The 57,671-nt window shown below is 42.9% G+C and carries 53 protein-coding genes and 1 riboswitch (2 of these 54 cut by a window edge); of the genes, 18 read left to right on the top strand and 35 right to left on the bottom strand.

All coding sequences use genetic code 11. The annotated features are described in order from the left end of the window. The 4 genes from serS to LRQ06_RS20320 form a co-directional block, all read right to left on the bottom strand. Positions 1-1,167, bottom strand: the 5' portion of a protein-coding gene (gene serS, locus LRQ06_RS20335) for a serine--tRNA ligase (protein WP_232768861.1). It extends 141 nt beyond the left edge of the window; only the first 1,167 of its 1,308 coding nucleotides appear in the window; the start codon lies at positions 1,165-1,167; its stop codon lies off the left edge, out of view. Between the two features lie 104 nt (positions 1,168-1,271). Beyond that, positions 1,272-2,618: a replication-associated recombination protein A gene (locus LRQ06_RS20330; RefSeq protein WP_232768860.1), complete on the bottom strand. Its 1,347-nt coding sequence runs from the start codon at positions 2,616-2,618 to the stop codon at positions 1,272-1,274. 15 nt (positions 2,619-2,633) lie between these two features. After that, the gene (lolA, locus tag LRQ06_RS20325) at positions 2,634-3,233 is read right to left on the bottom strand and encodes an outer membrane lipoprotein periplasmic chaperone LolA (protein WP_232768859.1); all 600 of its coding nucleotides are present in this window, start codon (positions 3,231-3,233) and stop codon (positions 2,634-2,636) included. A gap of 99 nt (positions 3,234-3,332) precedes the next feature. Next, positions 3,333-3,941, bottom strand: a complete 609-nt coding sequence (locus tag LRQ06_RS20320) for an SEC-C metal-binding domain-containing protein (RefSeq protein ID WP_232768858.1) — start codon at positions 3,939-3,941, stop codon at positions 3,333-3,335. Positions 3,942-4,074: 133 nt separating this feature from the next. Here LRQ06_RS20320 and dusC point away from each other — a divergent pair, with 133 nt between their 5' ends. After that, positions 4,075-5,025: a tRNA dihydrouridine(16) synthase DusC gene (gene dusC / locus LRQ06_RS20315; protein ID WP_232768857.1), complete on the top strand. Its 951-nt coding sequence runs from the start codon at positions 4,075-4,077 to the stop codon at positions 5,023-5,025. On the opposite strand, the gene LRQ06_RS20310 is transcribed toward dusC, so the two are convergent. The 5 genes from LRQ06_RS20310 to yfbV all read right to left on the bottom strand — a co-directional run bounded on the left by LRQ06_RS20310 (position 5,014) and on the right by yfbV (position 10,064). Beyond that, on the bottom strand, positions 5,014-6,504 hold the full coding sequence (locus LRQ06_RS20310; RefSeq protein WP_232768856.1) for a GGDEF domain-containing protein: 1,491 nt from the start codon (positions 6,502-6,504) through the stop codon (positions 5,014-5,016). The two genes, dusC and LRQ06_RS20310, sit on opposite strands and share 12 nt — an antisense overlap. Before the next feature lie 182 nt (positions 6,505-6,686). Next, on the bottom strand, positions 6,687-7,481 hold the full coding sequence (locus LRQ06_RS20305; protein WP_232768855.1) for an ABC transporter ATP-binding protein: 795 nt from the start codon (positions 7,479-7,481) through the stop codon (positions 6,687-6,689). Then, positions 7,478-8,374, bottom strand: a complete 897-nt coding sequence (locus LRQ06_RS20300) for an ABC transporter permease (RefSeq protein WP_373054848.1) — start codon at positions 8,372-8,374, stop codon at positions 7,478-7,480. Before LRQ06_RS20300 ends, LRQ06_RS20305 begins: the two co-directional genes overlap by 4 nt. Positions 8,375-8,432: 58 nt before the next feature. Further along, positions 8,433-9,398 (bottom strand): ABC transporter substrate-binding protein, encoded by a 966-nt coding sequence (locus LRQ06_RS20295; protein WP_232768854.1) that lies wholly within the window; start codon positions 9,396-9,398, stop codon positions 8,433-8,435. Positions 9,399-9,611: 213 nt separating this feature from the next. Then, positions 9,612-10,064: a terminus macrodomain insulation protein YfbV gene (gene yfbV, locus LRQ06_RS20290; RefSeq protein WP_232768853.1), complete on the bottom strand. Its 453-nt coding sequence runs from the start codon at positions 10,062-10,064 to the stop codon at positions 9,612-9,614. 366 nt (positions 10,065-10,430) lie between these two features. Here yfbV and LRQ06_RS20285 point away from each other — a divergent pair, with 366 nt between their 5' ends. Both LRQ06_RS20285 and pta read left to right on the top strand, forming a co-directional pair. Continuing rightward, the gene (locus tag LRQ06_RS20285; RefSeq protein ID WP_232768852.1) at positions 10,431-11,630 is read left to right on the top strand and encodes an acetate kinase; all 1,200 of its coding nucleotides are present in this window, start codon (positions 10,431-10,433) and stop codon (positions 11,628-11,630) included. A gap of 139 nt (positions 11,631-11,769) precedes the next feature. After that, a complete protein-coding gene (gene pta / locus LRQ06_RS20280) occupies positions 11,770-13,914 on the top strand; it encodes a phosphate acetyltransferase (protein WP_232768851.1) in 2,145 nt (714 codons plus the stop codon). A gap of 65 nt (positions 13,915-13,979) precedes the next feature. On the opposite strand, the gene LRQ06_RS20275 is transcribed toward pta, so the two are convergent. The 3 genes from LRQ06_RS20275 to LRQ06_RS20265 form a co-directional block, all read right to left on the bottom strand. Continuing rightward, positions 13,980-14,930, bottom strand: a complete 951-nt coding sequence (locus tag LRQ06_RS20275) for a glutathione S-transferase family protein (RefSeq protein ID WP_232768850.1) — start codon at positions 14,928-14,930, stop codon at positions 13,980-13,982. Between the two features lie 106 nt (positions 14,931-15,036). Next, positions 15,037-16,281 carry a sensor histidine kinase gene (locus tag LRQ06_RS20270; RefSeq protein WP_232768849.1) on the bottom strand — a complete coding sequence of 415 codons (1,245 nt, stop codon included), beginning with the start codon at positions 16,279-16,281 and terminating at the stop codon, positions 15,037-15,039. Between the two features lie 10 nt (positions 16,282-16,291). Continuing rightward, positions 16,292-16,954 (bottom strand): response regulator transcription factor, encoded by a 663-nt coding sequence (locus tag LRQ06_RS20265; RefSeq protein WP_232768848.1) that lies wholly within the window; start codon positions 16,952-16,954, stop codon positions 16,292-16,294. Between the two features lie 197 nt (positions 16,955-17,151). Beyond that, positions 17,152-17,253: riboswitch (TPP riboswitch) on the top strand. Positions 17,254-17,328: 75 nt separating this feature from the next. Here LRQ06_RS20265 and thiD point away from each other — a divergent pair. The 3 genes from thiD to thiE are packed head-to-tail and all read left to right on the top strand — an operon-like array spanning position 17,329 to position 19,673. Continuing rightward, the gene (thiD, locus tag LRQ06_RS20260; protein WP_232768847.1) at positions 17,329-18,189 is read left to right on the top strand and encodes a bifunctional hydroxymethylpyrimidine kinase/phosphomethylpyrimidine kinase; all 861 of its coding nucleotides are present in this window, start codon (positions 17,329-17,331) and stop codon (positions 18,187-18,189) included. A 10-nt stretch (positions 18,190-18,199) separates the two neighbouring features. Beyond that, positions 18,200-19,000, top strand: coding sequence for a hydroxyethylthiazole kinase (gene thiM, locus LRQ06_RS20255; protein WP_232768846.1), 801 nt, complete (start codon positions 18,200-18,202; stop codon positions 18,998-19,000). Positions 19,001-19,031: 31 nt separating this feature from the next. Further along, positions 19,032-19,673 (top strand): thiamine phosphate synthase, encoded by a 642-nt coding sequence (gene thiE / locus LRQ06_RS20250; protein WP_232768845.1) that lies wholly within the window; start codon positions 19,032-19,034, stop codon positions 19,671-19,673. Positions 19,674-19,701: 28 nt separating this feature from the next. Here the strand turns inward: thiE and LRQ06_RS20245 are convergent, their stop codons facing one another. The 3 genes from LRQ06_RS20245 to LRQ06_RS20235 all read right to left on the bottom strand — a co-directional run bounded on the left by LRQ06_RS20245 (position 19,702) and on the right by LRQ06_RS20235 (position 22,556). Beyond that, positions 19,702-20,880, bottom strand: a complete 1,179-nt coding sequence (locus LRQ06_RS20245) for a multidrug effflux MFS transporter (RefSeq protein WP_232769024.1) — start codon at positions 20,878-20,880, stop codon at positions 19,702-19,704. 48 nt (positions 20,881-20,928) lie between these two features. Next, positions 20,929-21,627: a recombinase family protein gene (locus LRQ06_RS20240; protein WP_232768844.1), complete on the bottom strand. Its 699-nt coding sequence runs from the start codon at positions 21,625-21,627 to the stop codon at positions 20,929-20,931. A 191-nt stretch (positions 21,628-21,818) separates the two neighbouring features. Continuing rightward, complete coding sequence (locus LRQ06_RS20235) at positions 21,819-22,556, bottom strand: UTRA domain-containing protein (protein WP_232768843.1); 738 nt, start codon at positions 22,554-22,556, stop codon at positions 21,819-21,821. Between the two features lie 202 nt (positions 22,557-22,758). Between LRQ06_RS20235 and LRQ06_RS20230 the strand changes: the two genes are divergently transcribed. The 6 genes from LRQ06_RS20230 (at position 22,759) to LRQ06_RS20205 (ending at position 27,985) form a co-directional block, all read left to right on the top strand. Further along, entirely contained in the window at positions 22,759-23,808 is a 1,050-nt protein-coding gene (locus LRQ06_RS20230) for an ABC transporter substrate-binding protein (protein ID WP_232768842.1), read from the top strand. 13 nt (positions 23,809-23,821) lie between these two features. Then, positions 23,822-24,625, top strand: a complete 804-nt coding sequence (locus tag LRQ06_RS20225) for an alkaline phosphatase family protein (protein ID WP_232768841.1) — start codon at positions 23,822-23,824, stop codon at positions 24,623-24,625. 65 nt (positions 24,626-24,690) lie between these two features. Next, complete coding sequence (locus LRQ06_RS20220) at positions 24,691-25,524, top strand: ABC transporter permease (protein WP_232769023.1); 834 nt, start codon at positions 24,691-24,693, stop codon at positions 25,522-25,524. Continuing rightward, positions 25,517-26,305 (top strand): ABC transporter permease, encoded by a 789-nt coding sequence (locus LRQ06_RS20215; RefSeq protein ID WP_232768840.1) that lies wholly within the window; start codon positions 25,517-25,519, stop codon positions 26,303-26,305. Before LRQ06_RS20220 ends, LRQ06_RS20215 begins: the two co-directional genes overlap by 8 nt. Beyond that, positions 26,302-27,321 carry an ABC transporter ATP-binding protein gene (locus LRQ06_RS20210; protein WP_232768839.1) on the top strand — a complete coding sequence of 340 codons (1,020 nt, stop codon included), beginning with the start codon at positions 26,302-26,304 and terminating at the stop codon, positions 27,319-27,321. The genes LRQ06_RS20215 and LRQ06_RS20210 overlap by 4 nt, the downstream gene beginning before the upstream one ends. Before the next feature lies 1 nt (position 27,322). Continuing rightward, the gene (locus LRQ06_RS20205) at positions 27,323-27,985 is read left to right on the top strand and encodes an HAD family hydrolase (protein ID WP_232768838.1); all 663 of its coding nucleotides are present in this window, start codon (positions 27,323-27,325) and stop codon (positions 27,983-27,985) included. Positions 27,986-28,024: 39 nt separating this feature from the next. On the opposite strand, the gene nosR is transcribed toward LRQ06_RS20205, so the two are convergent. The 13 genes from nosR to dgcN all read right to left on the bottom strand — a co-directional run bounded on the left by nosR (position 28,025) and on the right by dgcN (position 43,296). Continuing rightward, on the bottom strand, positions 28,025-29,374 hold the full coding sequence (gene nosR, locus LRQ06_RS20200) for a response regulator c-di-GMP phosphodiesterase, NosR family (protein WP_232768837.1): 1,350 nt from the start codon (positions 29,372-29,374) through the stop codon (positions 28,025-28,027). A 50-nt stretch (positions 29,375-29,424) separates the two neighbouring features. Beyond that, entirely contained in the window at positions 29,425-30,705 is a 1,281-nt protein-coding gene (locus LRQ06_RS20195) for an ATP-binding protein (RefSeq protein WP_232768836.1), read from the bottom strand. 14 nt (positions 30,706-30,719) lie between these two features. Then, entirely contained in the window at positions 30,720-31,304 is a 585-nt protein-coding gene (locus LRQ06_RS20190) for a chemotaxis protein CheC (RefSeq protein ID WP_232768835.1), read from the bottom strand. Beyond that, positions 31,301-31,666, bottom strand: a complete 366-nt coding sequence (locus tag LRQ06_RS20185; RefSeq protein ID WP_232768834.1) for a response regulator — start codon at positions 31,664-31,666, stop codon at positions 31,301-31,303. Before LRQ06_RS20185 ends, LRQ06_RS20190 begins: the two co-directional genes overlap by 4 nt. Before the next feature lie 28 nt (positions 31,667-31,694). Further along, positions 31,695-32,861 carry an HDOD domain-containing protein gene (locus LRQ06_RS20180; protein ID WP_373054866.1) on the bottom strand — a complete coding sequence of 389 codons (1,167 nt, stop codon included), beginning with the start codon at positions 32,859-32,861 and terminating at the stop codon, positions 31,695-31,697. Positions 32,862-32,864: 3 nt separating this feature from the next. Further along, positions 32,865-33,167, bottom strand: coding sequence for an Hpt domain-containing protein (locus LRQ06_RS20175; RefSeq protein ID WP_232768832.1), 303 nt, complete (start codon positions 33,165-33,167; stop codon positions 32,865-32,867). Between the two features lie 180 nt (positions 33,168-33,347). After that, positions 33,348-34,169, bottom strand: a complete 822-nt coding sequence (locus tag LRQ06_RS20170; RefSeq protein ID WP_232768831.1) for a Cof-type HAD-IIB family hydrolase — start codon at positions 34,167-34,169, stop codon at positions 33,348-33,350. A 170-nt stretch (positions 34,170-34,339) separates the two neighbouring features. Beyond that, complete coding sequence (locus tag LRQ06_RS20165; RefSeq protein ID WP_232768830.1) at positions 34,340-35,776, bottom strand: efflux transporter outer membrane subunit; 1,437 nt, start codon at positions 35,774-35,776, stop codon at positions 34,340-34,342. Next, on the bottom strand, positions 35,766-38,918 hold the full coding sequence (locus LRQ06_RS20160) for an efflux RND transporter permease subunit (protein WP_232768829.1): 3,153 nt from the start codon (positions 38,916-38,918) through the stop codon (positions 35,766-35,768). Before LRQ06_RS20160 ends, LRQ06_RS20165 begins: the two co-directional genes overlap by 11 nt. Before the next feature lie 3 nt (positions 38,919-38,921). After that, positions 38,922-40,082, bottom strand: coding sequence for an efflux RND transporter periplasmic adaptor subunit (locus tag LRQ06_RS20155; protein ID WP_232768828.1), 1,161 nt, complete (start codon positions 40,080-40,082; stop codon positions 38,922-38,924). 362 nt (positions 40,083-40,444) lie between these two features. After that, positions 40,445-41,302 (bottom strand): D-amino-acid transaminase, encoded by an 858-nt coding sequence (locus tag LRQ06_RS20150; RefSeq protein ID WP_232768827.1) that lies wholly within the window; start codon positions 41,300-41,302, stop codon positions 40,445-40,447. Between the two features lie 15 nt (positions 41,303-41,317). Then, complete coding sequence (gene dgcA, locus LRQ06_RS20145; RefSeq protein ID WP_232768826.1) at positions 41,318-42,292, bottom strand: N-acetyl-D-Glu racemase DgcA; 975 nt, start codon at positions 42,290-42,292, stop codon at positions 41,318-41,320. Next, positions 42,292-43,296, bottom strand: a complete 1,005-nt coding sequence (dgcN, locus tag LRQ06_RS20140) for an N-acetyltransferase DgcN (protein WP_232768825.1) — start codon at positions 43,294-43,296, stop codon at positions 42,292-42,294. Before dgcN ends, dgcA begins: the two co-directional genes overlap by 1 nt. Positions 43,297-44,109: 813 nt before the next feature. Between dgcN and LRQ06_RS20135 the strand changes: the two genes are divergently transcribed. Continuing rightward, the gene (locus LRQ06_RS20135) at positions 44,110-45,489 is read left to right on the top strand and encodes an alanine/glycine:cation symporter family protein (protein ID WP_232768824.1); all 1,380 of its coding nucleotides are present in this window, start codon (positions 44,110-44,112) and stop codon (positions 45,487-45,489) included. Between the two features lie 69 nt (positions 45,490-45,558). Continuing rightward, positions 45,559-46,635: an alanine racemase gene (gene alr / locus LRQ06_RS20130; protein WP_232768823.1), complete on the top strand. Its 1,077-nt coding sequence runs from the start codon at positions 45,559-45,561 to the stop codon at positions 46,633-46,635. Between the two features lie 81 nt (positions 46,636-46,716). Here alr and LRQ06_RS20125 read toward each other — a convergent pair whose 3' ends face one another. Beyond that, on the bottom strand, positions 46,717-47,415 hold the full coding sequence (locus LRQ06_RS20125) for a GntR family transcriptional regulator (RefSeq protein ID WP_232768822.1): 699 nt from the start codon (positions 47,413-47,415) through the stop codon (positions 46,717-46,719). 411 nt (positions 47,416-47,826) lie between these two features. Between LRQ06_RS20125 and LRQ06_RS20120 the strand changes: the two genes are divergently transcribed. Then, the gene (locus LRQ06_RS20120; protein ID WP_232768821.1) at positions 47,827-49,437 is read left to right on the top strand and encodes an alpha-glucoside-specific PTS transporter subunit IIBC; all 1,611 of its coding nucleotides are present in this window, start codon (positions 47,827-47,829) and stop codon (positions 49,435-49,437) included. Positions 49,438-49,475: 38 nt separating this feature from the next. Next, positions 49,476-50,807: a 6-phospho-alpha-glucosidase gene (locus tag LRQ06_RS20115; RefSeq protein WP_232768820.1), complete on the top strand. Its 1,332-nt coding sequence runs from the start codon at positions 49,476-49,478 to the stop codon at positions 50,805-50,807. Positions 50,808-51,113: 306 nt separating this feature from the next. Here the strand turns inward: LRQ06_RS20115 and LRQ06_RS20110 are convergent, their stop codons facing one another. The 3 genes from LRQ06_RS20110 to pxpB are packed head-to-tail and all read right to left on the bottom strand — an operon-like array spanning position 51,114 to position 53,483. After that, positions 51,114-51,872, bottom strand: a complete 759-nt coding sequence (locus LRQ06_RS20110; RefSeq protein WP_232768819.1) for a LamB/YcsF family protein — start codon at positions 51,870-51,872, stop codon at positions 51,114-51,116. 23 nt (positions 51,873-51,895) lie between these two features. Then, positions 51,896-52,819, bottom strand: a complete 924-nt coding sequence (locus LRQ06_RS20105) for a 5-oxoprolinase subunit C family protein (RefSeq protein ID WP_232768818.1) — start codon at positions 52,817-52,819, stop codon at positions 51,896-51,898. Further along, a complete protein-coding gene (gene pxpB, locus LRQ06_RS20100; RefSeq protein WP_232768817.1) occupies positions 52,812-53,483 on the bottom strand; it encodes a 5-oxoprolinase subunit PxpB in 672 nt (223 codons plus the stop codon). The genes LRQ06_RS20105 and pxpB overlap by 8 nt, the downstream gene beginning before the upstream one ends. Positions 53,484-53,692: 209 nt before the next feature. Here pxpB and LRQ06_RS20095 point away from each other — a divergent pair, with 209 nt between their 5' ends. Further along, positions 53,693-54,562, top strand: a complete 870-nt coding sequence (locus LRQ06_RS20095; protein WP_232768816.1) for a LysR family transcriptional regulator — start codon at positions 53,693-53,695, stop codon at positions 54,560-54,562. A gap of 57 nt (positions 54,563-54,619) precedes the next feature. Here the strand turns inward: LRQ06_RS20095 and LRQ06_RS20090 are convergent, their stop codons facing one another. Continuing rightward, entirely contained in the window at positions 54,620-55,027 is a 408-nt protein-coding gene (locus LRQ06_RS20090; RefSeq protein ID WP_232768815.1) for a GFA family protein, read from the bottom strand. A gap of 331 nt (positions 55,028-55,358) precedes the next feature. Between LRQ06_RS20090 and leuE the strand changes: the two genes are divergently transcribed. Continuing rightward, positions 55,359-55,994, top strand: a complete 636-nt coding sequence (gene leuE / locus LRQ06_RS20085) for a leucine efflux protein LeuE (RefSeq protein ID WP_232768814.1) — start codon at positions 55,359-55,361, stop codon at positions 55,992-55,994. Positions 55,995-56,083: 89 nt separating this feature from the next. On the opposite strand, the gene LRQ06_RS20080 is transcribed toward leuE, so the two are convergent. Both LRQ06_RS20080 and LRQ06_RS20075 read right to left on the bottom strand, forming a co-directional pair. After that, entirely contained in the window at positions 56,084-57,385 is a 1,302-nt protein-coding gene (locus LRQ06_RS20080) for a histidine-type phosphatase (RefSeq protein ID WP_232768813.1), read from the bottom strand. 32 nt (positions 57,386-57,417) lie between these two features. Next, a protein-coding gene (locus LRQ06_RS20075; protein ID WP_232768812.1) for an MFS transporter crosses the window boundary here: on the bottom strand, positions 57,418-57,671 show its 3' end. The gene runs 1,105 nt beyond the window's last position; the window shows 254 of its 1,359 coding nt (coding positions 1,106-1,359); its start codon lies beyond the right edge, outside the window; its stop codon occupies positions 57,418-57,420.

Below are 57,671 nucleotides of genomic sequence, written 5' to 3'. Positions count from 1 at the left end.
CAACTCCGGTTTTTTCTCGCCTTTACGACGAAAACGGGTTTGCATACGTCTTGCCTGAAAATCCCACATGTTAGAGCAGGATGAAATTTCACGGTAAGTATTCTGTGCCGGAACCCAGACTTCCAAATCATAAGTTTTACATGAACCAAAGCCCATGTCACCGGTACACAGTACGACCTTACGATATGGCAGTTCCAATAACTGAAGCACTTTTTCAGCATGTCCGGTCAACTCTTCAAGAGCGGCCATCGACTCTTCAGGTTTTGTAATCTGAACCAGTTCAACCTTGTCAAACTGGTGCATACGAATCAATCCACGCGTATCACGACCATACGATCCGGCTTCTGAACGGAAACAAGGGGTATGTGCTGTCATTTTCAGCGGTAATGCATCGTCTTCCAGAATTTCACCACGAACAATATTGGTCAGCGGTACTTCAGCCGTCGGAATCAATGAAAGCTTACGGGGCTCTTCATCATCCACTTTCTCAACAAGAGGTTCGGTATGGTAAAGGTCTTTGCCAAATTTTGGTAACTGACCAGTACCATACAAACTGTCTGAGTTAACCAGATAAGGAACATACGTTTCACAGTAACCATGTTGTTCGGTGTGAAGGTCCAGCATAAACTGTGCAATTGCACGGTGTAAACGTGCAAACTGACCTTTCATAACAACGAAGCGGGCACCAGTCAGTTTTGTTGCGCTGGCAAAATCCAGACCATCGCCCATTTCGCCCAAATCAACATGATCTTTCACTTCAAATGAGTACTGCTTAGGCTCACCCCAACGGCTGACTTCAACGTTGTCATTTTCATCTTTGCCGTCAGGCACTGAATCGTCCGGAAGATTAGGAACCGTCAGTGCGATCTCTTCAATTTTAGTCAGGACTTCCGTTAGTTCGACTTTTTTCGCGTCAAGATCACTACCTAATGTGCCAATTTGTTTCTTAATTTCTTCGGCGCCTTCTTTATCACCTGCCGCCATTTTCTGGCCAATTTGTTTGGAGATCGAATTACGTGTGGATTGTAAATTTTCAACTTCGACCTGAATCGATTTACGTTGCTCTTCAAGTTGACGAATTGCATCCACGTCCAGGCTAAAGCCCCGACGCGCCAGTTTTGCAGCGGTTTCATCCAGTTCTGCACGAAGTAATTTAGAATCCAGCATTGCTAATCCTATGCTTTTAATATGTGAATATGAGAGTTTTGAGATGAAATATCACCTCAAAACCAATTGGAAACTCTTAACTGATAAAAGATAACGAAAACTCACTATTTTTCATAGCGCTTTTGGTCGCTTTTTGTGTCTAATTCAGCCAAATAGTCTAATTTTTCCCGAATTTTAATTTCTAACCCACGGGAAGAGGGGTAATAGTACCGGGTTCCTGCTAATTCAGGTGGGAAATACACTTCCCCGGCGGCGTATGCTCCCGGTTCGTCGTGAGCATAGCGGTATTCTTCTCCGTACCCCATTTTTTTCATAAGCTTCGTCGGTGCATTTCTCAAATGTGGTGGTACTTCGTATTCCGGTGTATTTTTTGCCTCAGCCAGTGCGCCCTTCCAGGCCGTATAAACCGCATTACTTTTCGGCGCACAAGCCATATAGACAACGGCTTGTGCAATGGCCCGCTCGCCTTCCGCAGGCCCGACCCGATGGTAGCAATCCCAGGCAGACAATGCGACCTGCATTGCTCTGGGATCCGCATTACCGATATCTTCTGATGCAATAGCAAGAAGGCGGCGTGCAACGTACAACGGATCGCCCCCTGCAACAATGATTCTTGCCATCCAGTACAACGCCGCATCTGGATCAGAACCACGTATTGACTTATGTACGGCTGAAATTAAGTCGTACCAGATGTCTCCGTGATTATCAAAACGACTGACTTTTTCTCCCATAACTTCAGCAAGTCCGGCCAGGGTCAGTTGTTTTACCGAATCCTTTTCCTCTGCCATGTCATACAGCAGTTCCAGATAATTCATTGCCTGACGGGTGTCGCCCTGCACATATTCCGCCAGTCGGTCTAACACGCCACTCTCGATATTAACGGAATGCTTCCCCAGTCCTCTTTCCTTATCGGAAATGGCAATATTAAGGGCCTGTAATATCTCGTCGGATGACAAACCGGTTAATTTATATACCCGGGCTCTGGACAAAATTGCATTATTAAGCTCAAAAGAAGGGTTTTCTGTTGTCGCCCCGATAAACGTCACTGTTCCATCCTCGATATGAGGAAGAAAAGCGTCCTGTTGCGATTTATTAAACCGGTGGACTTCATCAACAAACAAAATGGTTTTAAAACCGGCAAGACGGTTTTCCCTTGCTTTTTCAATGGCTAACCGAATTTCTTTTACACCGGAAGTAACCGCCGACACCCGTTCTACCCTTGCATTAGCATAATGCGCTGCTACTTCTGCCAGCGTCGTTTTGCCAGTCCCGGGCGGTCCCCACAAAATCATGGAATGAAGTTGTCCGTTTTCAATCGCCTTACGCAGAGGTTTCCCCTCACCAAGTATATGAGTTTGTCCTATATACTGCTCAAGCGTATCAGGCCGCATGCGGGCTGCAAGCGGCCTGAAATCTTCAGATCCGGAAAAGTCGAGACTCAGATTATCCAATGATTTCTCTCTGTATTAACGTTGATCATCAATATCCACGCCATCAGGAACAACGAATGTAAACAGTTTTTCAGACGGCTTGCCTAATTTGATGTGTTCAAAAGTAAAGTGAGTTTTCTGCCCATCCTGTTCGATAACATCAAACCCTTTAACAACCCCTTTATTATCAATATTTATAATAAAGCGGCCCTGAGTTGAATCAAGATGCGTGGGAGTAAGCGTAAAGTGGTCTGCATTCTCTGACACAAAATAGTTATCCCAGTCGCTTTTTTTATTGCGGGTCAACAACACAAACGGGGTTTGCTCAGATGCTTTTTCAGCATCATAGATTGTCACCTGCTCGACCAGTGGGGTGTAATACCACAATGTCTTACCATCAGAGACCAGCATGTTCTCATCCGGTTCTGATGTTTCCCAGCGGAACAAACCCGGACGGGCAATATCCACTTTCCCTTTCGACTCGCTGATCGCTTCACCTTCGGGGCTGAGCACTTCCTGATGAAACTGAGCGCTAAAACCATCATTGAGTGACAACCTGTGACTTAATTCTTCTTTCGGGGTTGCGAAAACAGAAAAACTACAAATGCAAAATAATAACGCAACAATTTCCTTCATTCTAACGGGACTCCAATTCGTCTTCTCTACCGCCGATAATACCGGGTCAGTTTAATGATATGTCAGTATCTGGTTGGAATACTGATAAAGAAGAAAGTTCTACTGACCACAACAATTTTTAAACTTTTTACCACTCTGACAAGGGCAAAGATCGTTTCTTCCTACTGATTTATAGGGATTAACCCGTTGCGCTCCCTGCCCCAGTAACTGACTATCCGCAAACTGGACCAGTTCATGAATCATCATATCAATATTACCGATAAACCAATCGGTATCCGGCACATCGTCAATTCCCGCTGCTTTCATCTGTTCAATGGTTGCTTCCCGGTCTGTGATAAGAAAGCATAACGTTATAATTGCCTGTAGGAGCCGCTGAGTACCATCATCCGGTATCACCTCCTGCCAGGTTGGCTCAACAAAAGACCAGGCACTAAGAAACCCACCGGCCCACTCTTCAAGTTGTCCGGTCCGGACATCAATCACTGAATCCAGATGATAATCACCGGACAACATAGCCTGATACTGCTTCTGAAATTGCCCGACGAATAACGCATCAAATTCACCGGTCTCTTCTTCTGTAAGAAGACTCTGCCATTGCGATTTTTCAATCGGCTGACAGGCAAGATTCACCGCAAGAAGAACACCTTCGGCATAAGCGGCCGAAACCGGTAAGTCAGAATTCATAAAATGCTCAGGATGATATGTCATAAATAGATTCATTGTCTCGTAGATAACCGGGGGATAAAAGGTAACACAAGCCGCCAGAACAATCATTCACAGATAGTGACTTTTTCACTGTCTACCACTACAATCGGCAACCCATTTTAATATTGAGAGTATCATGAGAGTCGTATTAGGCCCGATGGAAGGCGTTTTAGATCATTTAATGCGAGAAATGCTGACTGGCATTAATGATTATGACCTATGCGTAACTGAATTCGTCAGAGTGGTCAATCAACGTTTGCCAAAACATGTGTTTCACCGGTTATGCCCGGAACTTAAACATGGCTCTCATACAAAATCCGGAGTTCCTGTCAACGTCCAGCTACTTGGTCAGGATCCCGACTGGATGGCAGAAAATGCCAGCTTCGCAGCCGAACTTGGAGCCCATGGCATCGACATTAACTTTGGTTGTCCGGCAAAAACCGTCAACCGGAGTAAAGGCGGCGCTGCCCTTCTGGAGTTTCCGGAGCTGATTCATCAGATTGTCCAATCCTGCCGGCAGGCTGTTCCTTCCAATATCCCGGTTTCAGCAAAAATCCGTCTGGGGCTTGAAAACCCGGACGATTGTTTTGATATTGTTGATGCGATTGAAAAAGGCGGGGCTGATGAACTGACCGTTCACGCCAGAACCAAATCCGGTGGGTATAAAGCCAGCGAAATAAAATGGGAATATATCGACCAAATCCGCAAAAAAACCACGGTACCATTAATTGCCAATGGTGAAATCTGGGACCGGAGCGACGCCCTCGCCTGTATTAAAACAACAGGTATTGATTCCATTATGGTATGCCGGGGGGCATTCAACATTCCAAATCTGGGCAATATGATAAAGTACGGTCACTCACCAATGTGTTGGTATGATGTAGTCAAATTACTATTGATTTATTCAGAATACGAAGTCATCGGCGACAAAAGTAAATACCTGCCAAACCGGATAAAACAGTGGTTGTCCTATCTGCGTCAGGCCTATCCGGAAGCAAATGATCTATTTCGTGAAATCCGCACACTGACTGCTGTTAATGACATTATCCATACGATTTCCCGTTATGCAGGCCAATTAGAACACTAATCTGTTTTTACCATGACGTTTAGCGAAATAAAGCTTGTTGTCTATCACTTTTAAAATCTGATCATGAGAGGGCATCCGATCTGAGGAATAAATTGAAACGCCTCCGGAAATGGTAAAACCCGATTCAACCGCATTGGTACTGTTATTTGTAATTTCATCTTTAACACGGTGAATTGTCCGTTCCAACGCATCTTTACTTTCACCCGTGAGGTAAATAATAAACTCTTCACCACCAAAGCGAGCAACAGAATCCGATGTTCGGATGTTATTTTTAAGCCCGTCAGCAAGATAACAAATAACATCATCCCCGACATCATGCCCATAGGTATCATTAATCTGCTTAAAGTTATCAATATCAATCAGAACCATTGCAACATAAGCATCATGAGTTTTCCGAGTAAGAAACGTTTCAAAACCGCGACGGTTATTTAATCCGGTTAAAGGATCCTGAGCCGCCAATTCTTTAAAATAATGTTTTTCTCTGTACGACTTAATATACAGATAAATAAACACTGAAAGAAAATAGACAATAAAGATAATAACTAAGTTCATTTTACGATCCGTCAAGAATCGCAAAATTTCATTTTTAAAATCAATTAAATAATACATTTTATGATGAAAATCGATCCCCTCAATTGAGTCAATTTCTTTCAACATAAAAGCATTATCAGGAACAGGTGCATCCTCAGTTACGATATTAAAATAGCTGTTTGTCAGTTTTACCGGCCTCAGTAAGGTCAGAACATCAATATCCAGTGCAACACTTCCATGAATATCCGAACCACCGGATGTTTTATAGACAGGTAACATCAACGTTAATATTGGCCTTTTACCATTTACCTTTTCAAAAATAAAAGGTCCCTGCACTTTTATTTTTGATTGCTGAAATCCTTGGTAGAAAGACCAGTTCTTATCTTTTATCTTCGCAATTATTTCGGGTGTGATATTTTTAGATAGATTCTCTGGTGAAACGATAAGATACCCGTGAATATCCTGATAATGGACGCTGATAAAAGCGTCGTCAATATTATGAAAAAGCGCCAGTAACGGTGCCAATTGTATCCGGCTTTCCACAGCCAAAGCCAGTTTACTTTTAAAATCACATAACTCAGTTTCACCGACCACAGCATACGAATCTTTCGACATATATTGTTGTAAATACTGAGAGCCCTGACGTTTCAGATCTTTTGTCGGGAAAAGGAAGCATAACTGGTCTCGCTGCTTCTGCCAATGATATCTTGAAAGTAAGATCTTATTGGTGTTATTTAAAGAATAGCTGTTCAACGAGTAGTCCAGTCCGACCAACGCTTTTGATGCACGCGATAAAGTTCGCCCAATCCTTTCATATTCTTCGTTAATGTCCGCTCTGAGCATAGCGATATGGGTATGAAGCAACAATCCCACCATAATCAAAACGAACACGAAAGGAATACCAAAGACAGCGACTCTTCCTAGCAGGAACCGCGATTTCAGACTCAATTGCGACCTCAAAACTTAGATAAAACATCTAAATTGTAGCAATGATGCATTAACAAAAGAAATGTAACAGGGATAATTATTTTGTATATAAATGTTTAAGATTCAAAAAAACCAGTTTCTGCCAATGGCAAAAACTGGTCATGAATCATTAAATTAATGATATACGTGTACAGCCTGTAACTCTATCCAAGCAACAAACTATCATCCGTAATTTCTTCCCCACGAACTTCAGAAAAAAGTTTTAAAAGATCAGGGACACCCATATCGGCTCGCTGTTCACCTTCAACATCCAGCACAATTTTTCCCTGATGTAGCATGATAGTCCGGTCACCACAGGCAAGCGCATCTTTCATTGAGTGCGTCACCATCATCACTGTTAAACTGAATTCAGACACTATTTTCTTTGTCAGGTCAATAATGAAAGCCGCCATACGAGGGTCCAGCGCAGCAGTATGCTCATCAAGTAACAAAAGTTTGCTGTCTGATAGCGTCGCCATAACCAGACTCACCGCCTGACGCTGCCCGCCGGACAATAATCCGATGTTATCACCAAGACGGTCTTCCAGACCCAGACCCAGAATGCTAATCCGCTCCTGAAAAAGCTTGCGGCGTTTTGAGGATAACGCATAGGCCAGACCACGACGACGGCCCCGCATATAGGCCAGTGCCATATTTTCTTCAATAGTAAGGGCACCACACGTCCCGGCCAAAGGGTCCTGAAATACTCTGGAACACAAACGGGCGCGTTTGTCGACCGTTCTTTTTGTCACATCCGTTTCATCAATCATGACCCGTCCGCCGACCATCGGAGTTTCTCCGGTCACCGCACCAAGCAAGGTTGATTTCCCGGCCCCGTTAGAACCAATAACGGTTAAAAACTGATGCTCCGGAACAACTAAGTCTACGCCTCTTAGTGCCCGGTTTTCCAAAATCGTTCCGGGATTGAAGGTAACCTGAATGTTTTCTAACCGAATCATGCTTTACCTCCTGCTTTCCCGGATTTTTTCCCTTTTTTTAACTTTGGCATGATCAGAGCGATTGCCACTAATACCGCTGTAACAAGGTTAAGATCAGACGCCTGCAGACCAAACATTCCAGAACTAAGTGCAAAAGCAACGGCCAGGCGATACAGGACGGAACCAACAATCACGGCAACAACAGCGACCCATATTTTGCGCCCCGGGATCAACGTCTGACCAAGAATAACAGCAGCCAGACCAACCACGATGGTTCCCACTCCAGAGGTAACATCAGCAAAACTGTTGGTTTGAGCAAACAAAGCCCCTGCAAACCCAACGAAACCATTGGACAGAGACAGACCGAAATACGTATAAAACGCTGTGCTCGCACCCTGAGCAGCAACCATGCGGGAATTCACACCCGTTGCGCGCAGACCCAGACCAAAGTCACTGTTAAGTAAACGAATAATAAGTAAAGCAGAAATTAAAACTAAGACGGCGACAACGAGTGGCCGGACATACATTGGATCACCCAGTTCTTCGAATGGCGTCAGGATAGTATCTTCGCCAATCAGCGCAATATTCGGTCTTCCCATAATGCGAATATTGACCGAAAATGCGGCAATCATCGTCAAGATGGAGGCCAAAAGGTTTAATATACCGCACTTCACGGTTAAAAATGCCGTTACCCATCCAGTGGCTGCACCGGCAAGAATAGCCAGAAATGTTGCAACCCAGGGATTCACTCCGGCAACAATGGCGGTTGCGGCAACAGCAGCTCCCATTGGGAAACTACCATCAACACTTAAATCAGGAAAATCCAGCACTTTAAACGTCAGATACACACCTAACGCCACAAGCCCGTATACGAGACCAATTTCCAGAGCCCCGAAAAAAGCAAAAGCAGACATAACTACTCCTCTCTGCTGCTTTAAAAGTAAACGGGCAAACAGCCCGTTTACTTAACTATTACTTAATACTGGTCGCACGATCCAATACAGATTTTGGAATAGTGATACCTAATTTATCAGCAGCCGTCTTATTGATGACTAAATCAGACCCTTTAGCCACTTTCACATCTAACGAACCAGGATTCGTTCCATTTAAGATATCCACAACATAGTCTGCTGTCTGAACACCAATTTGATAGTAATCAAAGCCAAGGCTGGCAAACGCGCCATGCGCAACATAAGATGTTGCAGCACCGAAAACCGGTGTTTTCGCTTGGTTTGCGGCAACAACCATACCATCGATAGCACTGGCAACGGTGTTATCAATCAAAGCATAAATGACATCTGACTTCTCTGCGATGGTTTGTGTTGCAGACTGAACGTCCGCACTTTTTAATGCTGTCGCTTCAACAACAGTTAAACCATTTTTTTTCGCACTGGCCTTCAGAATTTTCATCAGGCTAACAGCATTGGCTTCTCCGGGGTTGTAAACAACACCAATGGTTTTCACATTAGGAAGGATTTCTTTAATCAGCTCGACATGCTGCTCAACTGGTGATAAATCGGAAAGACCTGTGACATTTTTTCCGGGGTGTTTCAGCGTTTTTACTAATTTTGCACCAACAGGATCGGTAACGGCAGTGAAAACAATCGGGATATTGCGTGTCGCGGATACCAAAGCCTGTGCCGTCGGTGTTGCAATCCCAACAAGCACATCCGGTTTTTCACCGACAAACTGACGGGCAATCTGAACAGCAATTGCCGGGTTCCCCTGTGCTGTCTTGTATTCGAACTGTAAATTCTTACCGTCTACGTACCCTTTTGCTTTTAAACCATCGATAAGACCTTGTCTCGTTGCATCAAGTGCAGGATGCTCCACGATTTGAGACACAGCAACTTTCGCTGTTTTAGCCATAATACTGGTCGACGATAAAAGAGTGGCACCGGCAAACACAGCGGCCGCAAGAAGGTTACTTGCTTTCATCTTAACTCCTTGTTTCGAGACTATATGCTACGAATGTTATGTTTTGTAATTATTGGATAGCGTACTCTTTGAGTAGTACACCTAATTATTACCAATAACTTAACCAAAAGGAAAGGAAGTTTTACAGTAGGAAAACAAAAATATTACAGAGCCCTGATACCAATCAGGTACCAGGGCTCTTTTAGAAAAGAAAACGGAATAAAACGGAAATGACTAGAACCAACGCTCCCACACCGATTTATCTAACTGTCTGAACGCTCTGTTAAGAATGAAAGCCAGTTCTTTATAACGAGGTTGCTTACGGGCAGGTTCCAGAGCAAAACCACTTTCAATAATTTTCTGGTGTAATTCGCGATACCAGCTGGCTAATGAAGGAGGCAAACGGGTATTCGCGCGATTTCCCAGCCACCACATCCCCTGAAGAGGAAGACTGATAGCAAACAAGGCAACAACAATTGCCTGAGGCATTGCACCTATATTATGAAATACCATTTGGGTAAGAACACTGATTGCCGCAACCGCAGGCATCACTTTTAAACCGAATTTTGTCGCCTTTATTATCCTGTGCTCAGGGAAAATGGCTGAAAGCTCTTTTCTCAGCGGCCAGGTGTCCATGTATTTTTGTCCATCTTTAAGGCTATGAACAATCCCCACATTGTGACTCATAGGCTTCTCTCTCATTCGTTTTTAGCAACTCAACTTCAAATATAGTTGAAAATATAAACTAAAATGACAATTTTTTGTTTAAAGTTAATATTTCTTCAAAATTTTTTGTTATATTGCCCTATTATCGATATCCTTTGTGGACTTTCTACTACCATTGTTGCCCTTTATCCAGACAATGGCAACTTTTGTATGTAGAATTACCGGCGTTAAATGGACAAAGTATTAAGTACGTCATACTTAGTGCTTGTCCAACATAGGGTATTTATAGCTGTATTCATCCGGATTCACGGGGTGAATCTATCGAATGCGGCTGATAGTTAAATAAACAAATAGTTGATCAAAACTGATTATTACAGGTAGTGACACATGTCGAAGCTAGTTCTAGTTTTAAACTGCGGTAGTTCCTCTTTAAAATTCGCAATCGTAGACGCTGAAAATGGTGCAGAGCACCTTACTGGTTTAGCGGAATGTCTTCACCTTCCGGAAGCACGAATCAAATGGAAGTTGGATGGTGGTAAACACGAAGCTCAGTTAGGTGACGGAGCGGCTCACGAAGAAGCTCTTGCTTTTATGGTAGACACAATTTTAGCTTCTAAGCCAGAGCTGGCTAAAGAACTGGCTGCTATTGGTCACCGTATTGTACATGGTGGCGAGAAATTCACTAAATCTGCACTGATTTGTGATACCGTCCTGAAAGGAATTGAAGATGCAGCAACGTTTGCTCCTCTTCATAACCCAGCACACATCATTGGCATTAAAGCGGCTCAACATGCATTCCCACACCTTAAAAATGTGGCTGTATTTGACACAGCATTCCACCAGACAATGCCTGAAGAAGCTTATCTGTATGCGCTTCCTTACAAACTATATAAAGAACACGGCATCCGTCGCTACGGCGCACACGGAACCTCTCATCGTTTCATTGCCCGTGAAGCAGCAGAGCGTCTGGGTAAACCTCAGAATGAGCTAAACATCATCAACTGCCACCTGGGTAATGGTGCTTCTGTTTGTGCAATCAAAGGTGGTGAGTGTGTTGATACCTCAATGGGTTTAACTCCTCTTGAAGGTTTAGTAATGGGTACTCGTAGTGGTGATATCGACCCTGCTGTCGTTTTCTATCTGCACGATGTACTAAACTACTCTGTTGACCAAATCAACACGATGCTGACTAAAGAGTCTGGTCTGCTGGGTCTTACTGAAGTCACTTCTGACTGCCGTTTCGTTGAAGACAACTACGGTAAAAAAGAAGAAGCAACCCGTGCAATGGATGTATTCTGCCACCGTCTGGCGAAATACATTGCCGGTTATACGTCCACAATGGATGGACGTCTTGACGCTATCGTATTCACTGGTGGCATCGGTGAAAACGCAGCACCAATTCGTCAGATGGTTCTTGACCGTCTGAGCATCTTCGGAATCAAACTGGATGGTGAAGCAAACCTGAAAGCTCGTTTTGGTGGCGAAGGTGTTATCACAACAGCAGACAGCAACATCCCTGCTATTGTAATTGCAACCAACGAAGAGTTGGTTATTGCTGAGGATACCGCACTTCTTGCGGAAATCTGATTGACTACTGGCTAACCATTGAGTTAGCCAGTTTTTTTTGGGGCTTAGCTTTTTGTGATTAATAGATAAAAGTTGAGCTTTGTTCCTTTCTACAGTCTTGTTCTACTAGATTGTTAACTGACAGCACAGGTACTTATTCATGTCTCGTACTATTATGCTTGTCCCAATTAGCTCTGGTGTAGGTTTAACCAGTGTTAGTTTGGGTGTAATTCGCGCGATGGAGCGCAAAGGCGTTAATGTTTCATTTTACAAGCCAATCGCTCAGCCGAGATCTGGTGATGATCAACCAGACCTGACAACGACGATTTTAAACGCCAATACCGACCATAAAGTCGGTGAACCATTACCGATGTCTAATGCTGAAACACTCATTGGTTCAGATCAGGCAGACGTTCTGTTAGAAACGATCGTTGAACGTTATAACCAAATCAATGCTGACGCAGAAGTCACTTTGATTGAAGGTTTGGTTCCTACCCGCAAACATCCGTTTGCCAATCAGGTGAATGCTGAGATTGCAGCTACTCTGGGCGCAGAAATTGTATTAGTCGCGACTCCGGGTACTGACAATCCAACTCAGTTGAAAGAACGCATTGAAGTTGCATGTTCAAACTTTGGTGGTACTAAAAACAACAACATTGCCGGTGTTATCATTAACAAACTGAATGCACCAGTCGACGAAGTTGGCCGTACCCGTCCGGATCTGTCTGAAATTTTTGATGATACAGCCCTGTCTAAGGAATCTAACTTAGAAGTAATGCAAATCTTCAATTCCAGTCCAATCCGTGTTCTGGGCTGTGTTCCATGGCACGTTGATTTGATTGCAACCCGTGCAATCGATATGGCAAAACACCTGAATGCAACCATTATCAATGAAGGTGATATTCAGACCCGTTGTATCAAAAGCATTACGTTCTGTGCCCGTTCTCTTCCAAACATGGTCGGTCACTTTAAACCAGGCAGTCTGTTAGTGACTTCTTCAGATCGTCCTGATGCTATGATTGCGGCATCTCTGGCTGCAATGAACGGTCTGGAAATCGGCGCGATTCTTCTAACCGGTGATTACGACATTCCAAAAGAAATCCTGGATCTGTGTAAACCTGCATTCGATACTGGTTTACCTATCTTCCGCGCTCCGGGTAACACATGGCAGACTTCACTGAATCTGCAAAGCTTCAACCTCGAAGTTCCTGCTGATGACAAAGCTCGTATTGAGTTTGTTAATGATCACGTTGCCGGTCACATTGACGGTCCCTGGATTGACTCTCTGACTGAAGGTACTAAAGGTATTCGTCGTCTTAGTCCTCCGGCATTCCGTTACCAGTTAACTGAATTTGCCCGTCGTGCAAGCAAACGTATTGTTCTTCCTGAAGGCGATGAACCACGTACCGTTAAAGCGGCAGCAATCTGTGCTGAAAAAGGCATTGCAGATTGTGTTCTGTTAGGTAACCCTGCAGAAATCAAACGTGTTGCTGAACAACAGGGTGTCGTTCTTGGCTCTGGTATCGAAATCATCGATTCAGACAAAGTGCGTGAAAACTACGTTGCCCGTCTTGTTGAGCTTCGTGCGAAAAAAGGCATGACGGAAGTTGTTGCCCGTGAAAAACTTCAGGATTCAGTATTTCTTGGTACAATGATGCTTGAAGCGAATGAAGTAGACGGTCTTGTTTCTGGTGCAGTACATACCACCGCAAACACCATCGTACCTCCATTCCAGATCATCAAAACAGCACCAAGTGCATCTATCGTATCTTCTATCTTCTTCATGCTTCTGCCTGATCAGGTACTGGTATACGGTGACTGTGCTATCAACCCGGATCCAACAGCTGAACAATTAGCAGAAATTGCGATTCAGTCTGCGGATTCTGCTGCAGCCTTTGGTATTGATCCTCGTGTTGCCATGATCTCCTACTCTACCGGTACTTCCGGTAAAGGTGCAGATGTGGATAAAGTACGTGAAGCAACCCGTATTGCTCAGGAAAAACGTCCTGACCTTGTTATCGACGGACCTCTGCAATACGATGCGGCAATCATGGAAAATGTTGCAGCATCTAAGGCACCGGATTCACCAGTTGCAGGTAAAGCAACCGTATTTGTATTCCCGGATCTGAATACCGGTAACACAACATACAAAGCAGTACAGCGTTCTGCTGACCTTGTATCTATCGGTCCAATGCTTCAGGGTATGCGTAAACCGGTCAACGATTTGTCTCGTGGCGCTTTGGTTGACGACATCGTTTACACCATTGCTCTGACTGCAATTCAAGCCTCTCAGGAACAAAAATAATTCTTTCTGATGACAAGTCAGTATGAATTCATTGTAATAACCCCGGAGAAATCTGGGGTTATTTTTTATACACCAACAGAGTCTCTGTTATGCGGAGAATCTAAATCCATCTCCGGCCCTGCCGGAACAATCTGAGTCGGATTTATCATTATATGGCTGTAATAATAATGTCGCTTGATATGATAAAACTCGACGGTTTCTTTGACTCCCGGCACCTGATAGAGCTCTTTCATATAGCTTTGCAAATTCGGATAGTCGGCAATACGTTGTTTATTGCATTTGAAATGACCAACATAAACAGCATCAAAACGGATAAGAGTGGTAAACAACCGCCAGTCAGCTTCAGTGATTCTTTTCCCGGCTAAATAACGGCTAGTCGCAAGATGTTGATCTACGGTATCCAATGCACCAAACAGCTTTTCAAACGCATCTTCATAGGCATCCTGAGTAGTAGCAAATCCACACCGGTAAACACCGTTATTAATATTGGGATAGATAAAATCGTTCCATTTGTCGATCACACTGCGAAGGGCTACCGGATAATAGTCTTCGTAATTTCCGGTCAGCTCATTAAATTCGCTGTTAAACATACGGATAATTTCTGAAGATTCATTACTGACTATCGTATCTGTCCACTTATCCCATAAAATAGGAACCGTCACCCTGCCTGTATAATCCGGTTTTGCCTTAGTATACAGTTCGTATAACTTTGAGAAACCATATAACGGCTCCGGAATACCAAACCGCCAGCCATGATTCATCATATCCGGACACACAACCGTCACATCAATGTGTTTTCTCAGATCTTTTAGCTCACGGAAAATAAGCGTACGGTGCGCCCATGGACAGGCATAAGAAACATACAAATGGTAGCGCCCTGAATCCGGGGTAAACCGGGCTTCGGGTTCGGCTCTTACCCAGTTCCGGAACCCGGCATCTTCACGCATAAAACGACCATCACTGGATTTTGTATCGTACCAGACATCCTGCCACTCACCATTGATCAGTTTGCCCATAATCGCCTCTGTTCTGCTAATGATAAGTTCATTATAGATAAAGGACAGAACAGTAAAAATTAAGGAGAATTGTCGTTGTTATTCGAATAATCTGATGAAGAATCCGTCAGCAAAAACGAATAATCGCAATCCGGCCACCCGACGTTTCTTTTACCCGGTAATACCAGTTGTATTGCTTAATAATTTGTTTGGTCAATTCTAACCCCAAACCGAAACCGAGGCTGGATTCTTCATCAATATCCTCATTATTTTCATTACGGATAAGAACCCAGTCATGCCGTTGCTGGATATAAACCGTACCCGAATAGGTATGCTGAAAGGCATTACGGATTAAATTACCGACGACAATACGCACCAACGTCGGTGTCAGTGCCAGAGAACCCGGCATCACATCAACTGATAATGATACACTCTTATCTTTAAGCAAATAATCTAACTCGGAAACCAACTGCTTAATAGTGCAGCCCAGTTCAACTTGATCCTGAGATACGTTTTTATATTCCCCCCGATTAAGCCATAGTAATGTCTCGCATAACTCTGTCATCAATACACCAGCACGCAAGACACGTTCTGCTACTTGTTTTTCTTTTTCGTGTGCCCCATTTTTATTTTGTAGCTTCAATAATAACTCAGTATTACTCCTGACAACTGAAATAGGCGTTCGTAACTCATGACTTGCGTGAGAAAGAAACTTCTTCTCCCTTTGCAATGTCATCTGAACAGAAGAGAGACTTGACTGAATAATATCAGCCAACCTGTTTATCTCCCGGTACTGAAAATCTGGAACAGGCTCAGTCAGGTTTTTAGAATTTAATTGCTTTGCCCATGAAATTAGACGATCAACCGGCTTATTAATCTTATAAAAGAGGAACAAAACACAAAGACAAAAGACAAAGACACCAATAACGGCATAAACAACAATACGAATCAGAAAAGGCGGTTTCGGATCTATTTCATTCCAGTGAAAAAATGAACGGGCTACATAGATAACTTTTCCGTCACTGCGCTCGTAGCGCATTGCATACGCCGCTAACCTCGGTGTTTCATACCACGTTTTACGAAAGAAATATTTACTGACACCCAGGTGCCCTTTTGGCTCTTTCAACGTATTTTTAATGATATCAGGCAAAGCGTTCCAGTCAGCGGAGACATCAAACCCCACAACATTAACAGATCCATGTTCAGGAACCGTAGTCTCCCGAGCGACCATCTCCATCGAGTATTGAAAAGCTATTTTTAGACCACTGACAAAGTAATTCATAGCAACAGTTGAAAAACTAATCACCGTCACTGAGCCTATGAAAATCACAAAACAAGACAGGTAAATATGCATACTTTTACGGATTTTCATGATACTCACTTTATCTGATAGCAAAACCGAAATTGGGGACAGTATGAACTAAATGCGGCTCGTGCTCACTATCGATTTGTTTTCTTAAATTAAAAATATGGACTTTCAGGCTGTTACTATCAGGTATATCGTCCCCCCAGACATACCGTATTATTTTCTCACGAGATACAGCATTTGGGGACTCACGCATAAGAAGTTCCAGAATTTTTGCTGCAATCGGGGATAATTTGAGTAACGTTTCTCCCCGGTAAACTTCATGACTGCTGATGTCAAATGTCAGATCTTTAACCGTTAAGCGGGTTGCCTGGCCACTTTTACGTTTGGAAAGGACTTTTACCCGGGCGATCAGTTCTTCCATTGCAAAAGGTTTCACCAGATAATCATCTGCCCCTTTGGAAAAACCTTCCAGCTTATCATCAAGAGTATCTCTTGCGGTCAACATTAGTACCGGGGTTTCAATTCCTTTTGCCCGAATTCGCTCACAAACCACCAATCCCTGAATTTTAGGTAAATTAATGTCAAGAAGAACCACATCGTAATCATTTTGTTCAATTAAATTGAGACCCACCTGACCATCAGCCGCATAGTCTGTGTCGATATCTTCCAGCTCCATATAATCAATAATTGCAGTTGCCAGATCGATATCATCCTCAACAATTAGTATCTTACCCATTTTTGCCACAACAAAATAAAAAAACATCACCTTAGTTTAGTGTAGAAAAACACTGGTTAATATGAGGTTAATACGAATTCATAACTTTACTTATCAACAGCCCTAATTATCCGTAATTAATGAATTATTACCTTCAAATGGCGCCATTCGTGAGTAAATCCGCTTTTGTTTTCATAGGTAACTGTTAAAATTGTTGTATTCGATAGTCGGGGAGCTGAAAAGCTGAGATCGCCATACAAGCGAGACCCGTTGAACCTGATTCAGTTAACACTGACGTAGGGAACTATGAACCTGTCTTCATCTGGTTATCTATTCCACCTTTCCGGATATGACATTTTTAGTCCACCTTATCGTCAATGTATAAGGAACTAAAAATGACATCAAACTCTCAACAAATCACACCAGTCACGCTGACCATTGCCGGAAGCGACAGCAGCGGCGGTGCCGGGATTCAGGCGGATATAAAAGCCATGTCCGCCACCGGAAGCTACGCATGTTCTGCTATCACTGCGCTCACTTCTCAAAACACTCAGGGGGTTCAGAATATTTTCCCTGTACCTCTGGAACATATCGCGTCTCAACTCCATTCGGTCTTTTCTGATCTGAATGTTACTGCTGTTAAAATTGGCATGCTGGCTGACTCTGAAATCATAAAATTAGTTGCCGATATTCTGAGACAATACCAACCTGAGTTTATTGTTCTGGATCCGGTAATGGTTGCCACCAGTGGCGATATCCTTCTAAAGCAATCGGCCATTACCACTTTGATCGAAGAATTAATTCCGATTGCAACAATCATAACCCCTAACATACCGGAAGCTCTGACTTTGACAGGTCAGTCAACCCCGATTGACAATGTGAATATTAATGACTTAATCCGGTCTTTAAAAAAACTTCCCACACGAGCAACCTTGTTAAAAGGCGGTCACCTTGAAAGCCTGAATGAAAGTAATGATTATCTCATCACCAATAAAGAAACGGATGTTCTATCCTGCCACCGTGTAGCAACGAAAAACACTCACGGGACCGGATGCACGCTTTCATCTGCCATTGCCTCGTATCTGGCTCAGGGAAACACTCTGTCTGATTCGGTCAGACTGGCTAAAGATTACATCACTCAGGCCATATCGCATGCTGATGAGCTCAATGTCGGGAAAGGACACGGTCCGGTGAACCATTTTTATCGGCCAAATCACTTTGCTCAGTCTTCCCATATCCATCATTCGCTTAAGTAAGGAAACGAACATGTTCACCGAAAATATCATCAATGCCTTAGCAGCCGTCCGCAAACAAAAACCTCTTGTTGTAAATATCACCAATTACGTTGTGATGAACAATACGGCTAATGCTTTACTTGCTATCGGGGCCTCACCAATTATGGCCCATTCTCAGGAAGAAATGAGTGAAATGATGAGCTTTGCCGGCGCTCTGGTCATCAATATCGGTACGCTGGATTCAGTCTGGATTCCCCGGATGCGTTTTGCGGTTCAGCAAGCCAACCAATATAAAAAACCGGTTATCCTTGATCCGGTCGGTTGTGGTGCCACAACTCTGAGGACCAATGTAGCCAGAGAATTGGCCGAACTGGCCGAACATTTAATTATCCGTGGTAATGCCTCAGAAATTATCGCGTTGTCCGGTGAACAATCTCAGGGGAAAGGTGTGGATGCACAAGATTCAAGTAACGCCGCAGTCAATGCTGCACGTAACCTTCTCCATAATTATAACGCGAATGTAGTTATCTCAGGCGAAGCGGATCATATAATATCCGCTACCAATCACATAACGCTCCGAAATGGCTCTTCATTGATGCCATATGTTACCGGTACAGGATGCAGTCTTAGTGCATTAACCGGTGCTTTTGCTGCCGTCGGAGAAGATACCGGACTGGCTGCGGCGGCAGTGATGAGTGTCGCCGGTGAAATCGCCAGTAAAAAAAGCACCGGCCCCGGAAGCCTGCAGGTAAACTTACTGGATTCACTGTATAACCTGGACAACGAAACACTGAAAGCTCATCTTATCCTGAATGCATGCTCATTCAAATAGATTCCGTACTATCCTCCGGGAGTAATCCGTGATGAAAACACCAAATTATCAACTGTATTTAGTCACCGATGAAAAATTGGATGAACAGCGACTATGCCATGTCATTGAGCAATCTGTTTGTGGCGGTGTCAGTATCATTCAGCTTAGAGAAAAACATCAAAACACCAGACAATTTATCCGTAAAGCATCGGCAGTAAAAGATCTGTTAAAAAGCATGGAAATCCCATTAATAATCAATGACCGGATAGACGTTGCATTAGCAGTGAATGCGGATGGTGTCCATTTAGGGCAGTCTGATATGCCTGTCGATATTGCCAGAAAAATACTGGGACCAGACAAAATAATCGGACTTTCCGTTGAAAGTCATGAGCAGTTAATATTCGCGAATCATCTGGACATTGATTACATTGGCCTGAGTGCCATTTACAACACTGCCACCAAAACCGACATCCGGTTTGAGTGGAAACAGGAAGGTCTAGAGTGGGCGATACAGCACACTCAACATCCCATTGTTGCCATTGGCGGTATTAACCAGGAAACGTTACCGGCTATCGCAAAAATCGGGGTTGATGGTGTGGCGATTGTTTCTGCTATATGTCAGTCCGAAAACCCGAAGAAAGCCGCATCAGAGCTTCTGGCAGCATTTCATTCTTCTCAATATGTTCCGGCCTAAATTCAGACTAAGCATTAAGGTGGCCTTATCAGGCCGCCACTACAGAACGAAATCCCCGGAGAATATTCATCGTAATAATAACGGCAAAACACCCGGTAACCAGACCAAGCTGCCAGATTTCATGAACCCCCAGCTTCAATAATATAAAACTGAACACCGCAGCAAATATCATCTGCCCGCCTCCGGCCAGAGCGGCAACCATTCCTGCATTATCTTTATACGGTAGCATTAACTGAGCCTGAGCACACGGGAAAGCAATACCATTACCGAAAATCATCAGGAACTGACCCAACATAAGCAATAATGGGTTTAACGGAATTAACATGAACCAGACAGCAGAAAGCAATTGAATGGCCGGAGAAATCAGAAAAATATTTCTGAGACCAATTTTAGAACGTAACAGAGAAACCGAGAAACTTCCGAGAAGAAATCCCACTGCGGGAATTAACGCCCACATCGCATATTCGTCGGAAGTCATGCCTATCTGAACCTGCATTAAGAAAGGCATCAGTGAAATACAAACCGTAACGAGCGTAAAATTCAGCCAGCCAATAGTTCCAAAACTAATAAAATACGCTGAACTTAACAATTCTTTATACTTTATTAATGATTCCCTAATTTTAGGTAATGGCTTACGTTCTTTCATGGTTTCTTCAAAATAGAAATATAGCATCAGCCATACAAAACTGACATAACACATCAGTATTATGAAGATTGCCAGCCACCCATAGGCATGATTAATAAATCCTCCGATAAACGGAGCAAAAATTGGTGAAAACGAGGCAACCATCGTTACGTATGCCAGTGCAACCGGAAGCTGTTCACCCGAATAGCTATCTCGGGTCGATGCCCGGGCCAGAACAGCACAACATCCTGTTCCCATTCCCTGAATAAAACGTCCGATCACCAGACCGGTAAAACTGGAACTGAAAGTGACCAGAACCGTCAGTCCGGTAAATGCAAGAATTAACGCAAATAACAGAACTTTTCTGCGCCCTATCGAGTCAGAGACCGGACCATATATAAACTGAGAAGGACCGAAACCAAGCAGGTAAACAGAAATAAGCAGTTGTGTCTGATCAATAGAAATTGAGAAATCCTGGGCAATCCAGGGTAATGAAGGAAAAACAAGCCCGATGCTTAGCTGTCCGACGCTAATGGCCAGGCAGGTAAGTAATAAGGGCCGCCAGTTAAAACGTTGTTCTATTGTCTGTGATGCTACCGCCATTGGATACCTTCTGTATGTGTCATATTTCTATTCTGTTCCTTCACTTTTTTCTCTCTCTTCATTTTCAGACCAGTTCAATTCATCGTCTTTATGACTGTATGAATGGGTTCCTTTCCCTCTTAAATGCCCCAATTCATCATGAGCTTTAAGCTTTGATTTAACTCGTTTTACCGTTGACAGACTAGTGTCGGTTTCATCAGCAACCTGTTGAAGCGTCTTACCTTCAAATAACTTCTGAGCAATCAACCGGTGTTTTGCTTTGTTACAACGCCGCCCTCTGAATTTCCGCTTCCATTGCTCCGGGTCGTCTTTAATTGCCTTACGGCCCATTTCTGCAGCAAAAATTCTCCGGTGACGCCCTGACTCCGCATATCCCTGCATCATTTTAATGACAGCATCCGTCACCATATCATCCTGCCGGAGTTCCAGGTGCTGATTCACCGTCCGGATAATGATACCCCTGCGTAAAAGGGGTAATAAATTGCTCAGGCATACTTCAAAGTCCCTACCCAGTTCATCAATCCACCACAGAATTAATTCGTCATCTTTTTTTAGCTTCTGCTCAAGCTGCTGGTACACGGGACGCTCACAGAGCGGAACAAATCCTCTTACACGCTTCTCAAGATGCACCACTAACCCTTCACGAAATTGCTGTAGTGCTTCGATACGGCTATCGATATCTTCTATCATCGGAGATACCCGCAAGTAAGCATATGACTGGCTCATTATTCTTCTCACATTGGCTCATTTAGTTTATTGGCTCATAATAACACATTAAATGAACCTTTCAACTAAATGAGCCACTTTAAAGTGAATAAAGAAGTACAGACATTCTACAAAAAGCGGACAACAAAACTCTGGAAAATTTTGGGATAAAACGGAAAGAACAGGAGATATCAAACTATATAGATGTTCTCTTAATAAGCGGAGGTCTTTTCACAATCTTCGCAGCTGTCAATAGTAATAACAACAGAATCAGGACGCCAGTATTCAAATTCGCAATCAATAATGACCTCATCCTGATTATAGTTGACCCGGCATATTTTAAGAACCTGCTGTCCTGCGGCAATACCCAGCGATTTTGCCACATGCTCCGGAGCCGCTGTCGGTATTACATCAAAACGGGAACGACTGGTTGTGTAGCCGTATTTCTCTTTGTATAACCCGGTAAGAGATGTCGTCAGGTTTTCCTGCAATATTCCCGGAAACAATTCACTGATCAGACAATTTTCAACAAACAAAACCGCTCTGCCGTCAATATAGCGTAACCGGCGGATAAGATGGACAGTCGGAAAATCAGACCTCTCCAAAACCTTAGCGTGATCGCTGGTTGCTAAGACGGTTTCAACATTAACCACTTTTGTTTCTGCGATGCGTTGTTGCTCACGAATCATCTGATGAAAATGGCTACGGGAAAGTGGATTGTAGTGAATCCTGGGAGGTGAAACAAACCATCCTTTACGCTCCTCCCGGTAAATTAATCCTTCCGTTTCCAGCGATGTTAACGCATCTTTAATCGTAATTCGTGTTGTCGAAAAACGATCACTCAACTCACGTTCAGAAGACAATTTTTGCTGTGGTAACAAGACACCGCCAACAATTTGTTCGCGAATAACACCTTTAATTTTATTCAGTTGTGTTGATCTGCCTGCCATCTTCTGAACTAGTCCAGTTATTCATCTAAATTAACGTTAAATCATCGTTATACAAAAAGCAAGCCACAGAAAATACGAATTCAAATAAACATTTCTGCAACATTTTTGAAAAAAAACATTCATATTTATAAAAATAAACCGTAATATTTTTAGTGAAGGATAAAAAACGCACTTACTGAACTAGTCCAAAGGATGGCTAATTATGAAAAGATTACTTACGACGGTATCTATCGCAACGATTTCATTATCTGCAGCGGTACATGCCAGTGATAAAATTGATACATTGGTGAAAGCGGCTCAGAGTGAAGGTCAAGTCTACAGTGTAGGCATGCCCGACAGTTGGGCTAACTGGAAAGATACCTGGTCTGATTTAAAAACAAAATACAAAATCAGCCATCAGGATACCGATATGAGCTCAGCTCAGGAAGTCGCAAAGTTCGCGGCTGAGAAAAGCAATGCCACTGCAGATATCGGTGATATCGGTTTTGCGTTTGCCCGTGTTGCGGTGAAAAAAGGCGTGACTCAGCCATATAAACCATCGACCTGGAATGATATCCCGGGCTGGGCCAAAGACAAAGATGGTAACTGGATGCTGGCTTACACAGGTACCATCGCTTTTATTTCCAATAACAATCTGGTAAAAAATCCGCCACATTCATGGGCCGATATCCTGAAAGGTCATTACAAAGTCACTGTAGGTGACGTAGGTACTGCTGCTCAGGCTAATAATGCTGTTCTTGCAGCCGCATTTGCTAACGGTGGTGATGAATCCAACCTGAAACCGGGTATCGAGTACTATAGTAAACTTGCTAAACAAAACCGTTTATCTTTCACAGATCCTTCTCTGGCAAACCTGGAAAAAGGTGAAGTTGAAGTCGCTATTATGTGGGATTTCAATGCGCTTAATTATCGTGACAAAATAGATCGCTCGCGTTTCACAGTCACCATTCCTCAAGACGGTTCAGTTATCTCAGGTTATACCACCATCATCAACAAATACGCAAAACATCCTAATGCGGCCAAACTGGCTCGTGAGTATATCTTTAGTGATGCCGGACAAATCAATCTGGCCCGGGGTTATGCCCGTCCTATCCGGACTAATGTTAAGCTGCCAAAAGACGTTCAGGAAAAACTGTTACCGAATTCAGAATACAGCAACGTACATCCAATCAAAGATTTTAAAGCCTGGGAAAAATCCGCTCGTAAATTACCAAGAGCATGGCAAGAAAACGTGTTAATCAACCAGCAGTAATACAGGTGATACTATGAACAACAAGGTTATCCTTGTTGTTCTTGATGGTCTTAACCAAGAGGTAGCCCAACAATGCATGGGCTACCTAAATGGTTTGGTTGAGCAGCAGAGAGCAACATTTTACCCAATCATCTCCGAATTACCGTCCCTTTCCCGGCCGTTATACGAATGTCTGCTTACCGGCGTGACACCAATAGAAAGCGGTATCTTAAACAATCAGGTCGTTCGTCGTTCCTATTTTGATTCTATCTTCAGTCTGGCTAAGGAACAGGGAAAAACCACCGCCGCTGCCGCCTATCACTGGGTGAGTGAACTGTATAATAAAGCCCCTTATGATGCCCTTCAGGATCGTCATACCAACGATAAAGACCTCAATATTCAACATGGTATCTTTTACCACTGGGATCATTATCCAGATCAGGCTTTATTCCTGGATGCCGAATACTTGAGAGAAACACATCAGCCTGACTTTCTGTTGATTCACCCCATGAATATTGATGACGCTGGGCACAAATTCGGTCTGGACTCACCTGAATACCGAAATACAGCCAGAACAGCAGACGTCATTTTGTCCGACTTTTTGCCAAAATGGGAAAAAGAAGGGTATCAGGTATTAATTACCAGTGATCATGGTATGAATAATGATAAATCACACGGAGGGGTATTGCCGGAAGAACGTAACGTTCCGCTTTACGTCGTCGGAACCGCATTTTCTCATTCACAGACACACATACGACAAACCGATATATGCGGCATTGTCTGCACTCTTCTCGGTTTAACCCACACTAAGACTTATAACAGGGAATGTTTGTTATGAATAAGGACATAACGATGGAGAGAACTAAGAATTCGCCTTCAGCAGCATCCATAACAGGCAAGCGGATGCTGAAATTAAAAAAATGGAAACCACTATTACTCATTCTGCCCTTCGCTGCCGTTTTTTACTTATTCCAGATAGCGCCCATGGTATGGGTCGTGATTAACAGCTTCATTGCAGATGATGAATGGTCGTTTGCCAACTACGTTGATATTGCCGATTCAAAATTTATTTTACAGGGATTTTCGAACAGTCTCTGGATTTCGTTTTGGTCAAGTATCATCGGATTGATGCTGGCCGCCATACTGGTTTCTTCCCTGCGCCATCTGGATGGGAAATTAAAAAGAGCCATTATTGCGTTTACCAATATGAGCAGTAACTTTGTTGGGGTACCACTGGCTTTCGCCTTCATTATCATTTTGGGTACCAACGGCTCGGTAACCCTTTTATTGAAAGAAATTGGACTGATTGATGGCTTCAACCTCTATAACCGGTGGGGCTTACTCACCCTCTATATTTATTTTCAGATACCACTGGGGGTTTTACTTCTCTATCCGGCCTATGACGCCTTAAAACAAGACTGGTACGATGCTGCGGCACTGCTTGGTGCCAGTGTCTGGAAATACTGGCTAAAAATTGCGATTCCCGTTCTGTCACCTGCTCTGCTGGGCACTTTCATTATTCTGTTCGCAAATGCAATCGGAGCCTACGCCAGTGTGTATGCACTGACGAGCGGTAACTACAATATGGTGACGATCCGAATCGCCAGTCTGGTATCGGGGGACCTTTTCCTTGAGCCCAATCTGGCCGCCGCTATCTCTGTTTTATTAATCGCCCTCCTCGCTCTGGTTACCATCGTCAACCAGTGGTTAGTATCAAGGAGTTACCGTCATGCGTAATTCAGATCTTTTTTACCACAAAACCATTGTCTATGGCGTGTCAACTCTGCTTTTGATACCAATTTTGGCTACACTTGCATATTCCTTGTCCTCCCACTGGGGAGCCACCATCCTGCCAGATGGATTTACGCTGCACTGGTATCGGGATTTATTGTCAGACCCACGATTTCTGCAGGCATTCCGGCGATCGCTGTTCATCTGTTTCTGCTCTCTGGCACTGGCCACAATCCTGGTCCTGCCAATGATATTTGTCGTGTTTTATTACTACCCCAAACTCGACAAAGTCATGAACATTCTGATTCTATTGCCGTTCGCTGTCCCACCTGTGGTTTCCTCGGTTGGCTTACTGCAAATCTATGCTGACAGCTCATTATCCATTGTCGGAACACCATGGATATTAATCGGCACCTACTTTACGATTGCCTTACCGTTTATGTACCGGGCGATTTCAAATAGTTTTATCGCTATCAATCTTCGCGATCTTATTGATGCGGCTCATTTGCTTGGTGCAAGTACCACAAAAGCATTTCTTTTAATTATTTTGCCTAACCTGAAAAAAGGGTTAATGGCTTCTTTATTCGTTTCATTCTCCTTTTTACTGGGAGAATTCGTATTTGCCAATATTCTGGTCGGCACCCGCTACGAAACATTGCAGGTTTACCTGTATAACATGCGTCAGACCAGCGGACACTTCACGTCAGCTCTGGTTATCACGTATTTCCTGTTTATCTTTGTATGCACATGGCTGGCAACTCATCTTAGTGCAGGGAGCAAAAAATGAGCTACGTAGAAGTTAATAAGTTAAAAAAAGCATTTGGTGATAACCTTGTATTTAACGATATCGATTTTTCTATCGAACAGGGTGAATTCATTACATTACTTGGCCCGAGTGGCTGTGGAAAATCAACGCTGTTGCGCAGTATCGCCGGTCTTAATGACATCGATGAAGGAGAAGTATGGGTCGATGGGCAAAACATCACTCATCTGTCACCACAAAAACGGGAAATCGGTATGGTGTTTCAGTCGTATGCCCTGTTCCCTAACATGACCGTCACGGATAACATTGGCTTCGGATTAAAAATGAAAGGGGTGACAAAACAACGGTCTCAATCCGACATCGCGAAATTCATTGATCTGGTCGAGCTAGGTGGAAAAGAAAAATTTTATCCTCACGAATTGTCAGGAGGTCAACGTCAGCGAGTAGCTTTGGCAAGAGCCCTGGTCATGCAGCCAAGGATCTTATTGCTCGATGAACCGCTGTCTGCACTGGATGCAAAAATACGGAAAAACCTACGGCAACAGATACGGGATATTCAGAAAGAACTGAACCTGACCACGGTATTTGTAACTCATGACCAAGAAGAAGCCATGTTAATGTCCGATCGGATATTTCTGATGAATGGGGGCGAAATCGTTCAGCAAGGAAAACCCGAAGACATTTACACCCAGCCCAAAAATGAATTTGTTGCCGGGTTTATGGGACACTATAATCTCGTCACGGCGGAAACTGCCAGTCAATGGTTTACTATCAGCGCCGGCCCAACTGTTGCCATCCGTCCGGAATCCATTTATGTCCGTGAAGAAGGCCGACAGTATGGCAGTCATATTTCAGCCCCGATAGCTGCCACGATTAAACAACATCAGCTACTTGGTAACGTGATTCGTTACACCGTCAATGTCGGCGAACAGGAGTTAACTGTCGATATGCTTAACCGCTCTTCAGAACGATTAATGCCTCCGGGTAATACAATCGATATCATGTTCAACTTAAATGAAATTCAACCAGTGAGAAATTAGTATGCCACAGCCCCTATATGTTTTTGATATGGATGACACGTTAATTGATGGGGACTGCTCCATGCTATGGAACCAATATCTGGTCAATAAAGGCATTGTCACCTCCCCTGACTTTTTAGAAACAGATAAAAGATTAATGGATCTCTATTCTATCGGAAAAATGGATATGGAAGAGTATCTGGAATTTTTCATGCAACCCCTCATTAATATTCCCCAACAGGAAGTAAACAGAATGGTTGATGAATTTGTCTCCGATTACGTAAAGCCAAGAGTATTTAATGAAGCCCTTTCTCTGATTAACGACCTAAAAGCACAATCACACACAATGCTGATCATTTCAGCGACAGTGAGTTTTATTGTCCGTAAAGTCGCAGTATCTCTTGGTGTTTCTGAAGCTATCGGTATTGACATGGTTATCCAAAATGATCGCTATACATCGAAAATTGAAGGGGTTCCAAGTTACCGGGAAGGAAAAATCAAACGGTTAAAAGACTGGATTGGGCAAGAAGAAAATAAATACACTTCAGTTCATTTTTATACAGATTCAATTAATGACTTGCCTTTATGTGAATATTCAGACTACACATATTTAATCAACCCTTGCACACAACTTAAAAAAGAGGCAAACAGCAGACCTTGGCAAATTTATCATTGGGGTAAATAACCGACTTTGTCGCAGCCTGTCGGCTGCGATGGTTCTCTGCTAAATATACACTGATATCGGCATAGAAGAGGATTCTTCAATTTCTTTTAACCGGACCAATAACGCCGAACTGATAGCATTTCCGGCAGTCACCATCAAATTACCGTTAGGTAAGTACAAATCTCGCTTAACGATCATTCCCGGCTTAATTTCGCTAAGACTGACGCAAAGTTCGATTCCCTCTTCAATCTCTGTCGGAACGGACACCATTGAAACATATGCTTCAACCACCTTTGGATCATAGAATTTACCGGCATTTTTCTTAAGGTATTCTTGTGCACTCTGAGGTGTTATACGCCGGGTGTTATACGGTGATGCTACATAGAAATCATAATCTTTTACCACTTTTATAATTCTTGAACCAATCGGTATATCTTCCTGAAACAGGTGATCAGGCTTACCCGTACCATCATAGAGTTCGTCCTGATGTTTTATAATACGAACCAGAGGTTCAAACCGTTTCAGTCTTCCTACAATTTTAGCACCAACCACCGCGTTAACATCCGGAACCTTCGCCACTCTGGTTCCAGGATTAATCTTAGTAAATTCAAAGTCTTGATTATTTGCACCAATTAAACCGATCTGATGCATTAGTCCACACAAATAAACATACCCTACATCGGCTTCTGGCAATTTAAGCCGAAGTGCCACGGCTTTAGCCTGATTCGCAATACGTTCAACATGATCCTCCGGATAACCAGTCCGATATTGTATGATAACGGATACCATACTCAGAATATCTTTAAAGGTTTTATTCCGATTCTTTAAAAGGGCTTCCAGACGAATGTTTGATTGCTTCAACGCTTTTGTTCTTATCTGAACCTGTTTTTCGAGCTCTGAATTAAAATTTTTCAGACGGTGATTTGACTCTTCCAATGCATCATTCATCGCTTCCAGTTGCTTATTCCTGACAGCGATTTCTTCATTCAAACGTTGTCTGTCAATCTTCAACTGATAAAACTCAGCGGCTTTAGCCACAGTCAGTTTTAGATTCTCATTATCCCAGGGTTTGCTGATATAAGTATGAATCCCACCTTCATTGACAGCTCGTACTGTTGACTGAACGTCGCTGTATCCGGTTAATAAAATCCTTACTGAATCGGGTTTAAGCTCTTTGGCGATAGCAAGAAAATCTGCTCCGTCCATTTCAGGCATTCTCATATCTGAAATAATAATGGCAACTTCATTACTCTCAAGATAGGACAGTGCTTCTTTCCCATCACTGAATAAAATGACATTGTAGTCCAAACGCAAAACCCGGTTCAGAGATTTCAGAATTTCATTTTCATCATCCAATAACAGAATATTCAGTTTTTCTACCGTTTCATGATTTACGATATCATCACCCATTTATGCTTCTCCGTCACATATACTCCGCACCCGGTCGCCATTCATCTTTATCATTTTTTTTCAATAGGAAGAGTTATGGTAAACTCAGACCCTTTGCCCATTTCACTATCAACTGAAATAGACCCCTTGTGGGTATTAATGATGCCATAAGAAACCGATAACCCCAGCCCGGTCCCCGAACCCACGGCCTTCGTTGTAAAAAACGGCTCAAAGATCCGATCTCTGACTTCTTCAGGTATACCAATCCCTGTATCTCTTATTTTTATCTCGATATTCTCATCAATACGCCTGACCGAAATAAAAATAGTCCCTTCACCTTCAATTGCCTGACTGGCATTAACCAAGACATTTAACAACACCTGATTGATCTGCATTGGCTGACAAAAAATGTCAGGTAATTCTTCTTCAAAATCTTTTTCAACAGTGATGCTGTATTTAATTTCATTATTAATAATTTTCAGCGTCGACTCGATACAGTTTTTAATACTCGCGTAAGTCCATTCAGAACCATCAATATGAGAAAACTCTTTCAGGTTTTTAACTATCGACATCACTCTTGATGAACCTTCCAGTGATTCATCAATAAGATCAACTGTATCCTCTAAAATGAAATCAACCTGATGCTTATCCAGAACACGCTGACAATTTTCTTTTAACTGCCCATCTCCATTATCAGCAATGCTTTTTTTAAGATCACCAATCACTGTTGCTAACTTATCGACATAATCTTTCAGTGTCTGAATATTGGAAGTAATAAACCCTACCGGGTTATTAATTTCATGAGCAATACCAGCCGAAAGCTGACCAATTGATGCCATTTTTTCAGACTGAACCAATTGCCCTTGTGCATCTTCCAGCTTACGAATCAGTTTTTTCTGTTCCAGATGTTCAACTTCTAATTGATTAGAAATCGCCTTTAATTGTTTTTGTTGGCTTGCCTGAATCGTCACGTCATAGACACACACACAGACGTGATCGATACTGCCATCATCGCTATGTATTGGAATCACTTCCAGATCCTGATACATCTGTTCTTCATCTCCGGAAACCGGCCGGGAACTTTTAAAAGGCAATACATGTGGATTTTGTTCCCAGGATGAAAAACTTGAGGATTCAATAATCAACGCCGTATCAATTTTGCGTTTTATATGGTGTGCAGCCTCAGGAAATAACTCGAGAATATTTTGTCCCTGCATATCATCCCCCTCAAAAAGGGCCCGGGACTGGAAATACTCATTGGCTTTTACAATAGTGTACTCACGATTCACAATGCATAATGCAAATGATAACTGGTTTAGTAAATCAGAAAATAGCAGCTTACTTTTTGCCATATCGCCTCCGCTACTCACATTAACTCATCGAGATGAGTCAAAACTCTGCTTAATTCCTGATCAGCAAAGCAAATGATTGTTTTAGCAGAAAACGCGGCTTTCTCAACCAGAAAAGAAATCTCCATAATAAGGGAAAGTTTCCACTGAGAGACCGGTAAGGGTTGCTTTTCCGGCTCAAAAATAACCGGGGGATGGATGTTGGTCTTCACATCTATCTGCTGACACAATCCTTTCAGACTTGCCCCTGATAAAATATTTGAAATATCCAGAATATTTTCTTCGATACTGATCTCATCCGATTCATCAGCGCCCTTTGCTTTATTGAGATCACTGACTACCTGAGCACATCCCGTCCTGCTAAGTAAAGTAATCAATTCACCATCCATTCCCCCAAAAAAGGACTGCCGGGTATAAATGAAATCATCCTGACGAACCTGGAAATATCGCAAATCCTCTTCCGTCGCCAGGTGAATGTTCGGAACAGAAATTACCACATGCAGGTTCAACAATGTTGCCAGTTTGTTTGCCGCCCGGCCCATGGAAATGTTCATAAACTCCTGAAGGGCATCTTTGTGATCTTCCGATAGCGTCATATTCATATCAGTCCTACCTCAAACAAAGCCTCTTTGAGAACCATAGGATCCAGTGGTTTTTTTATGAATGTTACGGCGCCAAGTTCTTTCACTTTTTGCTGCGCATAAGGCTGGATGTCTGCACTAATAACAACAACGATGGACTTGGCATCAATATTGTGCAGGTATTCAAGTACCTGAAATCCGTCCATTTCCGGCATTGTCAGATCCAAAAACATAACTTCAGCTAAACCATTTTCGTAGTTTTCTATTGCTTCTTTGCCGTTTGTAGCTTCACTGATTTCGACATCCCACTCTTCCGGTAGCGCTCTGATAACAGACTTACGGGACATTCGGGAATCATCTGCGATAGTTAATTTTATTGCCATATAAGCACCTCAACCGGTCACTAACCAACTACTGTGAACTCAATAAAACACTCTGATTATCTAAGAGAAGAAAAGAAATAGAATCAGGTAATCCCTCTAATAACGACTGAAAATCTGATTCAGAAGTGCACTGAGCTATTTGACTGGCGATGCCAACAATACTGGCTAAAAAAGCGATATCATTTTCTTCATCAAACGCTCTGTTCCTCTGATTTAAAATAATTTCACCAACTTCTATTTCATATCCCCATAAAATCAGTACATAGGCCGCAATGATATGATAGTCAAAAAGCCCTTCCTGAAACTTTATGAACTCTCCCAACTCTTTCTCTTTTGCTCCATAACCCAACATTAGTAAAGCGCCAACTGAAGTCAGTAGCGCTGCGATAAAGACCTTATCCTGTTCACTGCTACTCCGGCCAAGCTTTTTTGCCAGTAATCGGGCGATCGCACCGGATTTCAAAGAAATATCCGCGATATTGCGATGTTGTGCTTTAGTCAGATTGTCTTCATTCACGTTAATAAGCATTGAAATAGCAACACTTTCAATCAATGACGCTCCCAGACGGGTTACGGCTTCTGTTAATGACTCGGTACTATGCCGGAACCCAAAAAAAGGTGAGTTGGCAATTTGTAAAAGTTTTGCCACCAGCACTGGTTCGTGGCTAACCACGTTTGCAATCCGTTGTGAATCACAATCCGGATCCTTTAATGCCTCTTTTAATTTTGTTACACAAGCCGGTAAAACAGGCAGTCCGGTAAAATTGCCCAGTTTTTTTCTGCATTCTGAGGTGAAGGGCATCTTATGCAATCGCTCTGCGCTGACAAACAAATGCTCAAAATGTTCCTGAGCAAACGGCTTCGGAATAACAAAATGAGCATAATCATGAGCAACTTTCGGCAAATCACTGGTCGTATCGCCAGTTAACAGAACCCGTATTGACTGCGGATAAGAGAGCCGAATTTCTTCAAGCAGTGCGTCGCCCCGCTTTTTAGGCATAATCAGGTCTGAAATAAAAATATCAATGTGGTCATTGGGATTGCCTTCCATGCGCCACTTCTCAAACCACTGAACTGAATCTTCGTACATATAAATATTCCAGTGTGGTCGAAGCCTCCTTATCACTCTGCCTATTGCTTTAAGCATAAAACTATCATCATCTAAACAGACAACAGTTAACGTTACCTCTTCCATCATCTATTTATCCTCGCTTAAATAGCTTTCAATCTCAGTAAGCAAGTCAGAAAATTCGGTTAACAGAGACTCATAAGAGTATTCCTTCTCTGCATCATCCTGTCTTCCGTTCAGCTCGATAAATTCCAATCGTTTAGCTAAATTAGTAGCACCAATAAAACGAGAGGAAGATTTCATTTTATGAGCAAGCATTCTTATTTTCTTTGAATCAGAATTTTGCCAACCCTTTTTAAATTCATCCAGAGAGGGATGAATCGACTCCATATAATTTTCCAGCATCGACGATATATTTTCATCCCCGACCATGTTTGCAACCGTTTGTAAATCAAAATGCGTAGGATTAATCATAATAGAAATAATTGTTAGTAAATCACTAAGTTAATCCTAGCGTATATTTAAAGATCAGGAGAAATTTTAAACACGACGATGTTAACAATTACGATAAAGTCGGGTGCTAAAATGACTCTCGCCTTTGTTACTATAAAATTACGATAAAAAATACTTCTCTATCATTTTGGCTAAACCATCGCCATTATTATCTGTTTCACAGACTTTGTCTGCACAAGCTTTTACACCCGGTTCCGCATTTTTCATCGCAACACCTAAACCAGCCAGTTGAATCATCGATACGTCGTTATAATTGTCTCCAACGGCCATAACTTCATCTGGCGAAATCCCTTTTTCAATAAGATACTGTGAGAGGCGATTCCCTTTACTATTTCCAGCCGGAGCACAATCAACACGGTTAAACCACGACTGCTCAGGGTTAAAGGTGTCCTGAACCCAGTGATCATTAATCAGAGAAGATAAGGATTCCGGTAAACCTTCCAATACAATCTTCCAGACATATTCCGCACTAAAAATCGCATCTTCAAACGAGTCCGTCGATTCTATACGGGGCCTTTGCTCCTCAGGAAACAACTGAGCCCAGTGAACCATCTGCTGAATGTAGTCAACCGGATTAGAGTCGGAATACAACATAGCATCCGCAACATACAAAACCTGCTTTATTCCGGCTTCTTCTGCCATTTTATGAAAACGTAAGGCATCTTCTTTTTTTAATGCATTTTCCATCAACACTTTCTGATTCAGATAATCGTACATATAAGTACCATTACAACAGATCGTTGGTGTTGTCAGAGCCAGTTCCTGATAATAAGGTTGTGCAGCGACATGATGTCGCCCGGTGACAAACAGCACTTCAACCTGAGTTTTTACGGCATTTAACACCTCTTTCAGGTAAGGAGAAATAGTATGGTCATTCGACAATACTGTCCCATCCATATCTAATGCGAGAAGTTTATACATGATATTCCCTCACTTTGTCGTTTCGTTAGCTAATACGAACAATATTGTTATACATTCTCATATAAAACGGATTTATTCTATTGCAGATCTCGAGGATTAGCAGTGAAAAAAAAACGCACTAATTGGGTTATTAGTGCGTTTATTGCTAGGTTATTTTTCAATTCATCAGGCTAATCAACCTGATCCATCGCATGCTTGACGGACGTTGACGCTTCGTGGTCAGCGGCGGACCACCCTCCACCCAACGCTTTGAACAAGTTAATCCTGCTTGTCAGCAAACTAAGATGAGAAGTCAGCTCACTTTCCTGGGCGCTAAACAACGAACGTTGTGCATCAAGTAAATCGATATAGCTGTCATTGCCTTTTTCATAGCGCATTTTCGCCAGCTCGTAGTACTGTTCATTCGCTTTCAGGTTGGCTTTTTGAGCATCCCACTCTTCCAGATAATGCTTCTGACCGAGCAACGCATCTGACACTTCTTTAAAGCCCGTTTCGATTGCTTTCTGATAAGCTATGATGGATGACTGTTTCTTAATTTTCGCCAAATCCAGATTAGCTGAGTTATTCCCCCAGTCAAAAATTGGCACTGACAAAGAAGGAATAAATGACCAGTAACCCGACCCTGAGCTGAACAGGTTATCCAGAGACTGACTTGCACTACCAAAACCGGCAGTCAGACTGATCGTTGGGAAAAATGCGGCTCGGGCAGCGCCCACATTCGCATTAGCTGCTTTAAGTGAATGTTCCGCGGCCAGAATATCTGGACGGGACAACAGCAAATCAGACGACGCGCCGACTTTCAGCTCAGATAAAAATGCACCGGTTTCTTCCGGTAGCTGTCCGGTAATATGCCGGTCTATCGGGGCACCAACTAATTGACGCAGGGTATTGTACTCCTGAGCAACTGACAAACGGTACTTAGCTGCAGTTGCTTTGGCACTATACAACGCTGTTTTACTCTGCGCTAACGTCAACGCATCACTATAACCGGCATCGTAACGAGTCTGCACCAGCTTCAATGTCTGCTCATAAGCATTGACGGTATCATCAGTAAGTGAAACCAGTTGTTCATCCGCAAGCAAAGACATATAACTGGTTGCTACTTCAGCGACCAGAGAGATTACCGCACTTCTACGAGCTTCATCCTGTGAAAAATAGTTTTCTAATGCTTGATCAGACAAGCTTTTCACACGACCAAACAAATCCAGCTCGTAGCTGCTGACCCCAACTGTTGCCTGTTTATAATGATTATAAGCCTTACCGGCACCGGTATAGTTATCCGAAAAACGCTGATTAGTCACGGAACCAGAAGCATTCAGTCCCGGATATCGTGCCGAATCCTGAATCCGGTATTGAGCTTTTAAAGAAGCCACATTTAAGACCGTCTGACGAAGATCTTTATTATTTTTCAGGGCCATTTCAACCAATGACTGTAAGTGTTCATCGGCCATGAACGTTTTCCAGTCTGGTAAAGCGGTCGCATTAGATTGCTGTGCAACGCCTTGCCAGCCAGCCGTTTTCGGCATGTCCGGACGTTGATAATCGGGTGCCATACTGCACCCTGTTAGTACTACTGCGACCATCAAAGGAAGCATTTTAATTTGCATTTGTGTTTTCCTCTTCAGACGCTATCACTTTCAGGTTATTTGGTTTTGTCCTAAACAGACGCATGACCATAACGAAAAAGACCGGAACAAAGAAAATAGAAAGTATTGTAGCCGATAGCATACCACCGACAACACCAATACCAATCGCATTTCGCGATGCCGCACCGGCACCGGTACTCAAAGCAAGAGGTAACACCCCAAGAATAAACGCAAATGATGTCATCATAATCGGACGTAGCCTCATACGGCACGATTCGATGGTCGCTTTAACAAGATCCATACCCTCGTCATACTGAGCTTTAGCAAATTCTACAATCAATATCGCATTTTTCGCAGAAAGACCGATAGTTGTTAACAAGCCAACCTGGAAATAGACATCATTAGACAGCCCTTTGAACGTAGCAGCCAAAACGGCACCCAGAATACCCAGAGGCACAACCAGAATCACTGAGAACGGTACACTCCAGCTTTCATACAGTGCCGCCAGTGACAAGAACACGATTAACAAAGAAATACCATATAGCAATCCCGCCTGAGCAGAAGATTGTTTCTCCTGATAAGAGATACCACCCCATTCAATGCCATAACCAGCAGGTAGTTTCTTCGCCAATGCTTCCATCTCGGCCATGGCCTGTCCAGAACTTCTTCCCGCAGCAGCAGAGCCCTGAATGTTGATAGAAGGTGCACCATTGAAACGTTCCAGTTTAGGCGAACCATAGGTCCAGTGATAACTTGCGAAAGCACTGAATGGTACCATTTCACCTTTACTGTTTCTGACATGCCACAGGTTCAGGTCTTCCGGGTTCATACGGTATGGCGCATCAGCCTGAACATATACCTTTTTAATTCGTCCATTATCTACAAAGTCATTCACATAAGTGGACCCCCAAGCGGTCGATAATGCCGAGTTTACATCACTCACAGCCACATCCATCGCCATTGCTTTCTCATAATCAATGTTAATACGAAACTGAGGACCATCACTCATACCATTAGGGCGCACGGCAGTTAAATTCCGATCCTGTGCCGCCATGCCCAAGAGTTGATTTCGGGCCTGAATTAATTTTGCATGTCCCTGATTTCCCCGGTCAACCAGATAGGCATCAAAACCACTGGACGTACCCAACCCGGGAACGGCCGGCATATTAAATGCGAAAACCTGAGCCTCTTTAATCGTCGCAAAATAACCGTATGCTCTGCCAATGATAGCACCAACTGACTGATCAGGACGAGTACGTTTACTCCAGTCTTTTAATTTAACAAAGGCCATTCCCATATTCTGACCACTACCGGCAAAACTGAAACCAGCAATTGTAAATACCGAATCAACGTTTCCTTTTTCTTTGTTCTTAAAGTATTCCTGAAGCTTTTTGTTTACAGCTAATGTTCTTTCCTGAGTCGCCCCGGAAGGAAGCATAACGATAGCTAAAAACATCCCCTGATCTTCTTCCGGAAGAAATGAACCCGGTAACCGTTGCCACATAACCATCAGACCACCGACAATCACCAAATAAACGATGCCAAAGCGGATCTTACGGTTTAAATTCTTAGCCACATTATTACGGTATTTATCCGTTCCCAGATTAAAAGCCGTATTAAACCAGGCAAGCGGTCCATGCTGAATATGTTGTTCACCATGCTTACGAGGTTTCAGCAACGTTGCACACAACGCCGGCGTCAGAATCATCGCCACTAACACGGAGAGCACCATTGCTGACACAATTGTCACTGAGAACTGTCGATAAATCTCGCCGGATGCACCACCAAAGAAGGCCATTGGAACAAATACTGCACTCAGTACCAGTGCAATACCGACTAAGGCGCCGGTAATCTGGCCCATCGATTTGCGTGTCGCCTGTAATGGCGGAAGTCCATCCTCCTCCATCACACGCTCAACGTTTTCGACCACCACTATCGCATCGTCCACCAGCAAGCCAATCGCCAGAACCAGACCAAACATTGTCAATGTGTTTATCGAATACCCAAACGCAGCCATAATACCGAATGTACCCAAGAGTACGACCGGGACGGCAATAGTTGGAATTAACGTCGCCCGGAAATTCTGCAGGAACACGAACATGACAATGAAGACAAGAATGACCGCTTCAATTAAGGTATGAACGACTTCCTCGATAGAAATTTTCACAAATGGCGTCGTGTCATATGGGTACACAGCTTTCAAATTACTTGGGAAAAATGGTTCAAGTTCATGTATTTTAGCTCGTACATTTTCTGCTGTATCCAGAGCGTTTGCACCGGTAGCCAGTTTCACAGCAATACCGGTAGAGTACTGGCCGTTAAACCGGGACTGAGCCAGATAGCTCTCGGCCCCCATTTCAACACGAGCAACATCTTTGACCCGGACCTGAGAGCCATCGCTCTGAACTTTGAGTAAAATGTTTCCGAATTGTTCAACAGTACTCAGACGTCCCTGAGCGGTAATGGTTGCCGTCAGTTGCTGACCAGGAACCGATGGTGTACCACCCAATTGACCTACGGATATCTGAGAGTTCTGGCTGGCAATCGCACTGGTTACATCACTTGGAGTCAAACTGAATTTATTCAGTTTATTCGGGTCAAGCCAGATTCGCATTGAGTGCTGACCACCAAAGACCTGAACTTCACCAACCCCCTGAACCCGGCTGATGGGATCTTTTACGTTAGAAATAACGTAGTCAGCCAGTTCAGTATTATTCATTGAACCATCTTTAGAAATAAATCCAACCACCATCAGAAAACTGCTGGTTGATTTGGCAACGGTAATACCAGTATTAACAACTGAATCCGGCAATGTAGATTCAACCGCACTCAGTTTATTCTGAACCTGCACCTGAGCGATATCTGGATCGGTCCCAGTGGCAAAAGTTAACTGGATAGTAAACCGACCAGCTGAATCACTACTGGAGTTCATATAAAGCAAATTATCGATACCATTCATGTTCTGCTCGATAACCTGTGTAACGCTGTCTTCCACCGTTTTCGCCGAAGCCCCGGTATACGTTCCAGAGATACTCACTGCTGGCGGCGCAATTTGCGGATACTGCTCAATAGGCAGGGTTTCAATAGACAGAATCCCCCCGAGCATGATCAATATCGCAATTACCCATGCAAATATGGGTCTGTCGATAAAAAAGCGAGCCATATATTATTGTCCTTTATTTTCACTGGCTGAAGTTGGGGCAACCAGCACGCCATCACGAATTTTCTGTAACCCGGATACGATGATTTGATCGCCATCTTTAATGCCGGAAGTAACTAACCAGTTCTGTCCTATTACTCGTTCTGCTTTGACAACACGATCTTCAACTTTCTTGTCTGCACCAACAATTTTCACATGAGCCTGACCTTTTTCATCTCGGGTCACGGCGGTCTGAGGAATCAAAAATGCATCTTCTTTGTAGTCAACCGGAACGCTAGCTCTGACATATAAGCCGGGAAGAAGTAAATGTTCTTTATTGGGCAGCAACGCGCGTAATGTCACCGTACCGGTACTCTCATCAACACTCACATCCGCAAACTGCAACGTTGCTTCCTGAGTAATTTTGGTCCCATCATCCAAAGTCAGCTTAATCCCACTGAGTTTTTTCGCCTGTTTACCATGATCATCCTTCGCATGCTGGCGAAGTTTCAACACTTCACTACTGGGCTGAGACAGATCGACATACAACGGATCAATTTGCTGAATCGTTGCCAGATAAGTTGATTGGGCCGCTGTTACTAACGCCCCTTCAGAAACGATAGATTTTCCGATACGACCTGAAATTGGTGCTTTAATTTTGGTATAGCCGAGGTTGATCTGAGCAGACTTAACCTTCGCTTTAGCCGCCATTACAGAAGCTTTCGCTTCCCGGTATGTCGCCATAGCATCTTCATAATCCTGCTCACTAATCGCTCTGTTTTTAACTAATCCCTGATAGCGGTCGGCCTGCATTTTCGCTTTTTCAAGCGTGGCCTGAGCTGAAGCTAAATCGGCTTTTGCACTATCCAGTGCCACTTCATAGGTAGACGGATCAATTTGATACAGAACCTCTCCTTTTTTAACCGAGCTACCTTCAACAAAAAATCGTTTGAGAAGAATACCATCAACCTGAGGTCTCACTTCGGCTATCCGATAAGCGCTTGTCCGTCCAGGTAATCTGTCGGTTACTTCAACCGCCTGGTGATGCGCCACAATAGAGTCTACTGCAACGGCTCTTACTTGGTGTTGTCCAGCCGGAGTTGAGGATTCATCCTGACAACCAGCAAGTGCAAGAGCCAGTCCCAAAGCAAGAACGGACTTGCTAAAAATAGGCAAGACTTTCGCCATTATATCTCTCCTGAAAGTTAATCATCTTTCTTTTTTAATTAACAATTAAACACTCACACGAATGTTACAATGTAACACTATAAATCCATGATAACGTTTATCTTGCTCTCTGAATAAATTTCTCATTACTAATTGTAGTCTATCGTATACAGCGGTTAATATTTGGTTAAATATCACCATGCAATCGATCAAATATACAAATTTATGCTCTATTACAACACTTTGTAACCTATTGACCAAATACAATTTTCAATATTTTACATAATGAAAAAATTGAGCTGCACAATCACATTATGGCTATAAAACAGACACAAAAAAGCCCCTATTAAAATAGGGGCCCAGAAAAGGAGGACAGAAGGGGATTACTCAGCAAGTTCTTTAGCGGTATTAATATAAATATCGCGTAGTTTTAGTGAAAACTCACCCGGTTTTCCATCTGCGACCGGCTTACCGTCAATTTCGACAACAGGCCATACAAATGTCGTTGCAGAACTGATAAATGCTTCTTTCGCAGCATAGGCTTCCTCAATAGTAAAATTTCGTTCTTCAATCTCAACTCCGGTGTCTTTTGCCAGTTTCATGAGAGAAGCACGTGTAATACCATGAAGAATGTCGTTACTCAGCGGACGGGTAACCAATTTACCTTCCTGAGTCACAATGTAAGCATTGCTGGAACCGCCTTCAGTAACAAAACCATCTTCAATCAGCCAGACATCATCGGCTTTTGCTGCGTGAGCAGCATGTTTAGCAAGACAAGCGGGAAGAAGACTTGTTGTTTTAATATCACGACGACGCCAACGAATATCATTGTATGAAATGACTTTAATTCCGGTTTCACGCTTAGGACAATTGATCAAAGTTCTGGATTGAGTAAACAGAACCAATGTTGGTTCAATGTCATCGCTATAATCAAAATCACGATCGCTTTCCGCACCACGGGAAAGCTGTAAATAGATCCCGCCTTCAACCAAACCATTTTTCTCAATCAGTTTTCTTTGAATTGCAGTCAGTTCCGCACCGGTAACCGGCAATTTAATACCCAGTTCTTTGGTTGAGCGTTCAAGACGAGCAAGATGCCCCGGATTGTCGATAAGTTTACCGTCAAGGACAGCAGTAACTTCATAAACCGCATCCGCAAATAAGAAACCACGATCAAATATTGATATTTGAGCTTCAGATTCAGGAATATAGTCTCCATTTAAATAAACGATACGTTCCATAATAAAAATTCCTCTCTAGCCCCATAACCGTTGGTCAAAAGGCATCATTAAATTCTGTGAAAATTCAAAACCATGCTCAATGTCACGGGCAAGAAGCAATGGCCCGTCCAGATCAACTACTTCTGCACCCTGCGCCGCAACGTATGCCGGAGCCATACTTAAAGAAGAAGAAAGCATGCACCCGACCATAATTCTCAGCCCTGCGTTTTCAGCCATTTCTTTCAGAGCCAACGCTTCCGTCAATCCACCGGTTTTGTCGGTCTTGATATTGATCATATCGTACCGGCCAATTACACGTTCCAGACTACTTCTGTCATGACAGGACTCATCAGCACAGATCGGAATAGGTCTGTCTAAACCATCAAGAAAGTGGTCATTATCTGCATGGAATGGTTGCTCAATCATTGCAACATTCAGTTTGACTAACTCCGGGATCAATGCCAGATAAGTCTCTTTATCCCATGCTTCATTTGCATCAAGAATAATCTTTGCGTTTGGCGCACCACGTCTTACTGCCTGAACTCGCTCAAGGTCCTCAGGCCCGCCCAGCTTTAACTTAAGCAATGGGCGATGCGAATTTTCAATAGCAGACTGCTCCATACGATGAGGTTTATCCAACGAAAGCGTATATGCAGTGGTTAAAGGTTCCGGTTTCACTTGCAAGGCGTCCCAAACGGAATTTCTCGATGACTTCAGTTCCAGATCCCACATTGCACAATCTATCGCGTTTCGCGCAGCACCAGACGGCAACAGTGACTGAAGTTGATCACGGCTGATACCGCATTTTACTTCAGGTAAAACCCATTCAATCTGTGCTTTTACGTTCTCTAACGTTTCACCATACCGGCCATAAGGAACACACTCTCCACGCCCCGTAACACCGTCGCTATTCAGTTCAACAATTATCGTTTCCGCAGACGTTTTCGTTCCGCGGGATATTGTAAATGAACCTCTGATCGGCCAACTTTTCTGATAGACACTGACTTCCATTAGATCTCCGAAAGTTTATCAACAATACGGGCAACCCCCTGGCGGAATGGATCAATCACAGGCAAACCGATTTCAGATTCTACCTTGTCCATGTATTCCAGAGCCGCCTGTTCTTCTAAACCTGATGTATTGATAGAAACACCAACTACCGTTGCTTTCGGGTTAACAAGTCTTGCCATCGTTTGGTTAAGTTCGATACAAGCTTTAATAGTTGGTTGCTTATAATCAGGCAAACCTCGCATATGATCACGTGTTGGTTCGTGACATAGAACTAATGCATCGGGTTGCGAACCATGAATAAGGCCCAGGGTAACACCCGAATATGACGCATGAAATAGAGAGCCCTGACCTTCAATAACATCCCAGTGCTTCTCATCTGCAGCAGGTGTAATCGTTTCAATCGCACCGGCAATGAAATCGGCAACAACACAATCTGCACTGACACCGCCGCCAGAAATTAAGATACCGGTTTGACCCGTTGCACGGAAATCTGCATCCATACCACGATCGGTCATTTCTTTTTCAATAGCCAGAGAGGTATACATTTTCCCTACAGAGCAATCCGTACCAACGGTCAGTACCCGTTTGCCTGAACGTTTTTTACCGCTGGCAACTGGATATACCTGAGTAGGATAACGGACATCAAACAATGAACGGCCATTTTTTTCTGCACATGCGACCAGTTCCGGTATGTCGGCAAGTTTATTATGCAGGCCAGCAGCGATATCCATACCAGATTCCAATGCTTCAATCAAAACACTGATCCACTCTTCAGAAATAATTCCACCCCGGTTTGCTACACCAATAACTAATGTTTTCGCGCCTGCAGCGGCGGCATCTTTAATGGTAAGGTCAGGCAAACCACAATCTGCATTACAATTTTTCAGGCGAAACTGACCAACACAGTAATCCGGTCTCCATGTTTTGATACCTTGTGCTACTTTTGCTGCCAACGCATCTGCCGCGTCACCTAAGAATAGTAAATATGGTTGTTTAAGTTCCATCTCTGAATCTCTCCGATTTGTTGAATATTTATATTGCGATTATAAATTTCGAGTTAGTTTCCATTCATAGTGCAAAATACATGACAACTTTTCACAATCAAACAAATAAAAACCACAACAAACACATGAAATAATGCATTGATATGCGAAATTCTATATTTTTTGTGACTATTTATTCATATTTAACACAATATTAACTTAATGTTATTATTCTGAGTTTTATCTTTTTTTAAGAATAATATATATGCAGCTATAAATACGAACAGAAAATTAGTTCAAAGATTGGTATATTTTAGTTTTATATAATTTCAAATAAATTGGCATAAATAGCGAATCTATCCTTTATGGATTTATTAGTAAGAATAGGTTTATATTGTGATCTATATCACAATAAGAAGTAAACAGAAACATATCTGAAACAATATAAAAACAATCATGTGCTTTTTTTGCACTATAACGGGTCATTTATGCACCAAAATAGCTTTTCATATCATCTGAGTTTTCATAACCTTCGTTAAATCCACAAAAATAATACGCTCATTACAACCGTTATTTCCAGATTTAAACTCCACAGAAACACACTCACAAAACAGAGTTAAATCTTGCATTTTGCTATTTTTATAGATTTAAATAAAAAAATGATATCTTTAGAAATAAATCAGCGATATCATCTTCGTTGAATAGAAATAGACTATAAATGTGCTCAATATCACTTGCTCTAAACATAAACTGAGTATTCCGACCAATTGGTGCGCATATTGCAGTTCAGTAATAATCAAGTCTTTTATGCAATTATTCTCAGGAGAACCACAGATGGAACTGATACAAAAATTTATCGGTGAAATTAACGGCATTGTGTGGGGTGTTCCCATGCTTGTCATGATTTTAGGCGTAGGGATATTTTTAAACTTCGGATTAAAATTTATGCCACTGTTTAACATCTCACGTGCATTCAAACTAATGTGGGGTGGTCGTAAGGAAAGTGAAAATGGAGATGGTGAAATCCCTCCATTTCAGGCTCTGATGACAGCAATGTCCGCGACTGTTGGTACAGGTAATATTGCCGGTGTTGCAACCGCCGTTTTCATCGGTGGTCCGGGTGCATTATTCTGGATGTGGATGACAGCCTTACTCGGAATGGCCACAAAATACGCCGAAGCAGTACTGGCGGTTAAATATCGTGAAACTGACGAAAACGGAAGCTTCGTTGGTGGCCCAATGTACTATATTAAAAACGGTATGGGACAGAAGTGGGCCTGGCTAGGGACTCTGTTTGCATTTTTTGGTACGTTTGCCTGTTTTGGTATTGGTAATGGTGTTCAAATTAACTCGATTGCTCAGGTTCTGCAAAGCAGCTTCTCTTTCTCCCCTCTTATTGTAGGCATTGTTGTTATGGTTATGGCAGGGGCTGTGTTAATCGGTGGTATTAAGCGGATCGGTGCTTTTGCCGGCGCTTTAGTCCCATTTATGGCATTGGCTTATGTAGGATGCGGACTGGTCATTCTGGCAGCTAATGCCGGAGACATTGGTTCTGCACTAACCCTTGTATTTAAAGAAGCCTTTACCCCAACATCTGCTGAAGGCGGCTTTGCCGGTGCTACAGTCTGGATGGCCGTTCGTTTTGGTGTGGCTCGAGGTATTTTTTCAAACGAAGCCGGTCTTGGTTCAGCGCCGATTGCACACGCCAGTGCTCATACTGATGATCCTGTTCGTCAGGGAATGATCGCGATGCTTGGTACCTTTATTGATACACTTCTTATCTGTACTATTACAGGTTTAGTGATCATCATTTCGGGACAGTGGACAAGTGGTGAATCTGGTGCTGCATTAACTTCTGCCGCATTCAATCAGGTACTTCCTGGGATTGGCGGATATCTGGTTTCAGTCAGCCTTGCTGTATTTGCGTTTACCACCATTGTGGGATGGTCCGTTTATGGCGAACGTTGTGCCATTTATTTATTCGGTTCAAAAGCCGTTATGCCTTTCAGAATTATTTTTGTGTTAGCACTGCCAATCGGAGCAACGATGTCTCTGGATTTTGTCTGGCTCCTGAGTGATACACTAAATGCTATGATGGCCATTCCAAACCTTATCGCACTGGCAGTTCTTAGCCCGGTAGTCTTTAAACTAACCAAGGCTTACTTTACTGCACCAGAAGATAAAGAGGAGGATGGTGTTTCAGTCGAATCTTAATAAACAAACCGCCTGAGGCTTTTCTGCCTCAGGCACACTACGTCCAACAAAGCAATATCAGGAACGATTATGATTACAGCAGAAGCCGTAATAGATTTCAGGGCATTAAATCGTAACTACGATACACTGAAATCTCGATGTGAAGGCCAAAAAGTAGTTGCAGTAATAAAAGGAAATGCATACGGACATAATGCCGTCAGAACCGCAAAAACCCTATCCCAGGCTGATATGTTTGCTGTATCACGAATTGAAGAAGCAATCGAATTAAGAGATGCAGGCATCCCTCAGCCCATTCTGTTATTGGAAGGCTGTTTCTGCGCAGAAGATTTAAAGATAGCAGCAGCAAAAAACTTTCATACCGCAATCCATTGTGAAGAACAGCTAAAAGATTTAGAACAAACCACGCTGGCAAAACCGGTGACTGCCTGGATTAAACTGGATACAGGAATGCACCGTTTAGGCGTACAACCTTATGAACTTCCAGACTTTGTAAGCCGGGCAGAAGCCACTAAAAAACTGGCTGGTCCGGTCGGTTTTATGAGTCACTTCTGCTGTGCCGATGATAAATCCGCAAAGGCAACTGCAAAACAACTGGATATTTTTCTTAAATCGACAGCTCCATATCCAGGTCCCAAAACGCTGGCTAATTCAGCAGGCATTCTGTACTGGGAAACATCTCACCTTGATTATTGCCGGGCAGGAATTGCGTTATATGGCATCAGTCCCTCAGAAGGTATAACCGGTGCCAAGCTTGGACTGGAGCCGGTAATGACATTAAAAACGAAGCTGATTGCCGTCAGAAAACACGATGCGAACCAGCCCGTAGGCTATGGAGAAACCTGGACATCAGAAAGAGATACATACATCGGTGTCATAGCAATGGGCTACGGAGATGGCTTCCCACGTAGTGCTCCATCCGGTACCCCTGTATATATCAACGGACGTATCGTCCCAATATCCGGCAGAGTCTCAATGGATATGATAACTGTTGATCTCGGCCCGGACTGTCAGGATAAAGTGGGTGACAGCGTTGAAATGTGGGGGAAAAACCTTCCGGTAGAAAAAGTGGCCGAAGCGGCCGGAACCATTCCCTATGAACTGGTGATCAAACTGGCAAACCGAATTAAAAAAACCTATCTGGATTAACCTTCTGTCAAAAAACAGTGGGGGGGAAACCACCCGCTGTTTTTTCCTCCAAACATACAAATACAATATTTCAGAACTTCTCTAACGGGGAATATACAAGCCTAATATATGCTCACTGGATTTGATACTGGCAATACTATAATCAATAGGGGTTCCATCCACCAGATTGGCCACTGACCGGATTTGTAGCAATGGTTCGTTGATATTCAATTTCAACAATTCCAGCTTTTCCTTATCTGAAATTATGGACGAAAATTCCTGATAACATCCTTCTATTTTTAATTGTGTCACCTTCTCTATATATTGAAATTTTGATCCTTCCAACACGCGAATGTTCAGTTCAGGAAACACACGGACAGGCAAATAACTTTCCTCAAGGATTTGTGGCCTGCCATTATAACGCCTTAGTCTCTTTACATAATATACTTTATCTTCTGATTCTATTTTTAGCTGCTTGGCTATTTCGCTATCCGGAACCTTAACCGAAAATTCTAGCACTTCACTGATAACCTTTTCACCCATTTCCTGAGAGCGTTCCTGAGCACTGCGAAGAGGAACCAGTTGGTGAACCACGTCTTTATGAGTAATAAATGTGCCACTGCCCTGTCTCTTTTCTATCAAATCTAATGCAACAAGCTCTTCAATAGCTTTACGGACAGAGACCCTGCTAGCTTTAAACTCTTCCATCAATTGCCTTTCTGTTGGTAGAAGGTCTCCAACAGAATACTCATCGGAATTGATGCGTAATCTAAGCTTATTAGCAATATTTCTATATATCATTAATTGATCTCAATCATTTGAATGGTATTAAATATATATTATTTAGTTTATAACAAACTAAGACCTTTCTCACATATCATCTCTTTCAGATATCGATTTCAGAAAATAACAGAAACTAGAAAAATTACCTAGGTAGTATAAATACGAGATACAAAAGTTCAGAAAAAGAACGAAAAGATAACCACTCAGCAGGTATATTGGTCTTATTTTTATAATCAAAGAAATACCAATAATACCTTTTTAATACGAATATAGTATGTTTGTGATAGCAATCACTTTTCAACCTCCTAAATACTATTAATATCCGGCGTAAAGGAACTCATGTTATTACCCAATAATGTCTACCTGGAACATTAGGTTCTGCCCAACAAATAGTTAATAACAATAAATAAAAATATAGGAAGCAAAATTATGATGAAAGCGTTACAAAGATTTGGGGGTGCAATGTTTACACCTGTGCTCCTATTTCCATTCGCAGGAATTGTGGTTGGAATTTCAATTCTGTTCACAAACCCCACACTGATGGGATCACTGGCCAGTCCGACAACAATCTGGTTTAAATTATGGATGGTCGTTCAGGAAGGCGCATGGACGGTATTTCGTAATATGCCCATTTTATTTGCTGTTGGCCTGCCCATCGGTCTGGCAAAAACCGCCCCGGCGCGGGCCTGTCTGGCGGTCATCGTGTCATACATGACGTTTAACTACTACATCGCGGCAATATTAACGACCTGGGGACAAGACTTTGGCGTCGATTTTTCCCAACCCATCGGCGGCGTCAGTGGCCTGACAATGATCGCGGGTGTCAAAACCTTAGACACCAGTATCATAGGCTCCATATTTATTGCCGGTATCATTACCTACCTTCATAACCGCTTTTTTGATAAAAGACTGCCCGATTACCTTGGCATTTTTCAGGGAACCGCTTTTGTCACCATCATCGGTTTTATCGCCATGCTCCCTATCGCCTTTCTGACCGCCTTATTCTGGCCAAAAGTTCAGAGTGGCATTGAATCCATGCAGGTATTCTTAAGCAACGCAGGCGTCATCGGAGTCTGGCTGTATACCTTCCTGGAACGAATTCTCATCCCGACGGGCTTACACCATTTTGTCTACGGCCCATTTGTCTTTGGCCCTGCGGCGGTTGAAGGTGGACTTCAGGCCTATTGGCTACACCATATCCCTGAGTTTGCCAGTTCCTTACAACCACTGACAGATCTGTTTCCACAAGGCGGGTTCATGCTGTTTGGCAACAGTAAAGTCTTTGGCGCCATTGGGATTGCAGGCGCAATGATTGCAACCGCCGCACCGGAAAACAAACGAAAAGTCGCCGGTCTCATTATACCTGCCGCATTAACCGCAGTATTAGTTGGTATCACCGAACCGTTGGAATTCACGTTTCTGTTTATCGCACCTTATTTGTTTGGTGTTCATGCAGTGCTTGCCGCAACGATGGCTGCCGTAATGTATATGAGTGGTGTTGTCGGCAACTTTGGCGGCGGAATTTTGGAAATGGCCGCAACGAACTGGTTACCCATGTTTGGAAATCACGCCATGATTATGGTGAAACAGCTGATTATCGGCTTCTCATTTACCGCCATTTACTTCTTTACCTTCAAGTATCTGATCGTCCGGTTTGATGTAAAAACACCGGGAAGGGAATCTGACGATGAAGATATCCGATTGGTATCTAAAAAAGAGTACAGAGAGAAAAAACAGGGAGTGGCTGCCCAAACCGCCACCGATTCCCGTGACGAACAGGCACTTCAGATTCTGAAAGCCCTTGGGGGAATGGACAATATTGCCGAAATCAATAATTGCGCAACCCGGCTGAGAATCAGTGTCAAAAACCCGGATCTGCTGCTTTCGGATTCGGTATTTCGTCAGGCAGGCGCTCACGGAGTGGTCCGAAATGACGAAGCAATTCAGATAATTATAGGGCTTTCTGTTTCTCAGGTTCGGGACCGGATAGAAAACATCATGGATACCCCTATGCCAACAAACGCTCAGGCCCTTGTATAAACTTTGATCATCAATAATGAATGATAATGGAGATTCACATGAACAAACATTCTGTATTAATCGCTGGTGGTGGTAGTACTTTTACCCCTGGAATTGTCTTAATGTTATTAGATAACCTTGATAAATTCCCTATTAAAGAACTGAAATTTTACGATAACGATGCAGAACGTCAGGAAACCATTGGTAAAGCATGCGCTATCATCTTAAAAGAAAAAGCACCGGATATTGTGTTTTCCTATACAACAGAACCGGCAGAAGCTTTTTCGGGCATTGATTTTGTGATGGCACACATCCGTGTCGGTAAATACGCAATGCGGGAACTGGATGAAAAAATCCCTCTGAAATATGGCGTACTGGGTCAGGAAACCTGTGGTCCTGGTGGTATTGCTTACGGAATGCGCTCAATTGGCGGTGTCTTAGAACTATTGGATTACATGGAAAAATATTCACCCAATGCCTGGATGCTGAACTATTCCAATCCAGCCGCTATTGTCGCTGAAGCAACAAGAAAGCTAAGACCAAATGCAAAAATTCTCAATATTTGCGATATGCCTCTTGGCATCGAAATGCGGATGGCCGAAATTCTGGAATTAGAGTCCAGAAAAGAAATGGATATCCGCTACTATGGTCTGAACCACTTCGGATGGTGGTGTGATATCCGGGATAAAGCGGGTAATGATCTCATGCCAAAACTGAAAGAACACGTTGCAAAACATGGTTACGTCGTTCAGGAAGAGCTCAGCTCACAGCAGCATTGCGACGCAAGCTGGTTAGATACCTTTGCAAAAGCAAAAGACGTATACCCTCTCGCACCGGACACCATGCCGAACACTTACCTTAAATACTATTTATTCCCGGACTATGTCGTAAAACATTCCAATATCGAATATACCCGGGCCAATGAAGTAATGGACGGCAGGGAAAAATTTGTCTTTGGTGAATGTAACAAAGTCATCGAACAAGGCTCTTCTGCGGATTGTGAGCTGCACACGGATGACCATGCCGAATACATTGTTGATCTGGCACGGGCTATCGCCTACAACACAAAAGAAAGAATGCTGCTGATCGTCCCTAACAATGGCTCAATCAGTAACTTTAATTCTACGGCGATGGTTGAAATACCTTGTCTTGTCGGCAGTAACGGGCCAGAACCGCTTTCCATTGGCGAAATACCCCTGTTCCAGAAAGGAATGATGGATCAGCAGGTTGCTGTTGAAAAGCTGGTAGTCGAAGCATGGATTGAAAAATCCTATCAAAAACTGTGGCAGGCTATCACGCTATCTAAAACTGTACCAAGCGCCTCTGTTGCTAAATTTATCCTTGATGATTTAATCAAGGCGAATAAGGACTTCTGGCCTGAGCTAAACTAAAAAACTGAGGTTAATTCATTATGCAAGTGTAAACGTATCCGTAATTGGCATAAACCATTAACTCCAATTCTAAATAAATTCCTATACTGTAATAGTGTAAACGTTACCATTTAGGTGATCCAGGTCACGGACTTTAAATGACTCTTATTTATAATTAGAGACCTAGCCCAATTGACCAGAACCACACTCTTTGTGGTATAGGTGATTATTTTAGTGTTGCGTTATGTATAGATGTCCCCCAGGTATTATTACTATAACGTACAGTTAACCCTAACCATTCCATCTACTGGTTAGGGTTTATTTTTCTTATCTGTAAGCCTCAACACTGACATCACTATCTTCTAATGCTTTACGGACTTTTTTAGCAAAACTCAAGGCATGATCACCATCACCATGAATGCATATAGTATCCGCTTTAACAGGAATCCACTCACCGGTGACACTCTTAACTTCGCCTTTCAGCACCATATCAAGCACCTGCTGCACCGCTTCATCATCAGACTGTAATAACGCATTTTCCTGAGTCCTCGGAGTTAATGAACCATCAGGCTGATAAGTTCTGTCTGCAAATACTTCGTTATAAACACACAAACCTAACAACTCAGCGGCTTTTATCAGCTCGCTGCCAGCTAAACCATACATAATCAAGCCCGGGTCGACATCTTTAACCGCCTGAGCAATCGCCATAGACATATCCGGATTTTTAGCTGCCATGTTATACAGAGCACCATGAGGTTTTACATGATGAAGTTTAAGATCCATGGCAGCTGAAAATCCATACAACGCGCCAATCTGATAAACGACCATATTGTAAATTTCTGAGGGTGAAACCTGCATATTACGACGGCCAAAACCCTGAAGATCATTGAATCCTGGATGAACTCCCACAGCTACCCCGTTTTTTTTAGCAAGCTCAACCGTATTCTTCATGACCGTCGGATCACCGGCATGAAATCCACAAGCGACATTAACCGAACTTACATGCTGAATAATATCAGCGTCACAACCAAGGGAGTAGACACCAAAGCTTTCACCCATATCACAATTTAAGTCCACTTTAACCATTTAAATTCCTAGCCTCTTTCGTTCTATACCACGCCCATGTGAATTTTGTTCAGGTAAAATTGCTGTTCCTGATAAGCATGCTTTGCTTCTTCAGGCGTGACTTTACGGAATAAAATATCAGTGCCCGGTCGGAGCTGGCCGATTTTCCATAAATCAGAAGCGATAACAGAAGCCATCCTTGGATAACCTCCGGTGGTTTGCCCATCAACACCAATAATAATCGGTTTCCCCTCCGGTGGTACCTGAATGATTCCGGGCAAAATGCCATGCGACAGCAATTCATGAGACACCATTCTTTCCAGAACCGGACCATCGAGACGAAATCCCATCCGGTTTGATTCGGTTTTAACCCGCCATGGAGAAGAATAAAATCGGTGTATGGCATCAGGTGAAAACTGTGATTCTTCAGGACCTTCCATCACCCGAATGACTCCGTCATTATGGGGAAGCAACACTCCGACAGATTTCTGTATTGCGCTCTCTGTGTGAAATAATGAAATACAATCTCCTTTCTGCAAAACTCTGCCTGCATACCCACCGAAACCTGACTGCAGGTCGGTCGAGCGGGAGCCCAGAACAACAGGTACATCAATTCCACCTTCAAGACACAAATACGAACACAAGCCGGATTTCAATGTTCTAAGTGTCAGCACCTGACCGGCACGAGCCATCATTCGCCACCCTATCATCACAGGTTTTTGATCTAACTGAGCAAAACATTCTGCTCCTGTAACAACGAACCAGGTATCACGGACAAATTTGACTTTTCCATTACCAAACATCCATTCAATTCCGGCAGCTGATATCTCATTTCCCAGAAGCATATTTCCAACTCGAAGCGACAAAGGATCGGTTGCCCCCGATAATGCCACACCCTGATCCCGGAAATGTTGTCGCCCCAAATCCTGAACAGAGGTTAGAGGCCCAGCCTGTAATACCTCAATCATTTGTCAATATCTCCTTTGCAACAAAGTGTACCCTGTCTCCCGGCATCCAGATAGCCGGCTGCTCCCGGTTGACATCAAACAGCTCGACATCGGTTTTACCAATTATCTGCCATCCACCAGGAGAACGATTAGGATACACTCCTGTCTGTGCGCCACCAATAGCCACCGATCCCTTAGGAACAATAGCCCTTGGTGATGCATGCCGGGGAGTAGTTAAACGGGCTGGCATCCCTCCAAGATACGCAAATCCGGGCTGAAAACCGAGAAAATAGACAATGTATTCACTGTCACTGTGTAACCTGACCACTTCCTCCTGACTGATTCCATGATAGGCAGCAACCCCTTTCAGATCCGGACCATTATCTCCTCCATATATCACCGGAACTTCAATTACCTTTTCATGGTCATATGAAGACATTTCGATATCCTGCCAAAGAGATAAAAGTACCTGTAACTCCTGCTTTAAATCGATCTGATACATGTCAAAAATAATGGTCAGGTTATTCATTCCGGGTACGACATCACTGACGAAAGCCTTATTCCGATAAAATTCCGTAATGCACCAGATTTTTTTCTGTAGCCCGATAGAAGCCGGTTTTGTTGACTCGATTGTAATTGCCGATTCACCCAGACAATACAAACGAATGTCATCCTTAAGTTCCATTATTTCGTCCATAAAATCTTTTTAGGTAAAATATATCACCATTTTGTCACAAAAATACTCAAGTCATTTATCCCTTTCTCCCATATTCGAAAGCACAACATAATGAATGGGGTGATTTACTGTCCCAGACAGAATGAGTATTTAATATTATTTGAAAAACAAATCCATGAGCGGTATTTTTACCCAATATTAATTTACTTATTAAATAGATGATGCATAAATCGACGTTAGAGCAATGGCTCATTCTTCAAACAATTATAGATAAAGGCGGTTTTACTGCTGCAGCTGATTCTTTATACAAAAGCCAGTCATCCGTTAGCTATGCCATTAAAAACCTTCAGGAGCAGTTGGGGGCAAAGCTCATTCAGGTTGAGGGGAAAAAAGTGAGTCTGACCGATATTGGCAGTGCTCTTTTAGATGATATTCGTCCCCTTTTGGCTGAATTCACAAATGTTGAGCGCAAAGCAAAAACACTCATATCCGGCGACCCGGCCAAAATATCAATCGAAGTGGACAGCCTGTATCCCAAATCACTGTTATTTCAGGCTCTCGCGTCATTTGAAGAGGCGTACCCTCATACTCAAATAGAATTAAAAGAATCCATCCGTTTATTTCATTCAAACAAGAAACCTGACTGCGATCTGTTTATAGGTTCCAGAACCATAAGAGAAAGCATTGATGAGAAACTATATGATGTAGAAGTCAATGCTGTAGCTCACGCTGACCATCCCCTGTTCCGCCTAAAAAAAGGGGAATTGTCGATGAATGACCTAACGCACTACACCCGAGTTTATATTGATAATATCGGCGAATTCAACAACGATACTCTGGACTTGCCAAAGTCAAGATGGACCGTTAATACCGTTGAATCTGCAATTGAAGCGGTAACAAGCAAACTGTGTTTTGGTTGGTTACCACTGCACAGAGTAGACTCACTATTAGAGACAGGGGTATTGCGCTGTTTACCTCTTGCCGCAGGTTGCAAACGGGTTATTCCAATGTATTTAACCTATACCGACTTTGAACAGTCAACAACAGCAGTCAAAGCACTTGCCAGAATGCTAAAAGAATGCCACTAAAAGACTAACTCCTATCAGTGACAATGAAGCCCGGAATTCACCCGGGCTTAAGTTCATTTATGGCTGCTTATCAAAAACTTTCACGCCTTCCGGTATTTCGTACCAATCCTGTTTCTCGCTTACCCAGACATGAGCAACAGGCTTAACAATACTGGTATCTTCAAGATTAGTCGGTTTTAACTTCAGTAATTCCGGTTTCTCCGGATCATAGTGATACATACGATTTCCGCATACCGGACAAAATTTTGCAGCTGAAATATTCCCGCTGTCAGAACTCCGGCTCCAGTCACTCATTTCACCTTCAAAAATAACGTCCTTAGCATCAACTACCGCTGTAATACTAAATGCACTCGTTGATAATTTCTGACATTCTTTGCAATGACAGGCCACAACCATTTTTGGCTCTCTCAACAGTGTATATGTTACATGGCCACACTGGCATGCCCCTTTAATTGGATAACCCATTACTCACCTCCTTTGAAAGACTAAAGAAAATGTATCAGTTAATCCCCCGGGATAAAACTAGAAAAAGAAGCCACTATTATGATTAAAAGGCATAATTAACAATATAATTTAAACAAAAATATTGTCGCCTTTCACATGAAACAAACGCCTTTAATAAGGCCTTCAATCCCGATTTCTACATTTTAATGTTAACCAGGTATAGACACATTCAGAGCTTTTATATGACAATGTAAACTTTCTGGAGTAATTGTCTTTCAGGTATCAAATTACGGTGAAAATACGCAAAAAAGCAATAATTCCCATTTATCGTGTTACAAATTGAGTTCATTTTATGTTTGAAAGTATCGGTGTATTAAATATATGGACCTACCTTGCGGGGTTAATCATGATTATTCTGGCTCCCGGTCCTAACTCTCTCTATGTGCTAAAAGTCGGCTCTACCCATGGTATCCCAAAAGGTTATCATGCAATTGCAGGTGTTTTACTGGGTGATGCTTTTTTGATATTACTTGCTTATCTTGGCGTTGCATCACTTATCCAGACATCCCCGACATTGTTCACTATCATCCGGTATCTTGGAGCAGTTTATCTGTTATATCTGGGCTGCCATTTAATTTATAACAACTGGATCAGAAAACCGGAAGAACAGAAAACCACCAAAGTGAAAAAAGAAAAGGTTTTTCGAAAATCTCTGACGTTAAGCCTGACAAACCCTAAAGCAATTTTATTCTATGTATCGTTCTTCATTCAGTTTATTGACTACCACTATGAACATACCTGGATTTCGTATTTAGTCCTTGCTTCAATACTGGAATTAATGAGTATCACCTACCTGAGTGCTCTTATCTTTTTAGGTAATGGTCTGACTAAATTATTCAGAGAACACACGACTCTTAATAAACTTGCTAACAGCCTCCTCGGACTTTTCTTCATGGGGTTTGCTGCCAGACTTGCCGCAGTTAACTGATTTGGGTTCGTATATTAAAAAGCCCTGACTCCGCTAGTTCACCGGAGTCAGGGCATCTGGTTTATCCTGTTTTCCTTTTTAATACACAATTACAATCCGGAATATTTCCTCTGCTCTTTATATGACACGGGAATAACTGCGGAAGCATCAATACTGCTTTTTATATGTGTCATCATCTCCTGATAGGGACATAACACCCCAACATTTGTCTTCTGACAATGAGCCATCGAGTACTCTTGTTTTAGAGGCTGATGATGAGTGTCAAGACTCACTAAGTAACGAATCTGATCGAGAGACTGTGCCTGAAAATAAAGCCGGATAAAGCGCTGCCCGCTTTTTTCTTCCCGCCACCGCTCGAAAATAAGACTTCCGGTAGGCGGAATATTTCCTCTGGGGTAATCGCCCAGTTTCCAGCTAAAATTCAACATCGTTCTGAGCCAGGAAAGATTTGTATCATGCGCGACGTACAGTAACCATCTCACATCCGGCGGCCCTATTTGAGTATCGGTATTCCTGATATCCAACGCCTGCACTATCTGATTCATAAGAACTGAGCCGCCACGCATCGCGATATAAGGAACATCATTGATATAGTCATACTTTGTCGTAAGAAGCGGCATTAACCGGGCGACATCCTGTGACGAATGAACAGCACCGAAAGCAATATCTTTCTCTGGATTATTATTACTCCAGGCCAGACGAAAAGTCTCCGCCATATTGGCTAATGTACCTAACCCTTTGACTTCAAACCGTCCATCCTCTTTTTGCCTGACCGACCATTTTTCATCAAAAACAGGACACGGATGATTTTCTTTGCATACGACGGATTCTATCGCGGTTATATCTTTTTGGGCTTTTTTTTCGGCCAGAACAATACTGCCACCCATCGCTTTTTTTATACCGGAAAGCGCTTTATTCTTATCCAGCTTAACCAAACCCATTTTATCATTATGAAACAACGGGTCTTTTGCTGCCTGTACAGAATGAATATCTACACCGCATCCCGGGAAGGCGCCATCAACCAGAGCTTTAGCCGTTGCCTTAGTCCTCTGATAAGGACTTGCCCAGACAAAAATGGAACCGGCATCAGGACATCCCGGTTTCAGAACGCCCTGCTTTCTTAATCTTACTGCTTCGTAGCGGCCTTTGATCACCGCCGCTGCATAGCCATGTCCCGTCAGCTCACCATCATGGGTTAACCAAACCGGCCACTGTCTGGCAGTACCGGTCTCCATTGCTTTTGTATTGCCCGGGGTGGGTGGTCTGACACCATGCCGGCTTACTTCAACCACTTTTTCTAAAACATAACCATTCGCTGATGCTATCTGGCTAGCGAACAAAAAAGCCAGAAAAAATAGACGAAGACACCATTCTCTGTTCTTAATAAACATATTGTTATCCCTGTTTTGTCCTGAACCATACGTTAATTGGTGACACTGGACTCTGTCAGCACATTGCGCCTTGCGACGATTCCGGCAGCGATGAAACACATAAGAGCAGAAAGCAGCCCGCTACTAATCCAGAAAATGGAAAGAGAATGGAAATTATATAAGGTTTTTCCGGCTTCAATATACGAAGTATGATCAATAATCACCCCAGTAATAAATTCGCCAAATCCCGCTCCGGCATAGCTGGCAATACCAATGGTACCCAAGGCGGCACCCGCGGCTTTTTTAG

Origin of the sequence: Vibrio salinus, from assembly GCF_021272385.1 — a bacterium.
Taxonomy (GTDB): Bacteria; Pseudomonadota; Gammaproteobacteria; order Enterobacterales; family Vibrionaceae; genus Vibrio; species Vibrio salinus.
The sequence above is the reverse complement of the archived record's forward strand: the minus strand, read 5'-3'. Positions and strand labels throughout refer to the sequence as shown.

What these genes read in the sequence shown, in the direction of transcription:
- lolA (WP_232768859.1), bottom strand. Translation starts at nt 3,233, where the DNA reads ATGAAGGAAATTGTTGCGTTATTATTTTGCATTTGTAGTTTTTCTGTT.
- LRQ06_RS20320 (WP_232768858.1), bottom strand. Translation starts at nt 3,941, where the DNA reads ATGACATATCATCCTGAGCATTTTATGAATTCTGACTTACCGGTTTCG.
- dusC (WP_232768857.1), top strand. Translation starts at nt 4,075, where the DNA reads ATGAGAGTCGTATTAGGCCCGATGGAAGGCGTTTTAGATCATTTAATG.
- LRQ06_RS20305 (WP_232768855.1), bottom strand. Translation starts at nt 7,481, where the DNA reads ATGATTCGGTTAGAAAACATTCAGGTTACCTTCAATCCCGGAACGATT.
- LRQ06_RS20300 (WP_373054848.1), bottom strand. Translation starts at nt 8,374, where the DNA reads ATGTCTGCTTTTGCTTTTTTCGGGGCTCTGGAAATTGGTCTCGTATAC.
- LRQ06_RS20295 (WP_232768854.1), bottom strand. Translation starts at nt 9,398, where the DNA reads ATGAAAGCAAGTAACCTTCTTGCGGCCGCTGTGTTTGCCGGTGCCACT.
- yfbV (WP_232768853.1), bottom strand. Translation starts at nt 10,064, where the DNA reads ATGAGTCACAATGTGGGGATTGTTCATAGCCTTAAAGATGGACAAAAA.
- LRQ06_RS20285 (WP_232768852.1), top strand. Translation starts at nt 10,431, where the DNA reads ATGTCGAAGCTAGTTCTAGTTTTAAACTGCGGTAGTTCCTCTTTAAAA.
- pta (WP_232768851.1), top strand. Translation starts at nt 11,770, where the DNA reads ATGTCTCGTACTATTATGCTTGTCCCAATTAGCTCTGGTGTAGGTTTA.
- LRQ06_RS20275 (WP_232768850.1), bottom strand. Translation starts at nt 14,930, where the DNA reads ATGGGCAAACTGATCAATGGTGAGTGGCAGGATGTCTGGTACGATACA.
- LRQ06_RS20270 (WP_232768849.1), bottom strand. Translation starts at nt 16,281, where the DNA reads ATGAAAATCCGTAAAAGTATGCATATTTACCTGTCTTGTTTTGTGATT.
- LRQ06_RS20265 (WP_232768848.1), bottom strand. Translation starts at nt 16,954, where the DNA reads ATGGGTAAGATACTAATTGTTGAGGATGATATCGATCTGGCAACTGCA.
- thiD (WP_232768847.1), top strand. Translation starts at nt 17,329, where the DNA reads ATGACATCAAACTCTCAACAAATCACACCAGTCACGCTGACCATTGCC.
- thiM (WP_232768846.1), top strand. Translation starts at nt 18,200, where the DNA reads ATGTTCACCGAAAATATCATCAATGCCTTAGCAGCCGTCCGCAAACAA.
- thiE (WP_232768845.1), top strand. Translation starts at nt 19,032, where the DNA reads ATGAAAACACCAAATTATCAACTGTATTTAGTCACCGATGAAAAATTG.
- LRQ06_RS20240 (WP_232768844.1), bottom strand. Translation starts at nt 21,627, where the DNA reads ATGAGCCAGTCATATGCTTACTTGCGGGTATCTCCGATGATAGAAGAT.
- LRQ06_RS20235 (WP_232768843.1), bottom strand. Translation starts at nt 22,556, where the DNA reads ATGGCAGGCAGATCAACACAACTGAATAAAATTAAAGGTGTTATTCGC.
- LRQ06_RS20230 (WP_232768842.1), top strand. Translation starts at nt 22,759, where the DNA reads ATGAAAAGATTACTTACGACGGTATCTATCGCAACGATTTCATTATCT.
- LRQ06_RS20225 (WP_232768841.1), top strand. Translation starts at nt 23,822, where the DNA reads ATGAACAACAAGGTTATCCTTGTTGTTCTTGATGGTCTTAACCAAGAG.
- LRQ06_RS20220 (WP_232769023.1), top strand. Translation starts at nt 24,691, where the DNA reads ATGCTGAAATTAAAAAAATGGAAACCACTATTACTCATTCTGCCCTTC.
- LRQ06_RS20215 (WP_232768840.1), top strand. Translation starts at nt 25,517, where the DNA reads ATGCGTAATTCAGATCTTTTTTACCACAAAACCATTGTCTATGGCGTG.
- LRQ06_RS20210 (WP_232768839.1), top strand. Translation starts at nt 26,302, where the DNA reads ATGAGCTACGTAGAAGTTAATAAGTTAAAAAAAGCATTTGGTGATAAC.
- LRQ06_RS20205 (WP_232768838.1), top strand. Translation starts at nt 27,323, where the DNA reads ATGCCACAGCCCCTATATGTTTTTGATATGGATGACACGTTAATTGAT.
- nosR (WP_232768837.1), bottom strand. Translation starts at nt 29,374, where the DNA reads ATGGGTGATGATATCGTAAATCATGAAACGGTAGAAAAACTGAATATT.
- LRQ06_RS20195 (WP_232768836.1), bottom strand. Translation starts at nt 30,705, where the DNA reads ATGGCAAAAAGTAAGCTGCTATTTTCTGATTTACTAAACCAGTTATCA.
- LRQ06_RS20190 (WP_232768835.1), bottom strand. Translation starts at nt 31,304, where the DNA reads ATGAATATGACGCTATCGGAAGATCACAAAGATGCCCTTCAGGAGTTT.
- LRQ06_RS20185 (WP_232768834.1), bottom strand. Translation starts at nt 31,666, where the DNA reads ATGGCAATAAAATTAACTATCGCAGATGATTCCCGAATGTCCCGTAAG.
- LRQ06_RS20180 (WP_373054866.1), bottom strand. Translation starts at nt 32,861, where the DNA reads ATGGAAGAGGTAACGTTAACTGTTGTCTGTTTAGATGATGATAGTTTT.
- LRQ06_RS20175 (WP_232768832.1), bottom strand. Translation starts at nt 33,167, where the DNA reads ATGGTCGGGGATGAAAATATATCGTCGATGCTGGAAAATTATATGGAG.
- LRQ06_RS20170 (WP_232768831.1), bottom strand. Translation starts at nt 34,169, where the DNA reads ATGTATAAACTTCTCGCATTAGATATGGATGGGACAGTATTGTCGAAT.
- LRQ06_RS20165 (WP_232768830.1), bottom strand. Translation starts at nt 35,776, where the DNA reads ATGCAAATTAAAATGCTTCCTTTGATGGTCGCAGTAGTACTAACAGGG.
- LRQ06_RS20160 (WP_232768829.1), bottom strand. Translation starts at nt 38,918, where the DNA reads ATGGCTCGCTTTTTTATCGACAGACCCATATTTGCATGGGTAATTGCG.
- LRQ06_RS20155 (WP_232768828.1), bottom strand. Translation starts at nt 40,082, where the DNA reads ATGGCGAAAGTCTTGCCTATTTTTAGCAAGTCCGTTCTTGCTTTGGGA.
- LRQ06_RS20150 (WP_232768827.1), bottom strand. Translation starts at nt 41,302, where the DNA reads ATGGAACGTATCGTTTATTTAAATGGAGACTATATTCCTGAATCTGAA.
- dgcA (WP_232768826.1), bottom strand. Translation starts at nt 42,292, where the DNA reads ATGGAAGTCAGTGTCTATCAGAAAAGTTGGCCGATCAGAGGTTCATTT.
- dgcN (WP_232768825.1), bottom strand. Translation starts at nt 43,296, where the DNA reads ATGGAACTTAAACAACCATATTTACTATTCTTAGGTGACGCGGCAGAT.
- LRQ06_RS20135 (WP_232768824.1), top strand. Translation starts at nt 44,110, where the DNA reads ATGGAACTGATACAAAAATTTATCGGTGAAATTAACGGCATTGTGTGG.
- alr (WP_232768823.1), top strand. Translation starts at nt 45,559, where the DNA reads ATGATTACAGCAGAAGCCGTAATAGATTTCAGGGCATTAAATCGTAAC.
- LRQ06_RS20125 (WP_232768822.1), bottom strand. Translation starts at nt 47,415, where the DNA reads ATGATATATAGAAATATTGCTAATAAGCTTAGATTACGCATCAATTCC.
- LRQ06_RS20120 (WP_232768821.1), top strand. Translation starts at nt 47,827, where the DNA reads ATGATGAAAGCGTTACAAAGATTTGGGGGTGCAATGTTTACACCTGTG.
- LRQ06_RS20115 (WP_232768820.1), top strand. Translation starts at nt 49,476, where the DNA reads ATGAACAAACATTCTGTATTAATCGCTGGTGGTGGTAGTACTTTTACC.
- LRQ06_RS20110 (WP_232768819.1), bottom strand. Translation starts at nt 51,872, where the DNA reads ATGGTTAAAGTGGACTTAAATTGTGATATGGGTGAAAGCTTTGGTGTC.
- LRQ06_RS20105 (WP_232768818.1), bottom strand. Translation starts at nt 52,819, where the DNA reads ATGATTGAGGTATTACAGGCTGGGCCTCTAACCTCTGTTCAGGATTTG.
- pxpB (WP_232768817.1), bottom strand. Translation starts at nt 53,483, where the DNA reads ATGGAACTTAAGGATGACATTCGTTTGTATTGTCTGGGTGAATCGGCA.
- LRQ06_RS20095 (WP_232768816.1), top strand. Translation starts at nt 53,693, where the DNA reads ATGATGCATAAATCGACGTTAGAGCAATGGCTCATTCTTCAAACAATT.
- LRQ06_RS20090 (WP_232768815.1), bottom strand. Translation starts at nt 55,027, where the DNA reads ATGGGTTATCCAATTAAAGGGGCATGCCAGTGTGGCCATGTAACATAT.
- leuE (WP_232768814.1), top strand. Translation starts at nt 55,359, where the DNA reads ATGTTTGAAAGTATCGGTGTATTAAATATATGGACCTACCTTGCGGGG.
- LRQ06_RS20080 (WP_232768813.1), bottom strand. Translation starts at nt 57,385, where the DNA reads ATGTTTATTAAGAACAGAGAATGGTGTCTTCGTCTATTTTTTCTGGCT.